Here is a 57,104-nt window from a genome sequence, read left to right on the forward strand (position 1 = left end):
TACAAGCTTGCCTGCAAGCGAATGGGCTTCCCGGCCCAAAAATTCGCTTGCAGGCAAGCTCCCACGGCGATTTCGTAGTGGTCTCGTTATAACGCGGCTCTGTGGAGCAATAATGTTTTCCCTAACCAAATAAACCGGACAAAAGGTCCCGCAATAATCCGGTGATCGGCGACAGCAGATCGCGGAGAAAATCCAAAGGCCCTTCCAGCACCGTATCCAGTATCGTGGTGATCTCCCGCACCAGGGTGGACAGCACCGAGGAGAGGAAATCCCCGGGCAGGGCGGGGTAATCCCCGGCTCCAGGAATCTTGTTGAGCCAGAGCACATCGTTGACCAGATGCTCCAGGGTTTGCTGAACCGTTCCCACCAGTTCGTCACCGCCGGCACTGACGTCCAGGGCCACCAGCTGTTCCAGAGTGTTGGCCAGGCCGAGGGTGACGGTGGACAGTACTGAAGTGAGCCCGGCGAACACCGGTACTTCTTCGGGCATGACTTCTTCAATGCCATCGAGGATGTTATGCAGATTGCGGGACAGCTCCACCAGGGGGCCGGCAATGAAGGCAATGTCGTCCACCGTGCTGCCTTCTCCCGGCTCGGTTTCGCCGCTGCCGATCCCCGCGGCCAGGGCCTGGAAGGCACCGCCCAATTGATCGAATGGTGCCGGCAGGCTGCTGGTATCGATGGCCTGCAGTTGCTCGGCCGCGGCCAGTACCGCTTCCACCGACTGGGTGATTTCACTGCTGTCACCGTTGACGATGGCGGCGGTGGCCGCATCCAGGGCGTTCAACAGAATGTCCATGCCGGCGATCAGTTGATCCAGCGTTTGCCGCATTTCCGGCGGCAAGTCCGCGCCGGCTTCGGTGAAGCTCGACACCAGGGCTTCGCGCAATTCCTTCAACGGGCCGGTGAAGGTGGCGTCGAAGTCCTCCGGCAGAGGCAATGGCAAGGCGCCGTCGCCGATCGGCTGGCCGGTAAAGTCATTGCCGGGAGTAAGACCGGTTTTCGCTTGTTTGTCATAGCAGTACGTGAACGTCGGGGTCAGTTCGTCGTCGCCGTTGATGACGCCGAGCCCGGCCGCGTCTTTATCCACCACGTAAACTTCCAGGCAAAGAGACGCGGGCGTTTGCTTGTCCTCATCCGCTTCGCTGGCTTGCAGCCACATGAAACCGTACTCGTCGCCTTGCTGGAACAGTGCCTCGTTGCGTTGCGGATCGTCGATGGAGCGATGTTTGCCGGCGGCGCCGCTGACCATGAATTCAGTGCGGCCGCAGGAGGACGGCACACCCGACAGCACCTGCAGATCATGATCGTGACCGGCCAGGAAGAAGTCGGCCTGATCGCATACCGTCTCTTCCATGAACGCCTTCCAGCGGGTGCCGGCCAGCACCGGTAAAATCTGATGTGGTACGCCGTCGTAGTTGCCGGCATTGCCGTGGGAACCATTGGAAAGATAAGGGTGATGCGCCATGGCGATCTTGAACACCGCATTGGAACCGGCCAGCGCGTTCACTGCCCAGTTGCGCTGGTCCACGCCATAAGTGTGGTAAGCGTAGGCGATGTTCGGGTCAGCGAAGCCGCCGGCGATGGGGTTGGAATCCAGGGCGAAAAAGTCCACCAGCGGGCGGCCGTCACGGGTGGTCGGAGCCGGCGTGTGCCGGTAGTACCGGTCCGGCATTTTCCAACGGTTTGAGAGCCTGCCATCAAAATAATGGTAGTCGACCTGGAACTCGCCGCGGGCATTGCCGGCGCCGTCACCGCCGACGTAACCGGTGTTGTCGTGGTTGCCCAGTACCATGTAGAACGGCAACTGGATCGGTTCGAAGGGCTTTTCGAATTTATCCTCGAACTGGGGATCGTCGACGCTGGTGACCCCGGATTCGTAGATGTTGTCGCCCAGTCCCAGGGCAAGGTGGCAACCGGCGGACGGGGAAGCTTCGTCCATACCGCCTTTGTGATCGCAGACGGCGGCAATGGCTTCCCCCACCGCGTACTGGCCCGACGAGCCGCTGCCGGAATCGCCGATCACGATGAAGCGCAGCGCCGCCAGGGGCTCTGGCTCGGGCTCCGGTTCGGGATCCGGTCCCCCGTTGCCGCCATCGCCGTCACCAGGCACGTTGGGATCGGGATTGGCGCCGCCGCCGGAGTCACTGCCGGAAGAACCTCCCCCTCCGCAGGCGGCCAGAGTCAGAGCTGCCAGCAGGGGCAGCAGCGTCCATAGGGGCTTCATGACATTACCTCTTCCTGGTTGTGCTCGACGGGAGGATTGAACAGGGCGGTGCGCAACGTTCGGGGGCGGGATAGCGGCAGGTCTTCCTTGATGCGGCTGCTACCGCTTTCCACCGCCACGACCTTGGTCAGTCGATCATTGAGCTGACCGCGCAGGTCATAGGCCTCGATGCTGTTGACGTAATGGAACTCGGCCTGGGCGCGGCCGCGGGTCACATCCATCAGAATAAAACCGTGGGTTTTCAGTTCGGTGTAACGAATATGCGGATTGACCACCGGAAGCGCGACCGAGGCCAGCTCCGCCAGGCCGTCGGGGAAGCCGGGGCTGGTCACCGACGGCGCCACGAATTCCGCCGCCAACGGTCGGGCGAACAAATCGCCCACCAGCACGGCGGGATTGCGGTACAACTCGTTGGCCCAGGAGGTGTGAATGTCCCCGGTGAGCACGACCACGTTATCGATCCGGTTGTCTTCGAGGTGTTTGAGAATGGTGTCACGGTCGGCGGTATAGCCGTCCCACTGATCCATGTTGACGGCCAGCAACTGGCCCTTCATGTCCGGGGTCAGACCGGGGATTTCGAGAATATTGAGTTGCGCGAACATGACCTGCTGGCCGATGAAGCGCCAGTGCCCTCGCGCGTTGTCGAGCCCGGTGAGCAGGAAGTCCATTTGCGCCTCGCTGATCAGACGGCGATCCGGGTCATTGCGGTTCGGGTCCAGTGAGCCGGCCACCGCCGGCAACGGCTGGTCACGGCTTTCCAGCCGGGTATCCAGCAGGGTCAGATCGAGCAGGTCGCCGAAGTGGAAGCGACGGTAGATGATGTCCGTGTTGCCCGGCTTGTGGGGACGGATCGGCATCCATTCGAAATACACTTCGCGGGCGGCACTTTTGCGCTGTTCCCAGACACCTTCGGTGAGAGGGTCGTGGTTCTCGGCGCCGCCGTGCCAGCTGTCGTTGGCGGACTCATGGTCGTCCCAGATCGCGATCATGGGGAACTGCTGGTGCAGCGCCTGCAGATCCTCATCGGTTTTGTACTGGGCATGGCGCCGCCGGTAATCCTCGCGGGTGACGATTTCATGAGGCGGATCGGGGACGCGTTCAGGAAAGTCGCCGTACTCGCCGGCGCCGTATTCGTAGATGTAATCTCCCAGATGCAGCACGAAATCCAGGTCGCCCAGTTCCGCCACCGCTTTGTAGACCGAGAAATAGCCGTTGGGGAAATTGGAGCAGGACACCACCGCGAAGCGGGCCCGGTCAATAGCATTCCAGGACGCCGGGAAAGTGCGGGTGCGGCCGATCGGGGAGCGCCGCTGTCCCACCTCGAACCGGTAGTAATACCAGCGGCCGGGCAGCAGTCCGGTGGCATCCACCTTGACGCAGTAGTCGCCATCGGCGCTGGCCACGGCCTGGTATTGAGCCACCACCGCGGTCATGGCGGGATCCGTGGCGACGGTGGCGGTGACCGGTACCTCGACGTCTTCCTCGGGAGTGATCCGGGTCCACAGGATCACTTGCGTGGAGAGCGGGTCGCCGGATGCCACGCCATGAAGAAAACGGACGTTGGGCGGTACCGGGGTTTCCGGCTCCGGTGAGGGTGGCGGCGTGTCGGGGTCCGTGGGCTGGTTGGGTGTTTCGGGATTGCCGGTGGGTGCGCCGCCGTCACCACCGCTGCCTCCGCCACAGCCGGCCAATGCCAAAGTGCTGCCTGCCCCGAGCGCTCGTACCAGAGCGCGACGCCTGTGATCCATGCTGATCCCCGCTGAAAGACGGTCAATAAACGCCCCAAGGGTAAGCAGGGAATTGCACCGGCACCGTGGCACTTGCGTTTAGTACGGTAGTGCCATGTATCGATTTGTAAGGGCCCAGTTAAAGGTGACGAGGGGATGAAAAATGGATGAAGAATTGCGGATGCAGAGCGGGTTCGATGGAACGTAATCGGGGACTGGAAGGTCTTCTTTCTGAGTGTTTGCCACTCAGGCCGCCGTTCGCGCGGCGTCGGTCTGACCTGAAGTGTCGGAGAGAGATGTGCGTATTCTGGTCATCGAGGATAACCCGGATATTCTGGCCAACGTCATGGATTACCTTCAACTGAAGGGGTTCACGGTGGATTGTGCCCGGGACGGGGTCAGCGGATTGCACCTGGCGGTAACCCAACCGTTCGACCTGATTCTGTTGGATATCATGCTGCCCGGTATGGACGGCTATCAGCTGTGCGAACGGCTGCGTCAGGACGCTTGCGTGGCCACGCCGATCATTATGCTGACGGCACGCGATGCTCTGGATGATCGTGTCCGGGGATTGCGTACCGGCGCGGATGATTATCTGATCAAGCCGTTCGCATTGTCGGAACTGGTGGCTCGTATCGAAGCGGTGTTGCGTCGCAGTCATGGTGAGCTGAAGCGGCATCTGCAAGTGGCGGACCTGCATTACGACCTGGATACCCTGGAAGTCACCCGCGCAGATCAGACTTTACGTCTGAACCCGTTGGCGTTGAAGTTGCTCGCGATCCTGATGCAGAAAAGCCCGGCGGTGGTGCGCCGGGACGCGCTGGAGGAAGCGTTATGGGGGGAAGATCCTCCGGACAGCGACAGCTTACGCAGCCATATCCATCAATTACGTCAGGCGGTGGACAAACCCTTCGAGCGGGCGCTTCTTCAGACCGTTCATGGTATCGGCTATCGACTCTCGGACCGTGCCGATGTCTAGCCGGCAGCCGTTCGTCCGGCGTTTGGTGATTGCTTTTACGTTGATGACACTGGTGGTCAGCGGACTGTTTTCCTTTGGCATTTTCTTCTCCGTTCATTTTGTCGAGCAGCATCTGATGTCGGAGGAAATGGATCGTAAAATGGAGGCGATTCTTTCCGATGATGCGTCGGCACGTTCTTCGTCACGGCTGGACGTGAAGACCCGTTTCTACAGTGATGCCGGCGCGGGTTTGCCGTCGGCGCCGTGGATGATGACGCTGGCTGCCGGGTTTCACGAGTTGGAGCGCGGCGGCGAAGCGTATTACGCCTATGTGCGTGATGAGAGAGGACATCGTTATTTGCTGTTGCAGGAGCAGCAGGAGTTTGAAGCCCGTGAGCAGGCATTGTTCCAGGTGGTCGCGGTTGGTTTCCTGCTCAGCGTGGTGGCCGCTTGCTTGCTCGGTTGGTTGCTGGCAAGAAAAGTGATGGCCCCTTTGGTGCGGCTGGCCTGGCAGGTACGCCAGGAAGATCGCTTGCTTTCCCATTCGCCGCCCCTGGCCCTGCATTACGCGGACGATGAAATCGGACATCTGGCGGCGGCCTTCGATGCCACGCTGCGGCGCTTGCATGAATCCCTTGAGCGCGAGCGCCTGTTCACCGGAGATGTCAGTCACGAACTGCGCACGCCGCTGATGGTGATCGCCGGCAGCTGTGAATTGCTGGCCGCCCGGCCACTGGCGGAGCGGGAACGGGAACAGGTGGAGCGCATCGCCCGTTCGGTAAAGGAAATGCACGGCCTGGTGGATACTTTCCTGATGCTGGCGCGTAATGATCCAAAGGACTCGGCCTTCGCCGCCGACGCCACTCTTGAGCAGGTGGTGGAAGAACAATGTGCCCGCTGGGCGCCTCTGATGCGTACCAAGGGTCTGGATTTTCAGGTGCGCTACCAGAACGGTGGAGACGGTAGCGTGAAGGCCTATAACCAGACTTTACTGGGAGCGGTTCTGGGCAACCTGCTGCGCAATGCTTGCCATTACACCGAGAACGGCGGTGTCATACTGACGGTGTCGACGCATGGCTTCAAAGTGGAAGATAGCGGATCCGGCATCCCCGAAGCGGAGCAGGTGACGGTTTTTCAGCCGTTCGTGCGGGGAAGCAGCGCTCGGGGCGAGGGCATGGGGCTCGGCCTCTCGCTGGTGAAACGCATCTGTGCCAGTCAGGGTTGGCGTATCTCGGTCACCTCCCTGCCAGTGGGCGGCTGCTGTTTTCATGTGTCGTTGTCATCGTCCTGATTTTTTCCGAAAAATGCCCACTTAACGAAATTTTGACATCTCCTTGACGAGTGTTTCAGGCGGGTTTTTCTACTGTTATGGCTGATATTTCCAATGGAGTAGAGCCATGTCGGATTCCGGGCCGGTGGAACTGGAATTTTCCAGGAAGTACGACCTGCAACACGCCGAGCACTATCTGAAAAAACACCAGGATGGCTGGTCCCGCCGGCTGTCCAACTGGCGCGATCAACAGCTTGCGCGGCGCGCTCTGAAACAGGCCGGCGAGCCCAGGTTGGTGCTGGACCTGCCCTGCGGCGCGGGTCGTTTCTGGGCGACTCTGGCCGAGCATCCGGGCCGGGAGATCCTGGCTGCTGACTACTCCGCCGACATGCTGGATGTGGCCCGCCGCTATCAGGGCAGTGAAAGCCAGGGAAGGGTGCGGACCTTGCAAACGTCGGCGTTCTCCATCGATCTCGATGACGCCAGCGTTGATTGCGTGTTCTGCATGCGTCTGCTTCATCATGTCGCCGACGCCGAAAACCGCACGGCCATGCTGCGCGAGTTTTATCGGGTCAGCCGCGATACGGTGATCCTGTCCCTGTGGATGGATGGCAACTACAAAGCGTGGCGCCGCCGCCGTCTGGAACAACGTCGCGAGCAGGGTCGCAACTATGATCGCAACTACAGCCGCAACCGTTTCATCATCGCCCGGGAGCAAGTGGAACGGGAATTCCATGACGCCGGCTTCGCCATAGTCGGTCACCAGGATTTTCTGCCGGGTTACGCCATGTGGCGGGTCTACACTTTGCGCAAGAGCGATACCGCCGCCGGGAGCAGAGATGAGTGAATCAACTTTCTGCTACTGGTGGCAACGCCATGGACCCTGGGTGGAGCCCGCCAACCAGCGGCGAGGTGGCGAAAGCGGCGTCCAGTACCTGCAAGTCGAGGATGATGGCGCGCCGGGGCTGTATTGCAAACGGCAAACCGGCCATCTGTATCGCTCGCTGCGGTATCCGCTGGGGCGACCCACGGTGATCCGCGAGGCGGAGGCTTACCGGGCCTGGCAGGCTCTGGACATTCCCTTGCCGGTGCTTCGCTACGCCGGCGCCCGGCGCGAACAGGGACAATGGCGTGCGCTATTGGTCACCGAAGCGCTGACCGGCTTCATCAGCCTGGATCAATGGTATGAGCAGGCGCCGCGCGCGGAACAGGAGCGGCATGCCATGCTCCATGATCTGGCCACCATTCTGGTGCGACTGCACACCGCCGGTTGGCAACACGGCTGCCTTTACGCCAAGCATGTGTTCGTCAATGTGGGGCGCGGCCGGCCGCGGGTGGCGTTGATCGATCTGGAAAAGAGCCGCCGCCGGCTCCGGCGGGCCACCGCGTCATGGCGCGATCTGGATCAGTTCGGCCGTCACCGTGGCGTCATGCCGGAGCGGGACTGGGCCTGGTTTCTCGAGCAGTACCAGCGGGCCTGGGATTACAGCACCAAAGCGGCGGCCAGCAGAACAAGGGTTTCCACCACCTCGATCAAAGCGCCGGCGGTGTCCCCGGTGAAGCCGCCCAGCCGCTGACGGAGCAAGCGCACGGCGGCCCAGGTTATGAGCACGCTGATCAGCACCCAGATGGCACCGGCCAGTCCACCGAGCAGTACGGCAAGCAGCGTGGTTAGTGCCAGGGCCACGGTGACCTTGTCCCGGGGCAGGTGGTCCGCGCCGGCGCGGCCCAGGCCCTCCGGGCGGGCGTAGGGCAACAGCAGGAACAGTGAGGCGCCGGCCGCGCGGGCCAGCACCGGGGCCAACAGCAGCGGCAGCGACCAGCCCAGATCCAGCAGTGTCCACAACGCCAGGGATTTGCCCAGCAGTACCAGCACCACGGCGCATACCCCGGCGGGGCCGCTGGCCGGATCTTTCATGATGCGCAGGGTGCGCTCGCGATCGCCGTAGCCGCCGAGCCAGGCGTCGGCGCTGTCCGCCAGACCGTCCAGATGCAGGGCGCCGGTGATCAGCACCCAGGCCGCCACCAACAGAATGGCCAGCGGCGCGCTTTGCCAATGCAGCCAGCCGCCGGCGGCGGCGCCGAGCCACAACAGCAGTCCGACGATCAGGCCCACCAGGGGGTAGCACGCCACCGCCAGGCCTTGATCACGGTCGTCAGGCGTCTGCTTCAGCCCGCTGGGCAGGCGGGTCATCAACGCCAGGGCGGTGCGTAGCGGTGTGGCTATCATGGCGTCAGGCCGTGACTGAGCAGGCAGCCGAGACGGCCGTGTTCGGTGTCGTCCAGCCGTACCCGGCTGCGGCCGGCGTAGGGGATATAGAGGCGAGCCATGGCCCGTGACGGGGCCAGATCCAGTACCGAAGCCAGTATCATGCGGATCATGCCGCTATGGCCGACCAGCAGCACGCGCTGTCCCGATAGCCGGTCGGTCCAGTGTTGCCAGGCGCCGGCTACGCGGGCGTGGAATTCGGTCAGGGATTCGCCATTGGGAGGCGGGTGGCGCTCACCGTCGGCCCAGAACGCCGCCAGCCGCTCGCCGTCCCGTTGCGCCAGTTCGGTGGGGGTGAAGCCTTCCCAGTCACCGAAGTGGATTTCCTTCAGTTGCGGTTCCACATGCAAAGGCAAGCCCTGTTGTCGCGCCACTTCCTCGGCGAAGGCGCGGCAACGCAGCAAGGGTGAGCAGAGCACCGCGTCCCAACGCTCATCGGCACTGATGGCGCCGCGCATCTGCGCCCAGCCGGTGGTGCTGAGCGGGTCGTCCCGGTGTCCACGATAGCGGCGCCCGCCTTCCGGTTCACCGTGGCGGATCAGGTCCACCCAGGTGGTTGTTTCAGTATCCATCGCTACTGTCCTTTGCTGATGCCCGCGTCCTGGAACGACGCCATCTGGTTATGCAGGGCGCAGGCCTGGCGCAGCAGAGGGACCGCCGTGGCCGCGCCGCTGCCTTCGCCAAGCCGCATGCCCAGTCGCAGTAGCGGATCGGCGTCCAGCGCGGCCAGGACTCGGGCGTGACCGGGCTCGGCGGATTGATGGGCAAAGTGCAGCCAGTCCGTCAGGCCCGGCTGCAAGCGCGTTGCCGCCAGCGCCGCCACCGAGGCGATGAAACCGTCCACCAGCACCGGGATCCGGGCCTGGGCGGCGGCCAGGAAGGCGCCGGCCAGGGCCGCCACCTCAAAGCCGCCGAGGGAGGCGAGTACCGGCAGTGGCTGGTCGGCCTCGGCAACGGTATCGCTATGACGTTGCAACGCCCGATGCAGCACCGCCACCTTGTGGCGGATGCCGTCCGCATCAAGCCCGGTGCCGGGGCCGGCCAGTATCTCCGGCGCCAGGTCCAGCAGGGCACAGGCCACCGCTGCCGCGGCGGTGGTGTTGCCGATACCCATCTCACCACCAATGAACAGCTCGGCGCCGGCCTCTGTCGCCCGTTGCACGGCGTCCCGCCCGGCATGCAAGGCGGCCTGCAGTTGTTCGGAGCTCATCGCCGGCGCCGCCGCCAGATTGGCTGTGCCGGGGGCGATTTCCGCCATCACCACTCCGTCATGGGCGAGCAACGGGTGGGCGGTTCCGAGGTTGATCACTTCCAGTTCCGCGCCCAGATGGCGGGCCAGTACGCTGATGGCGGCACCGCCGTTGACGAAGTTGGCGATCATCTGACCGGTCACTTCCTGAGGGAAAGCGGAAACGCCCTCGGCGCAAACGCCATGATCGGCGGCGAACACCACGATGCGCACGCGGTCCACCGCCGGGTGGGGGCGTTGCTGTTGCGCGCTCAGGGTAATGGCAAGCTGTTCCAGCCGTCCCAGGGAGCCGGCGGGTTTGGTCAGACCGGCCTGACGCTGATGGCCCTGCTGGAGAAAATCCGGGTTCAGGGGTGGTGGCGGTTGTCGCCAGAAAGGAGGGGTGACGGACACGGGCTCATCCAGTGGCAAAGAGCAAAATGGTCGGCACGCCCGGAGGGGCTGTCAAGGGAAGAAGCGAATTGGGGTCCGTGGACCACTGGTGTTCCACAAAATCATGGTCTCACCCGGAAACAGGGGTACGGGAGTAACGACGAAGCCGCTGTGGGAGCTTGCTTGCAAGCGAATGTTGCAAACGTCTGAGCGCCCCCATGCGCTGCAAGTGTTGTGCCCCCCGCCACCCACGCTAGACTTGGCGCCCTGTTTCGTTGCGATGGTCTCCACAATCCATGAGCGCCTGGCTGTGCGTACTGGCTGTTTTACTGGACACCGCTTTGGGGGAACCCCGGCGTGGGCATCCGTTGGTGGTGTTCGGCGGCTGGGCCACGGCCCTGGAGCGGCGCTGGAACCGGCGGCCCGACCGGAGCGCGGGAGTCGGCTTCAAGGCGACGCTGTTGCTGGTGGGTGGCCCGGTGCTGGTGGCCGTGTTCTGCCAGTGGTGGTTGCCGCCGTTGCTGTTATGGCCGCTGCAGGTGTTGGTGCTGTGGTTGGCGATGGCGCCGCGCAGTCTGCATGAGCACGCTCTGGCGGTGGCGCGGCCGCTGTCCGCTGGTGATCTGCCCGCCGCCCGTGCCGCCGTGGGACAACTGGTGAGCCGCGACACCGCCGCCCTGGATGAAACCGGCGTCGCCACCGCCGCCACCGAGTCGGTGCTGGAGAACGGCGCCGACGCCGTGTTCGCCAGCCTGTTCTGGTTTCTGCTGGCGGGCCTACCTGGTGTGGTGGCCCATCGCGCCGCCAACACCCTGGACGCCATGTGGGGGTATCGCACCGAGCGTTACGAATATTTCGGCAAAACCGCGGCCCGTCTGGACGACCTGCTCAACTGGGTGCCGGCGCGACTCACCGCATTGAGCTACGTGCTGTGTGGACGCACGCGGCTGGCGCTGTCCTGTTGGCGCCGGCAAGCCGGGCAGTGGTCGAGTCCCAATGCCGGCCCGGTGATGGCCGCTGGCGCTGGGGCGCTGGGCGTATCGCTTGGCGGCGGCGCGCCCTATCACGGCCAATGGCGGCAACGGCCCGTGCTGGGTGCCGGCCCGGCGGCGGAGGCGGCGACCATCAAGGCGTCGCTGCGGTTGCTGCGCAGAGCTCTTGGGCTGTGGTTGCTGGTGGCGGTGACCGGAAGTGTGTTGCTGTCGGTGGGGAGCCCATGAGCCGGGACTGGGAACGCGATCACGGCGGCCGCCGCCGGGCGGCGGCCCGGCTTTGGCGGCGCCCGGAGGCGGACTGGCTGGACCTGTCCACCGGCATCAATCCGAACGGCTGGCCAGTGCCGCCGCTGCCGCCGGAGGTGTGGCAACGGTTGCCGGAGCCGGCCCCGGCACTGGCGGAGCTGGCCCGCCAATGGGTGGGCGCGCCGTCAACGGCGGCCTGTCTGGCGGTGCCGGGTAGCCAGGCGGCGATTCAGCAACTGCCGCTGTTGTGCGCGCCTTGCCGGGTCGGCGTGCCGGTGCCCGGCTATGGCGAGCACGCCTTGTGCTGGCGGCGGGCCGGCCATCAGGTGCGCGGTCTCGACAGCGAGCAGGTAGAGGCGGCGCTGGACCAGTTGGATGTGCTGGTCTGGATCAATCCGAATAATCCCAGCGGCGAGCGGTTGCCGCCGGAGCGGCTGTTGGCCTGGTGTCGGCGGCTGGCCGACCGTGGCGGCTGGCTGGTGGTGGATGAAGCCTTTCTGGATGAGCCGGCGTTGAGTGTCGCCGCCGATACCGGGACACCGGGACTGGTGGTGCTGCGCTCTCTGGGCAAGGTGTTCGGGCTGGCGGGCGTCCGTGCCGGCTGGGTTTTCGCCGAAGCCGCGTTGTTGGAACGGCTGGCGCGGGCGTTGGGGCCCTGGAGCCTGAGCGGCCCGGCCCAGGCGGTGATGGCGGGCGCCCTGGCGGACCACGCCTGGCAACACGAAAATCGGACAGAGCGGCGGCGGGCGGCGCGGCGCTTGGCCACGCTGCTGGAACGTGCGGGGCTTCCCGTGGCCGGCGGCACGGATCTGTTCCTTTACTGCCCCCATTCACGAGCCATGGCACTGGCCGATGCGCTGGCCCGACAAGGCATTCTGGTGCGGGATTTCGTTGAACCGCCGGCCCTGCGCATCGGCCTGCCACCGGAGGAGGTCACCGCCTGGAAACGGCTGGAGCAAGCCCTGGCCGCGCCGGCGGTGCGGGAAATCATTGACCCGCCGCGGCCGGATTGATAGTTTCGCGCCACTTTCGGGTGCCCGGGAGCCTGCCAGGCTACGGGTTAAACGGGAAGTCGGTGAACCTTGGGTTGCGAGCAGCCCCCAACGGTGAATCCGGCACTGCCCCCGCAACGGTGATTGAGTACACCGCGATCCGCGACCGGTCCGGCGCCGGCCGCCACCACTGTGCTTCAGGCATGGGAAGGTGATCGCGGCGGAAGAGCGTTCCGCCTTCCACCTCATCAGTCCGGATACCGGCCCGAAGGGGAGAGGCTTGCCTCTCCGCCAGGCGTCGCGGTGGGCGGCCGCCGGGTGATGCGAGGGCGTTTCCCGCGCCTGCTTTCGTGGCTTGCCTCCGCCGCCTCTCCCGGATGTCCCGCCGTGACACGACACCATTCGCCGTGCGGGTGAGCACGGCCAGGGGAAATTCGTGCCATGTCCAGATTCAAACTGACTCCGGTGGCCGCCGCCGTTATCGGCCTGTGCGCCACCGCCTCCCACGCCGGGGAAAGCCCAACCGATCCCATACTGCTGGCGCAATTGTCGCTGCCGGACGTCGAGCCCCACGAGAATCGGCTCGATCCGGTGGTGGTGACGCCCAGCATGACCACGCAAACCGCCCGCGCCAGTCTCACGCCGGTAGCGGTGATCGACGAACAAACGTTGCGTGAGCAGCAACCGCTGGAAATGGCGGACATTCTGCGCGCTCAGCCCGGTTTGGATATCATCGGCAACGGCGCTTTCGGCAAGAACACCAGCGTCTACATGCGTGGCACCGGCGGCAGCTCCACCTTGCTGTTGCTCGACGGTGTGCGCATCCGCCCCGCCACGGGCGGCACCCCATCCTGGCAGTTCCTGCCGCCATCAATGATCGATCGGGTGGAAGTCGTGCGCGGCCCGCGCGGCAGTCTGTACGGTTCCGACGCCGTGGGCGGCGTGGTTCAGGTGTTCACCCCGGACGGGCACGGTGAACCCGGCGCCTGGCTGGAGCTGGGCGGCGGCAGCTTCAATACCCGTTCCATCGGTGGCGGTGCCGCCGGTGAGAAAGACGGCACCCGTTACAGCATGGCGGTGAACCGTTTCGATACCGACGGCACCCGCCTGCGCCAGCACGGTGATGATCGTGGTTACGACAATACCTCCGGCATCGTCAAACTGAGTCATCGGTTCGGCGAGCGGGCGGAAATCGGCGTGATGGGATTCCGCGCCGAGGGCAACACCGAGTTCGAGCCCGGCACCGCCGCCAACCGGGAGGACACGGATTATCTGATCCAGGTGGGCGCCCTGCGCGGTGAATTGCTGGTGTCCGACGACTGGCTGATGCAGTTGCAGGTCAGTGAGGCGCGGGATGAAAACGAGAATTTCACCGACGGTGATCTGACCAGCACCTTCAACACCAAGACCCGCGCCGTCAATCTGAAGAACCACTTCGCGGTGAACGATTACGTGGAACTGATCGTCGGTGGCGAGTATCTGCGTGACGACATCGAAAGCACCACGCAATACAGTCTGGACAATCGTGAGAACAAGGCGGCCTTCGCCCAACTGATGACCACCTTCGGTGATCTCGATGCGCAGGCCAGCGTGCGCTATGACGACAACGAAGCCTTTGGCCACAAGAGCACGGGCGGTGTGGCCCTCGGTTACGCCTTGAACCCGCATCATCGCGTTCGCGTGAGTTACGGCACCGCTTTCCGGGCGCCGACCTTCAATGAACTGTACTACCCTGGCTTCGGCAATCCGGATCTGTCGCCGGAAAAATCCGAAAACAAGGAGGTCGGCATTCGCGGGCAGTACGGCCGTGGCTTCTGGGACCTGTCGGTATTCCAGAATGATGTTGAGGATCTGATCGCTTCGGAACTGCGGGACGGTAAGTATTTGCCCTACAACGTCAATGAAGCGCGCATTCGCGGCGCCGAACTGCAAACCGGTCTGGATTTGGACCAATGGCGCCTGGCCATGGCGATAACGGTGCTGGATCCCAAGGATGAGGAAACCGATGAGCTGTTGCAGCGTCGAAACCGCAAGAGCGTGCGTTTCGATGTGGACCGGGATTTCGGCTCCGTGTCGCTGGGCGGTAGCGCGGTGTTCCAGGATCACCGTTACAACGACGCCGCCGCCACCCAGCGCCTGCCGGGCTATGGCTTGCTGGACCTGCGCGCCAGCTGGCGCTTCGCTCCGGACTGGACCACCCGGGTCTCGGTGAAGAACGTGTTCGATAAGGAATACGCCACGGCGCAGAATTATTCCGGCTGGAATTATCTCAACGCCGGCCGCACCGTGTTCGTCAGCGTGCGCTACGATATCCGCTGATCGCAACGGGAGAACGTTATGGTGGCCAGGATGGGGCGATGCAGAATGGGACCATGGATGGTATCGACGATACTGATCGCGCTGCTGCCCCTGGCCGCCATGGCGGCACCCCGTTGTGTCGAGGATGACGTCGGCCGTGAAGTCTGCCTGGAGCGGCCCGCGCAACGTATCGTGGCGCTGTCGCCGGGCGCGGTGGAGCTGCTGTTTTCCGCCGGTGCCGGTGAGCAGGTGGTGGGCGCGGTGAGCTTCAGCGACGAACCGCCGGCGGCGCGCAAGGTGCCCCGGGTGGGCAGCTATAAACGGCTGGACCTGGAAGCGATTCTGGCGCTCAAGCCGGACCTGGTGATCGCCTGGCGCAGCGGTAATCCGGCCGCTCAGATCGAACAGCTGGAACGGCTCGGCCTCACCGTCTATTACAGCGAACCGGTCCGCTTCGCAATGATCGGCGGCACTCTGGAACGGTTCGCCAGACTGGCCGGTACCGGGCCGGTGGGCAAGCCGGTGGCGGAGCAGTTCCGCGCCGGCATCAAGGCGCTGCGCGAACGCCACGGCGACGCCAAACCGGTCACCGTGTTCTACCAGGTATGGGAAGAGCCGTTGATGACGGTGAACGACCAGCACCTGATCAGCGAATCCATTCGTCTGTGTGGCGGCGTCAACGTGTTCGGCGGGTTGCCGGCGTTGACCCCTCGAATCGGCCGCGAAGCGGTGCTGGGCGCCGACCCGGAGGTGATTATCGCCGGCGGCATGGGCGAGGATAACCCGGCCTGGCTCGATCCCTGGCGTGAGTTCGGTTCGCTCACCGCGGTGCGTCGCGACAACCTGTTCTTCGTTCCGCCTTCCACTTTGCAAAGGCCCACGCCGCGCATGCTGGAAGGGACCCGCCGGCTGTGCAAACACCTGGAGCAGGCCCGTGCCCGGCGTTGACGCGCCGGCGCGCGCTTACCCCTGGACCGCTCTGTGGGTTCTGGTGCTGGCAGGTGTGCTGGCCATGACCCTGGCGGTGGCAGTGGGCAGCGTGCCGTTGGGCGCCACCGATCTGTGGGCGGTATTCACCGGTGGCGGCAACGAACTGCAGCGGGATCTGATCTGGTCGCTGCGTGCTCCCCGGGCGCTGGCGGCGTTCGCCACCGGTGGTTTGCTGGCTCTGGCCGGTGCCCTGATGCAGGTGTTGTTGCGCAATCCGCTGGCCGATCCTTACGTACTTGGATTATCCGGCGGGGCCGCCGTCGGCGCGCTTGGCGCCATGCTGCTGGGCGCCGGGGCGGTGCTGGTATCCGGCTCCGCCTTCGCCGGAGCCTTGCTGTCCACGTTGCTGGTATTCGGTCTGGCTCGGGGCGTTGGCAGTTGGACTCCGACCCGGTTGCTGCTCACCGGCGTGGTGGTGGCGGCGGGGTGGAGCGCGGTGATCAGCTTTCTGCTTACCATGAGTCCGGCGGAACGTTTGCCCGGCATGCTGTATTGGCTGATGGGGGATCTCTCCCACGCCGGCGCTCCGGGTTGGGCCTGGCTGGTACTGGTGGTCGCGGTGGCGGCCATGTTGCCGTTGGGGCGCTCACTCAATGTGCTGGCGCGCGGGCCGCTGCAAGCGGCGGCTCTGGGCGTTGCGGTGCGGCCGCTGGAGACCTCCGTGTACGTGCTGGCCAGCCTGGTCACCGCGGTGGCGGTGACCACCGCCGGCAGCGTCGGCTTCGTCGGCCTGATCGTGCCTCATTTACTGCGTTTGGTGCTGGGCAACGATCAGCGTTTGATTCTGCCGGCCAGCGCCCTGGCCGGCGGCATCTTGCTGACGCTGGCGGATACCCTGGCCCGTATCCTGTTGGCGCCGCAACAGTTGCCGGTGGGTGTGATCACCGCGCTGCTGGGGGTGCCGGTGTTCCTGTTCCTGCTTTACCGGAGCCGATGATGAGCGTGCTGGAAACCCGCGAGCTGATCATCGACGTGCCCGGGCGGGTATCCGGGCGCGCGCTGAGTCTGCGTATCGAACCGGGGCAGCGCTGGGGCATTCTCGGCCCCAATGGTGCCGGCAAGACCACCCTGCTGCATACCCTGGCGGGCTTGCGCGCGCCGCGCTCCGGGCAGGTGCTGCTGGATGGCAAACCACTGTCTCAATGGCGCCGCCGTCAAGTCGCGCAGCGGCTGGCGGTGGTGTTTCAGGAACGGCAGGACGGTTTCCCCGCCACCGTTCTGGAGACCGCGCTGATCGGCCGACATCCGTTCCTGCCGCCGTGGCGCATGGAAACCGCGGCGGATCTGGAACGGGCCCGGGACGCTTTACGTCAACTGGATTTGAGCCATTTGGAACCGCGGCTGGTCAGTACCCTGTCCGGCGGAGAGCGTCAGCGTCTTGCGCTGGCCACGGCCCTGGCCCAACAACCGGCCCTGTGGTTGGCGGACGAGCCCACCAATCATCTCGACCTGCATCATCAGGTGGCGGTGATGCGGTTGTTGGAGCGGCAATCGCAACAGGGCGCGGGCCTGTGTCTGTGCCTGCACGATCTGAACCTGGCCGCGCGCTGGTGTGACCGGGTCCTGCTGCTCTATCCCGACGGTGAGCTGTGCCATGGGCCCGCCGACGCCATGCTGATACCGGAGGCTTTGGAGAAGCTCTACCGGCAACGGCTTATGGTTACCGAAATAAACGGCACCCGGTTATTCCTGCCGGAGTGATTCTCTGAACATAAGGACCACCGCTGTTCCACAATTTACAGACATGCAACACGCCGGCCACTTTTCACAGGCCGGACTACGCAGCCGCTGTAGAAGCTTGCCTGCAAGCGAACCTCTTGGACCGCAAGCACAATTCGCTTGCAGGCAAGCTCCTACAGCGGCTTCGTAGCGGCCTTTAAAGAGTGTGTTGCGTGTAAGTGGCGTGGGGCAGCAATGACATAAGGACCGCCCTTCATGACACAAGCGGTTTCCCGAGTGGAGGGCTGCGCGCCCGCCGCTCTGATCAGCGCACCCGGATCGGGGCAGGGCAAGTCTCTGATCACCGCCGGTCTGGCCCGCTTGCACCGCAACGCTGGCCGCCGTGTGCGGGTATTCAAGTTTGGCCCGGATTATCTCGACCCGATGATCCTGGCCCGCGCCAGCGGCGCGCCGGTGTATCAAATACAGCCGTGGATGACCGGTGAGGCGGAATGCCGCTGGCGTCTCGCCGAGGCCGCCCGTGACGCGGACCTGGTGCTGGTGGAAGGGGCCATGGGCCTGTTCGATGGCTCACCCTCCAGTGCTGATTTGGCACAACTGTGTGATCTGCCGGTCATTCCGGTCATTGATGCGGCTGGCATGGCGCAGACATTCGCTGCGCTGGCCCTGGGGCTGGCGAGATTCCGTCCCGGGTTGCGCCTGCGACAGGTGATCGCCAATCGCATCGGCAGTCCCCGTCATGGTGAGATGCTGGCGCAAGGTCTGTCCGCGGATCTGTCGCTGCTGGGCGCGGTGCCTCGCCACCCGGACCTGGCGTTGCCGGAGCGGCATCTGGGGCTGGTGCAGGCGGAGGAATTGATCGACCTGGACCGGCGCCTGGATGCGGTGGCGGCGGTGCTGGCGGAGGCGGGCCTGGACCGGTTGCCGGAGGCGGTGACGTTGAGCGCGAATTGTCCGGCGCCGCCCCCGGCGCTGTTGGCCGGCCGTCGCATCGCGGTGGCCAGGGACGCCGCTTTTGGTTTTCTCTATCAGGCCAACCTGGATCTGCTCACCGCCATGGGCGCCGAGCTGTGTTTTTTCTCACCGCTGAATGACCGGACGTTGCCGGAGGTGGAAGCGCTCTGGTTGCCCGGTGGCTACCCGGAACAGCATGGCGGAGCGTTATCCTCAAATCTGGCCATGCGGGCGTCGATCCGTGACCATCATCGACAAGGCAAGCCGATCCTGGCGGAGTGCGGCGGGCTGATGTATTGCATGGAGACATTGGTGGACAACAAGGGCCGGCGCCACGCCATGCTTGGCCTGCTGCCCGGCGAGGCGCTGATGATGGAGCGCTTGCAGGGTCTTGGATTGCACGCCTTGTCGTTGCCACGGGGACAGCTGCGGGGGCATACCTTCCACTACTCCAGGTTGGAAACGCCACGCGTGCCGGATCAGCATAGTGAAAAACAAAGTGGCACCGGCGGTGAGCCGGTGTTCCGTGAAGGCAATCTGACCGCCAGTTACTTTCACGGCTATTTCCCGTCGGCGCCGGAAGCGGTGGCGGCGTTGTTTGTTGGAGATAAAGACCATGCGTGAAGACGCCAAAACCCCGCAACGCCATGCCGAACGCATGGCGAAAAAACAGAAAATCATGCAGGAACGGATCGCCCGTGCGCAGAACAGCCAGGGCGTGCTGTTGGTGCTGACCGGTCCAGGCAAAGGCAAAAGCAGTTCCGCTTTTGGTATGGCGGCGCGTGCTCTGGGCCATGATATGAAAGTCGGCGTGGTGCAGTTCATCAAGGGCGCGTTCAAAACTGGCGAGGAGAGATTTCTCCGCGCGCAGCCATTGGTGGATTATCACGTCATGGGCGAAGGCTATACCTGGGATACCCAGGACCGCGAACGTGATGTGGCCGCCGCCGAAGCCGCCTGGGCCGAAGCGCGCCGTATGTTGCGTGACCCGGACTACAAACTGGTGGTGCTGGACGAATTGAACATCGCCTTGCGCTACGAGTATCTGGATCTGGACACGGTGCTGGATGACCTGCAGGACCGCCCGGAAATGCAACACGTGGTGGTCACCGGTCGTTACGCACCGAAGCCACTGATCGAACTGGCCGACACCGTCACCGAGATGAAAGTGGTGAAGCACGCGTTCAAGGATCTTGGTGTGAAGGCGCAGAAAGGAATAGAGCTTTAAAGGCAGTGAATAGTTAACAGTGAACAGTGAAAATCAGAGCGCGCCTTTCCGTGTGACCGGCGGCTCGGTGACATTAATGGTGCAGGGCACTACTTCGGATGCCGGGAAAAGTACGGTGGTGGCGGCGTTGTGCCGGTGGCTGGCGCGGCAGGGGGTGGCGGTGGCGCCGTTCAAGCCGCAGAACATGGCGTTGAACAGCGCGGTGACGGAGGACGGTGGTGAGATCGGCCGCTCCACGGCGTTGCAGGCGCTGGCCTGCGGTCTCGCGCCGCACAGCGATATGAATCCGGTATTGCTCAAACCGCAGACCGACCGTGGTGCCCAGGTGATTGTGCGCGGGCAGGTGCTCGGCAACATGGGCGCCATTGCCTATCACGATTACAAAAACACCGCCCGCGAGGCAGTGTTGGCGGCGTGGCGTGATCTGTCCGCGCGTTACCCGGTGATTATCGCCGAAGGCGCCGGCAGTCCGGCGGAGATCAATCTGCGCGAGAATGACATCGCCAACATGGGCTTTGCCGAAGCGGTGGATTGCCCGGTGATTCTGGTGGCCGACATTGACCGGGGCGGTGTCTTCGCGCAATTGGTGGGTACGCTGGAGCTGCTCTGCGAAAGTGAACGCAACCGGGTCGTGGGTTTCGTCATTAATCGCTTTCGTGGCGACCCGGCACTCCTGCAAAGCGGGCTGGACTGGCTGGAGCAACGCACCGGTAAACCGGTGCTTGGCGTGCTGCCTTATCTACACGGTTTGCTTTTGGACGCGGAAGACGCGGTGGCCGATGCCGGTGAGCATGTCGGTGAGGCACTGAATGTGGTGGTGCCGGTCTTTCCTCGCATCAGCAATCACAATGATCTGGATCCGCTGCGCTTGCATCCCGGTATTGCCTTGCACCTGATCGGACCGGGACAAACGCCGCCACCGGCTGATTGGGTGATCCTGCCTGGCAGCAAACACACCCGCGCCGATCTTGAATGGTTGCGGGAGCAAGGCTGGGAGCCCTATTTACAGCGTCATTTACGTTACGGCGGGCGACTGCTGGGCATCTGCGGGGGCTTCCAGATGCTGGGCAGTGTGATACACGATCCGGACGGTATCGAAGGACATCCTGGCAGCAGCGACGGACTGGGACTGCTGGATATGGAAACCACGCTGGTGGCCGGCAAGCAGCTGCGGCAGGTGAAGGCGCGCTTGCTGCCGGGCGGCGAAGCGGTGTCCGGCTACGAAATTCATAACGGCGTCACTGCCGGGCCGGCGCTGCAACGGCCGCTGTTCGATGTGGGCGGACGCCTGGACGGTGCGGTTAGCGACGATGGCCAGGTGATGGGGGGCTATCTGCACGGCCTGTTCGACCGAGCCGGCGTGTGCGGTGGGTTATTACAGCCACCGCAAGAGAGCACAACGGATTATGAGCAACACCGGCAGGCGGCTCTGGACCGTCTGGCGGACGCCATTGAAACGCACCTGAATGCGTCTTTCCTGCGAGGCTATAGCCGCCATCCAGGAAATGCCTGACCGTCTCCGTCGGGGACAGAAGGAGCTACGAAGCCGCTGTGGGAGCCAGCCTGCTGGCGAATTCCGGTCCTCCGGTGTTGGCACATTCGCGTACAGACCCGTGCCTCAATGCAGACAGTCATTCCCAAACCGTGATGAAGCAAAGTTCCTGCTCGACCAGGTGCGTACGCTCATACGGTTCCACACCGACGCAGAAATCGATAATTGGCCTGGAGTGGTGGTCAGGGTTTGCATGTCGCACCTTAATGTAATACTGTTTGTTACATGAAAAGAGACAGCAGATTATCGGGTGTGCTCCACGTGCTTCTGCACATGGCGGAGATGGAAGGAGCGGTGACCTCCGAGGCCCTGGCCGGGATCATGCAGACCAATCCGGTTGTGATTCGTCGCACCCTCGCCGGCCTGCGCGAGCAGGGGCTGGTGACCTCGGTCAAGGGGCATGGTGGTGGTTGGCGTCTGTGCTGCGACCTCGCCGCCGTCACCCTGCATGACATCTATGTGGCCCTGGGTGAGCCGGTGGTGTTCGCCATGGGTAACCGCACGGAATCGCCTGGCTGCCTGGTGGAAAAAGCGGTCAACGCTCACATGAACGACGCGTTCCAACAGGCAGAAGCGGTACTGATGGCACGACTGCGTGATGTGACCCTGGCGGATCTGAGCCGGGATTTTCATCAAGGCCTGCAACGGCGGGACCACTCTCACTGTTCCTCCTGACCGCGGCTACGTTCGCCGGAGGCTGTTATGTTTGACGTCATTATTATCGGCGGCAGCTATGCCGGCATGTCCGCGGCGCTGCCGCTGGTGCGTGCCCGCCGCAAGGTGCTGGTGATCGACAATGGGCTGCGACGTAACCGCTTCGCGGAGGCCGCCCACGGCATTCTGGCCCAGGATGGGCGCCCGCCGGGGGAAATCGCCGCTGAAGGGAAGCGGCAGTTAATGCTCTACCCGGATCTCACCTGGCGTGATGGCGAAGCTGTATCGGCGAGCCCGTTTGATGGCGGATTCGATGTGGGCACGGCTGACGGCGATCGGTTTTCCGGCCGCCTCCTGATCCTTGCTACCGGCGTCTCCGACACCTTGCCCGACGTGCCGGGATTGAAGGAACGATGGGGACGTTCGGTGTTTCATTGCCCGTACTGCCACGGCTACGAACTGAACCGGGGTGCGCTCGGAGTGCTTGCCAGCGGGCCGATGTCGCTGCATCAGGCGCAATTGATTCCGGAGTGGGGGGCCACCACGTTTTTCACCAATGGCGTGCTGACCCTGGACGCCGAACAGCAACACGACCTGGCGAAGCGGGGCGTTACCGTGGAAGCCGAACCGGTGATCGCGGTGTCCGGCGATCAGGCCACGGTGGCGCTGGCGGATGGGCGGGCGATGGACCTGGCGGGCCTGTTCGTGGCCACCGAGGTGGCGCCGGCCGGGCCGCTGGCGGAACAGTTGGGCTGCAAGCTGGAGCAAACGCCCATGGGTACCGTTATCGTCACCGACGATATCAAGGCCACCTCGATTCCCGGTGTCTTCGCCTGTGGCGATATGGCTCAGGCCGCCAACATTACTCTGGCGATGGCGGACGGCACCATGGCGGCCATGGGCGCGCACCGGGCTTTGTTGTTCGGTTTGCCGGAAGGCGGCTGACGCCGCCGTCGTCTGGCTTGTGGGACGTGGCCGACTCACTGCTCCACGAAGGCGCGCTCAATGACGTAATCGCCAGGTTGTCCCTGATGCGCAGACGCCTGAAAGCCACGGGCGTCCAGCATCCTGGTCAGTTCCTCCAGCATCGCCGGGCTGCCGCACAGCATGATCCGGTCGGTTTCCGGGTTCAGTGCCGGCAGACTGAGGTCGTCGGTGAGTTTGCCACTTTCGATCAGGGTGGTGATCCGCCCCCGGTTGCGGAACGGCTCCCGGGTCACGGTAGGATAGTAGATCAGTTTTTCGCGAATGCACTCGCCAAGAAATTCGTGTGCGGGTAACGCCTGGTGAATGTAATCGTGATAGGCCAGTTCGCTCACATAACGGACGCCGTGGACCAGGATGATGTTGTCGAAACGGTCATAAATCTCAGGATCCTTGATGATGCTCATGAAGGGCGCCAGACCGGTTCCGGTGCCGAGCAGGAACAGGTTCTTACCCGGATTCAGGTCGTGTACCACCAGGGTACCGACGGGTTTGCGGCTGACGATCAGCGCGTCCCCTTCTTTCAAATGCTGCAGTCGTGACGTCAACGGACCGTCTGGTACCTTGATGCTGAGAAATTCCAGATGTTCTTCATGGTTGGCGCTGGCGATGCTATAGGCGCGCATCAGCGGCTTGCCGTCCAGCTCCAGACCGATCATGACGAAATGGCCGTTCTCGAAGCGCAGGGCCTGATCGCGAGTGGTGCGAAAGCTGAACAGCGTGTCGTTCCAATGGTGCACACTCAGTACGTTCTCTTTACCAATGGCAGCCATGTCTATCCTCCAATAACAGGCAAAGTTGAATTCGATCCCCCTTTGGGGAGAAAACGTGAACGCCGTGATGCAGGCGCCGGCATCCGCTGGTCGTTGTCACGGTGACGCCTCCGCGCTGTCGCCGAGGCGGTGAAGATCGTCGACACGGTAAAGATAGTTCCAGGGAAAACGGCCGCGGTCGTGGCCGTCGGAGAAGGTCAATTGCAGGGCGCCGAGATCGGCCATGGCCACGTTTCGGATCGTAATGTCGCCGTCGACCCGGTCAGTGCCGCGCCGCCGGGCCGCTTCGCAGTACGCGCAGCGGCAGGCACGGCGCAGGGCGGTGCTGGCGAGGCGGGAGATCTCGCCATGTTCCCAGATCAGCTCCAGAGTGCGTCCGCCGTTGCACAGGTGGATTTCCTCCGGGGCGTTGAGCTCGGTGTGGTATGTCATTGTCGTTTCCGGCTCCGGGTTGGTTGTTGCCTGGGATAACTTGTCATGACAAGTTGTCGCGCACTCAGCGTTGCAGGTACTGAAGCTTGTCGCCCTTGCCTTCCCAGACTTCGGCGTCGGGCAGGGGCTCCGACGTTTCGGCCAGTACCGGCCAGACCCTGGCCAGCTCCGCGTTCAGTGCCACGAACATCTCCTGCCCTTCGGGCAGTTCGTTGTCCGCATAGATGGCGCCGGCGGGACACTCCGGCACACACAGTGCGCAATCGATGCAGACCTGCGGATCGATTACCAGGAAGTTTTCTCCTTCGTGGAAGCAGTCCACCGGGCACACTTCCACGCAGTCGGTGTATTTGCAGCGAATGCAGTTCTCGGTCACCACGAATGTCATCGTCGTCTCCTTGCAGGCGATGGCCGTTGGTCAGGCGGCGCTCAACTTCGATTGCGCCCAACGGGCCAGTTTGCGAACGTCCGGGTCCGGGTCATCCAGAGCGGTTTGAATGTAGGGCCGGCATTGCTCGTGAGCGATGGCGCCGAGCGCGCCGATGGCGGCCTTGCGCAGATTGCTCATGGCATCGCGGCTGCACTCGCCCAGTGCCGGAATGCCTTCCACCCGGCCGAGCTTGCCGATGGCGTCGGCGGCTTTTTCGCGCACCTGCCAGGTGTTATCCCGGGTGGCTTCGATGAGCAGAGGCAGACTGTCCTGATGATGGAGTTTGCCAATGCTGTTCATCGCTTCGGCACGCACCTGCCAGTGCGGATCGCCAACCACGTACCGGAGCGCTTCGGCCACCGAGGCGGGCTCGGCATAAACCAGCGCGCCGACGGCGGCACGGCGTACCTCGGCATCGTCGTCATCGCGGGCACGATCGATCAGCGCCGGCAGATTGCTTTCCTCCTTGAGCCAGCCGAGTAATCCGACGGCTTCACGGCGGACACCGGGATCGGCCGCATTCAGACGAGCCAGCGCCGGCTCGCGGGCGGCAGGTTCGCGCAAGGACTTCAGCGCTCGCAGAATACCCGCCACCACGAACGGGTCGCGGCTTTCTTCCAGGGCGGCCAATAGCGGTTTGGCCGCGGCCGGGTCCTTGAGGTCCGAGAGCGCATGGGCGGCGGCGTTGCGCACCACCTCGTCGCTGTCGTTGAGCGCGGCGATCAGAGCGTCGGCCATATCCTCGGACTCAAACTCATCGACCACCTTGGCGGCTTCCTGCCGTACTTGCGGGTCCGGGTCCCGGAGTGCCTGGATCAGCAGCGTCACCGCCTCCGGCTCCGGGCAGTCAACCAGGTCCAGTACCGCCACGCGGCGCAGGCCGGGATCCGGCGAGGCCAGGCGGTCGGCCAGTTCCTGCAGTTCGGGATCGTCAAACGCGTTCATGGGCACCTCAGCGCAGCAAGTAGGGAATGTTCACGGTGACCGCGTCGGTCGGGCAGTCCGCTTCGCAAGGCATGCAGTACCAGCACTCGTCGTACTTCATGTGGGCCTTGCCGGTGCTCTCGTCGATCCAGAGCACGTCCAGGGGGCAGACGTCGATGCACACGGTGCAGCCTTTATCGGCGATGCATTTATCCGCATCGACGGTAACGGGCACGGCGCTGTGATGATTGGCGATAGGCATGGGAATCTCCTCGTCGGAATCAGGCGTTGGCGGCTTGTTTCACGCGCAACTGGTTGTAGGCGTCCTTGTCTTCGCCGAGTGAAACGATGTACGGGGCGATCGGACGGGTTCCGCTGGCCATCGCGCCGGACTCGTCCTTGTACAGACGGCTGTGACAGAACCACTGCTGTTCGTCGGTTTCGGGAAAGTCCACGCGATAGTGGTACAGGCCCCAGCGCGACTCGGTGCGGTAGAGTGAGGCGCGGGCGGCCATCTCGGCGCAATCGACGATGGAGTGCACTTCCATGGCGCGCATCAGCTCGTGGGCGTCGCCGGCCTTGAGCAATGGCAGGTCGGCACGGACCGAGAGAATTCGTTCCAGACCGATCTCCATGCGGCGGCTGACCTTCGGCGGTTGCAGGTAGTCGTTGACCAGACGCCGTACTTTGTACTCCATCTGTTCCGGAGGGATACCGTCGGCCCGCTCCAACGGCGCGCGAAGGCGGATCAGCTCCTTCTCGATCAGCGTTTTGTCCAGTTCAAATTCGCTACGCTGTTGCGCGAAGTCCGCGGCGCTTTCGCCGCAGATCTGGCCATACACAAAAGCGCCCAGCATGTAGTTGTGCGGTACCGAGGCCATGTCGCCAGCGGCGTACAGCCCTGGCACGGTGGTGGCACCGGTCTCGTCCACCCAGACGCCAGAGGCGGAGTGGCCGCTGCAGAAGCCGATCTCGGAAATGTGCATCTCGACCATGCGTTTGCGGTAGTTGACCTGACGGCCGTCATGGAAGCGGCCGCGGCTGGGTCGCTCATTGGTGTGCAGAACCGTTTCGATTTCCTGAATGGTTTCCTCGGCGAGGTGATCCAGTTTCAGAAACACCGGTCCCTTGCCGGATTCCAGTTCCTTGAAGAACTCCAGCATCATCTGCCCGGACCAGTAGTCGCATTCGATGAAACGTTCACCGAAGGCATTGGAAGTGAAACCGCCGAGCGGTCCGGTGACATAGGCGCAGGCCGGCCCGTTATAGTCCTTCAGCAACGGGTTGACCTGATAGCATTCGAGATTGGCCAGGTCGGCGCCGGCGTGATAGGCCATGGCGTGGCCGTCGCCGGAGTTGGCCGGGTTTTCATAGGTGCCGAACAGGTAGCCGGAATGCGGCAACCCGATGCGACCGGCCGCGCCGGTGGCCATCACCACCGCCTTGGCACGGATGATGATGGGCTCGGCGGTGCGGGTGTTGATGCCGATCATGCCGGAAACATTGCCCGCGGTGTCCTTGAGCAGCCGGGTGGCCTGGTAGCGGTTTTCCACTTTGACCCGGTGGCGGCGCAAGCGCCGGTAGAGAATTTTCTTGACGTTGTGGCCTTCCGGCATTGGCAGGACATAGGTGCCGAGGTGATGCACCTTTTTCATGTCGTAGTCACCGGTTTCGTCTTTCTGAAAATGAACGCCCCAGGAATCCAGCTTTTCGATCATCGGGTAGGACCGCTGGGCATACGCCATCAGCGCCGGCTGGTGGACGATGCCGTCGTTGGCGATGGTGATCTCCCGGACATACTGCTCCGGAGTGGCGTGACCGGGGACTATGGCGTTGTTCAAACCGTCCATGCCCATGGAGATGGCACCGGAGCGTTTGACGTTGGCTTTCTCCAGCAAGGTCACGTCGAGGTCCGGGTAACGTTCCTTGACCGTCACCGCGGCCATCGGACCGGCGGTGCCGCCGCCGATCACCAGCACATCGGTATCGATGATGGCTACGTCGTCGAAGTTCATGTTTCCTCCTATTTCCGATCCACACGGAAGTGATATTTGAAAGAGTCGCCACGGAAGCTCAGATATTCGAAGTCGATGGGGCGTCCCCGGCGGTCATGGGTAAGGCGTTCCACCCGCAGTACCGGTTCGCCGGGTTGCAGGTTCAGATGAGTGCGGGTGTCCTGATCGGAGAGCGCCGCTTCGATGCGGATGCTTGCTTCACCCAGGGGGATGGCAAAGAGGTTTTCCAACATTGGAAAAATGTCGCCGCTCAGATCCATGCCGAACAGGCGTCGGCCAATATCCAGCGGGAAGTAGCTGCGCTCCAGGGATAACGCCTCACGGTTGAGGAAACGTACCCGGGTCACTTCCACGACATCGTCGCCGCCGCCGAGCCGCAACGCGGCAACCACCGCCTTTGGTGCCTTCAACTGCTGGATGCTGATCAAACGGGCGGAGGCTTCGTATCCTTGCGCGGCCATGGCTTCACCAAAGCCCTGCAGGTGCTCCACGCTCTGCACCGCCTTGGGTTTGCTGACGAAGGTGCCTTTGCCCTGGGCGCTGAATACCAGGCCCTCGTTATGCAGATCGCGCAACGCCTGTCGAATAGTGATGCGACTGACGCCGAAGGCGCCCATCAACTCGCTTTCCGATGGCAGTTTCTCGTGGGGGCGATAGTCGCCTTCGAGAATGCGGCGCCGAAGCTGATCTTTGATCTGTAAGTACAGCGGTTGCGGCGACCGGTTCGATAGCGGCCGGGTCAGGGTTTTGCTCACGGTACCGTCCTCTTGTTATGACAGGTCATGGCATTCATGGGCGTAAACGGGGGCGGCATGAAAACCATCTCAGCCAGCCTGTCCGTTCTGTTGTTCGAACGCGCGCAGGGTTTCACGGCGGATCAGATCCAGGCACTCACGCTTCAGTGCCATGAATTCGGGCCGGGTCAACAGGTCCTGAATGCGTGGACGTGGCAGATCCACGGAAATGTCAGCGATGATGCGGCCAGGGCTGGCACTCATGATCAGAATGCGGTCGGACAGAAACACGGCTTCGTCGATGTCATGGGTGACGAACAAAACGGTGTTGCCGAACTCGCTCCAGATATCCAGCAGGCTCTCCTGCATCATGGTGCGGGTCTGGGCGTCAAGAGCGCCGAACGGCTCATCCATCAGCAACACGCTGGGGTAGTTGGCGAGCGCGCGGGCAATCCCCACACGTTGCTGCATGCCGCCGGACAAGGTGGCAGGAAAGGCATTGGCGTGGGCGGACAAGCCGACCAGGCCTAAAAAGGTACGCGCCAGACTCATCGCCTCGTTGCGGCCAAGCCCTGACATCAAAGGGCCGAAAGCCACGTTGTCGCGCACGGTTTTCCAAGGAAAAAGGGAATGCTGCTGGAACACCATGCCGCGATCCGGCCCAGGGGCCGTGACCGGAGCGCCGTCCACCAGAAGTTCGCCCCGGGTGGGGGTGACGAATCCGGCTACCGCATTCAGTAACGTGGACTTGCCGCAGCCGGAGGGGCCGAGCAGGCAGACAAACTCACCGGGTCGGATATCCACCTGAGCGCGGTGTACCGCGGTAGCCCAATCGCCACTGCGTTCGAACTCCACCGAGACGTCGCGAATCTCGATATGGCCGCGTTCTCCGCCGGGAGTTTTTGCGCTGCGTTCCGGTGGTTGAGGCAGCCTCTGGATCATATCGATGGCGGACGTCATGGTGTTCTCCTGGGAACGGGTCTGCTCTTGTAAGGCGCTTTCCGGGGTCGATTTGGTGGCTGGTCTCATCGATCGTTCTCCCCTACCTGCCAGCGCAGCAGCGGCCGGCAAAGCAACTTGATCAGGAGTGTGCAGAGCGTGCCGAGACCGCCGATCATCAACATGCCGATGATGATTTGCGGGTACTGGATCAGGGTGTAAGCGGACCAGGTGAAGTAACCGATGCCGTACTGGCCGCTGATGATTTCGCCGGCCAGCAGGGAGAACCAGGCGACGCCCATGCCAATGGCGAGACCGGCGACAATACTCGGCAGTGCGCCGGGCAGCACCACATGCCGGAGGATAGCGGCGTTGCTGGCACCGAGACTGCGTGCCGCCCGTACCAGCACTTTCGGCGTCTGCTCGACGCCGTGCACGGTGTTGATGACGATTGGAAACAGAGCGCCCAGAAAGGTAATGAAGATAATGCTGGATTCTTCGCTGGGCATCATCAGGATGGCTAATGGAATCCAGGCCACCGCCGGTATCGGTCTGAGCAATTCGATATAAGGGGTGATGATGTCTTCGGCGAGACGCGAGCGTCCCATCAGAATGCCCAGCCCGACACCGAGCACCACGGCCACCACATAAGCGACGGCGATACGTCGCAAACTGTGCAGAATGTGCAGGTAGAAATCGGCGCTGGACAGCGCTTCGATCAGCGCCTGGCCCACCACCAGCGGACCGGGTACATTCTCGAAGTTGATGAATAGATTGAAGCCCCTGCTGGACGCCCAGTGCCATACCAGAAGAGCGGCCAGAAGGGCCAGGACTCGAACCAGATAACGGCGCACGGTTTCCGGCAAACGCACCGGCGCCTGGCGTGCCATGGTGGCGACGGTGTCGGCGGCTGGGGTATCGACCTGGTCGATCACCGGGCTGCCGGCCTCGCCGCCGATGTCGCTATTGTTCAAACTCATTATGCGCTCCTCCCTGACTCGCGATCACCGTTCGGCCAGCGCGTTGTCATTGGGGCTTTGGAGAATTTGCCGGTAGCTGAAAACTCTGCCGTCGGTGGCGAAGGCTTCGGCCTCCGGGCGACGCATGAACGCGGCCAGTTGCTCGCCGTTGCGGGCATAGAAGGCGCTTTTGCCAAACAGCTTCAGACCACTGTTCTTGTCGTAGACGTAGGTGGCGTTGATATCGGCGCCGGTCTCATCCGCCCGCCGTTCGGCGACCAGCATGGCATCGATGGAGGGGTAGCCTTTGATGCCGTTGTCGGCGTACCAGATTTCCGCCGGCTGCAATGCTGGATTATCCGGAATCGGGGTGACCATGGTGGCGATCGCCTCGTCGTAGTCGAGGCCGGCGGCGGCGTAGGCGCTACGCAGGTAGCTGTCGTCCACCCAGGCGTCGAAGTTGAGATCCGGAACCTGTTTCTCGTTTTGCAGAAGCTCATGGTCGTACTTCATGGCCGCCACCCAGTCCGGTTTGACACTGGCGTCCATGGTGGTGATGCCACCGTCACTGAAGTACAGATAAAGCACTTCTTTTTCCACACCAGTCCACTTGGAGACCTGTTCGGCGGCACGTACTGGATCGTCCCGGATCCATTGTTGCGCTTCGAGCGTGGCTTCCAGAACCGCCTGCACTACCTCGGGATAGTTCCGGGCGTAGGATTCGCGCACCACGATGCCGTGGAAGGTGGGGATGCCGGCCTGGCGACCGTCGTAAATTTTTCGGCCGGTACCGCGGAATTCCATGATCTCGGACCAGGGGCAGAAATCGGCATGGGCGTCGATTTTACCGGCGGCAATATTGGCGGCGCCCACCGGCGGTGACTGATTGACGATGGTGACCTCGTCGATCAGCCCTTCGTCCCGCAGTGCCTTCAGGGTCATGCCCCAGGCCGCGCTGCCCACCGGGGTGGAAATGGCCTTGCCGGCAAGGTCGGAGAGGGATTGGGCGGGGGAGTCCACCGGTACCACGATGCCATTACCGGTGCCTTCCTTGTTATAGCCGGTGATGGCGATGAAGCGGGTTTCGGCGCGGCCGCCTTCCTGGAACTTGGCGCCATTGACGATCAACGGGTAATCGCCCATGACACCGAAGTCCAGTTTCCCGGCCAGCATCTGGTTGGTGATCGGTGGCCCGGAGTCGTAGTCCTTGAACACAATATCGTAGTCCGCGTCCTGGTACTTACCGGTCCTGGGTAAGTATTTTTCAATCAGATCCAGTTTTTCCAGAACAACACCGCCCGACACGGTGTTGGTCACCATGCTTTGGTGGCCAATGCCAATGCGAATGCTTTCCGCGAGTACCGGTGTCGAAGCGAGCCCGATGAAAATGCTCAAGCAGGCCGCGACGCCGTAGCGTTTGTGATTCATGTCCGGTTTCCTCATTGAGAGTTCACTTGTACTAACAAGACATCACCACTGCTTATAAAACGCATTAGACGTGCCAGTTTTCGAAGGCCTGTTCGTATCCGTATGTTTTATAAGGGCAATTTTCTTGTTTGGTGTTTGCGACAGAATCCGGGCGCAAGGTGCACTTGCCCCTTGCTGGGGCAGATGCACAGTGATGACGCCAGTTTTCGGGACAAGGCGAGGCGTAACGGTACGACAACTAGAACAAGTTGCTGGCCGCGGCGTGATTCCCGTCGGAGATGTCGGGCCGCCCGCGGACGGGTAGGCGGTATCGTCGAGGTGGACGATGCGGAACAGGGTATGAAAGAGCGAAGGAACAGATCAAAGAATGTTTTTTAATATGGATATCCGTCTTTTCTGTCCACGGCACACCTCGCGGCATGGAAATTGCTGCCTTAAAAGGTATGACCGGTCAGGAGAGCCTCCCATGACAACCCTGGATACCACGCACTTACGCCATCTTCTGCGCCATTGGAAAGAACCAATGCAGGGCCAGGATCTAATCAGCAGCAAAGCGCTCAGAAACATATCGGTGGACGGTGGCATCGCGACTTTGAAAGTGTCCCTGGGATTCCCGGCGGACAATTATAAAGAAGAAAGCGCGGCGGGCCTGATCGACTATCTGCGTGTTCATGCCAATGCAATGCGGATGGCCGTGGATATGGAGTGGCAGGTGCGCCCACATCGTGTCCAGGGTGGTATGGAGCCGTTGCCGGAAGTGCGCAACATTATCGCGGTGGCGTCGGGCAAGGGCGGTGTCGGAAAATCCACCACCACCGCCAATCTGGCGCTGGCCTTGCAGGCGGAAGGCGCGCGGGTGGGCATTCTCGATGCGGACATTTACGGTCCCAGCCAGCCGCGCATGATGGGCGTTGATGAGCGGCCGCAAAGCGATGATGGCAAACGGATGACACCGCTGATCGGCCACGGTGTGCAGATCATGTCGGCGGGCTTCATGGTGGAAGAGGATTCGCCGGTGATCTGGCGTGGCTCCATGGTGACCCGGGCACTGACGCAGTTGCTCAAGAATACTCGTTGGCGGGATCTCGATTATCTGCTGGTGGACCTGCCGCCGGGTACCGGCGACGTGCAACTGACACTGGCCCAGCAGATTCCGGTGGCCGGCGCGGTGGTGGTGACGACGCCCCAGGACATTGCCCTGCTGGACGCGCGCAAAGCGTTGCGTATGTTCGAGAAGGTGGACATTCCGGTGCTTGGCGTGATCGAGAACATGAGTACTCATGTGTGCAGCCACTGCGGACATCAGGAAGCGATTTTCGGCAGCGGCGGTGGTGGCCGCATGGCGGAGGATTACCAGGTGCCGTTGCTCGGCCAACTGCCGCTGGATGTGGGTATTCGTACCCAGGCCGATGCCGGGCTGCCATCGGTGCTGGCACAACCGGATGGCGCGGTGGCACGGCAATATCGAAACGTGGCCCTGGCCATGGCCGGCCGATTGGCCTGCCGGCAGCTGGACCACAAAGCCCGCTTCCCGCGCATCGTGGTGGAGAATCGTTAGGGAATGGATCGCTTACAGGCAATACGCAGGCATGCACACGGCCATTCGCTGCCAGGGCAGCTCCCACAGGGGACTACGAAGCGGCTGTGGGAGCTGCCCTGGCAGCGAATACCTGCGTGCTCGTCGTTCAGGACGCTTCCGTCAGCGGTTTGTGCTTGGCGAACAACGGCGTCGCCAGAGTGAGGGTGGCGGCGCACAGCAGGGCGGTGCCGCCGATGATGAAAATCAGCGAGCTGTGTTCGGCGCTGGCGTAAATCGGTGCCATCAGGTAGGCCGCCGCCGCTTGCCCGACAGCGAACAGAGCGGTGGCCCGGCCCCAGGCGGTGGCGTGCACATGGGCGGGCACCAGCTCGCCGATGCGGCCCATGGTGGTGGCGACCATGCCGGGGATCAGTGCACCCACGGTAAAGGACGAAAGCGACACCACCAGCGTTCCCGGTATTAGCATTGGCAGAAGGACCGCCGTGCCCTTCAACGCCAAAGCGGTGAACAGGGTGCGGTGCCAGCCGGCATGGCGGGCAATGGCGCCGACCAGGAACGGGCCGCTGATGGCGCCCAGGGCCACCAGCCCCCACTGGATCGCCGCCGCCCAGGTACTGAACCCTCTTTGTCGTTCCAGATAATCCACCCAGAACACCGTATGCGGTACGAAGCCCACCGCGTCCAGCAGGTAGGCCAGATAGATGGCGGCCAGCACCAGGCCGACGCGGGCCTGCTGTTGTCCTTGTTGGGGCGCCTGCGGCAGGCCCGGCCAGGGGCGCCACACCAGCGCCACCGGTAACAGCGCGATCAGGCCGAGGCCCAGCCAGGTCAGTTCCGGCCCCTGCTGCATCAGCAGTGGCACCAGGGTGGCGGAGATCAACACGCCGGTGCCGACGCCAGTGAAGATCCAGGCGGTGCCCCGTTTGCGTTTGGATTCCGGAAGCTGGCTGGCGATCAGGGAAGGTGCCACCACCATCAGCAGGGCCCCGGTGACGCCGGCGACGAAGCGCCAAAGACTGAACCACCACACCGGCCCTTGCCACATGCTGGCCAGGAAGCTGACGGCAATCAGCAACGTGGACAGCTTGATCACCGCGCCGGGGCCGAGCCGGCGGGCGAGACGGCTGGCAAGTACCGCGCCGACCAGATAGCCCAGCAGGTTGGTGGCGCCGACGAAACCGGCGTCACGGGCGCTCAGCCAGCCGGCCTCGATCAGCCCCGGCAGTTGCGCGGCGTAGGCGAAACGGCCCAGCCCGATCCCGGCCAGGGTGGTGGCCGCTCCCATTAATATCAGGCGGGTGGGCGAGACGGAGGTGGTCATGGGCGGCTCCAAAGCGAGAGGCGGTCATTGGCAGGCGCCCAGTTAAGCAGAGTCCGCCTATCACTAAAAATGATTTATACAGATGCTCGGCATCACTGAACTGAATGGGATGGTTCAGGCGTGGAGAACGGCGTCCTGCTGGCGCAGGCTGATGGCGATCTGCACCAGTTCGGCCAGGGAATCCGCCGCCATCTTGCTCATCATGTTGGCGCGATGGCCTTCCACCGTTTTGCGGTTGATGCCGAGCTTATCGGCCACTTCCTGATTGGACAGGCCGTTGACCACTTCCTCGAACACCTGCCGTTCCCGTTTGGTCAGGCCTTCGTAGCGTTGCCGGTGTACCGCCAGCGCCTGCAGTTTGCGGCGGTGCTGACGGTCCCGCTCAAGGGCGTTCTGGACATGGTCGATCAGCACCTGGTCGTCGAACGGTTTCTCGATGAACGTCAGCGCGCCGTCGGTGAGAGCGGTCACCGCCATGTCGATACTGCCGTGGGCGGAGATCATGATCACCGGCAGGTCGATGCCGTATTCGGGAAATTTCTTCTGCGCGTTGATACCGCTGAGTTCGGGCATGCGCACGTCCATCACCACGCAACCGCCAGCGCCGGGCTGGAAACGTTGAAGAAACGCCAGGGCGGTTTCATAACAGCGCACCTGCAGCCCCACGGACTCCAGCAGCCATTGCAGGGAGTCGCGCACATCGGCGTCGTCGTCGATGATATGGATGGTTTGCGTCGATTCGCTGTTTGCCATTGGGATCCGGGTCAATTCGTTGTGGTCGGCGTTTCGTCGTCCGCCAGTGCCAGGGTGAAACAGAAACAGGCGCCTCCCTTTTCCATGCCACCCTCTTCCACGGCGCAGGGCCACAGTTCGCCGCCGAGGGATTCTACCAGGGAACGGCTGATCGCCAGGCCCATGCCCAGCCCGTTCTTCTTGGTGGTGAAAAAGCGCTCGAACAGTTTATCCGAGCTGTGTGGCGGCAGGCCAGGGCCCTGATCGCGCACCCGGATCTCCAGTTGTTTGCCGCGCCGCTCCGCTTCCAGCCAGACTTTCAGCGGTGGTTGCCCGGCGGGAGTCTGGCAGGCCTCGATGGCATTGACGATCAGGTTGAGCAGGATCTGCTCCAATTGAATGCGGTCCGCCACCACCCGGGCGTCGGTCAGAGTCATACGGTTTTCCAGCACTACATTATGGCGTTCGGCGTTGGGTTCGCAGAACTGCAGCAGATCGTCGACCACCGGCAGCAAATCCATGGCTTCGTGTACTGGGGCTCTTTTGCGGGTGAAGTCCATCATCCGGTGGATAATGCCGCCAGCGCGCAGAGCGGTGTCCACGGTTTTTTCCAGCGGCACGCGCAGGTCCTGCCAGCGCACCTCGGCCTGATCGCCGAAGCGGCGCTGGATGCCGCGCAGATAATTGACGATGCCGGTGAGCGGCTGATTCAGCTCGTGGGCCAGGCTCGAAGCCAGCTCGCCCATGGTCACCAGCCGGCTGGCGTGTTCGATCTCCGCCTGATAGGCCTTCAATTGCGCTTCCGCCGCCTTGGCCGCGCTCAGATCCCGGGCCACCAGGGAAAAGTATTCCATGTCGCCGTGATAGGAGCGGTGCGCCAGCAATTCCAGGGAAACCGGAATGGTCTGGCCGCGGCGATCACACATGTCCAGCTCACCGCTCCAGTTGCCGCGCCGCAGGGCGGTGGGGAAGGCGGCTTCGCCAAGCAGGCGGTAGCTGGTCTCGGTGAACAGCTCCGACAAAGCGGCGGACGGGGTGGCGCTGTCCAGGGCCAGCACCTGGCGGGCGGACTCGTTGAGATGGGTAATGCGATGATCCAGGGAAGTGAAGATCACCAGATCACTGGTGCTTTCCAGTACTCGCGCCAGCCGCCGGTTGGTCTGCTCCGCCTCGATACGGCCGCTGGCGTCCCGGGATACCACCAGGATTTCACGGATGTCGCCGGTGTCCGGGTCGCGCAAGGTGCGGCTGGTGCTTTCCAGCCAGGTGTAATGGCCGTCCTTGCAACGGAACCGGTAGGTGTGAGTGTACAGACCGCGCTCGTAGCGAACGCTGGGTGCGCGCCGCTGGAAATTCTCCACATCGTCCGGGTGATAAAGGTCATAGGCGGAGACGCCGACGATTTCCTCGACGCTGTAGCCGAGCAGATGAGTCACCGCCGGTGAGGCATAAATGAAACGCCAGTCCCCGGGTGTGTGCCGGGAGATCATGTCGGTGGACTGCTCGGCCATCTCCGCCAGCAGGCGGTTGCGCTCGGCATCGTCGGTGAGCGCGGTGAAGCCCTCTTCCGGTGTCGGTGTGTCCATGGGCGGGGGGTTGGGTTGCTGGCTAAGGAACATAGTGTACCTCGTGCGGTGCCCAACCACCGCCGGCATTGGCGCCGACGGTGTTTTCGGGTATCAGCGCAGGAACTTCTGACTGAAGGTTTTGAATTGCGGGGCGAGGGAATCGCGAACCCACTCGAAACCCACCATTTCCCGGGTGACCACGCGCACGCCTTCGTCACGCAGGCGTTGCAGGGCACTCTCGGTGTCCAGCGGATTACGCGCGGAGATCGCATCGGCCACCACGAACACCTTGTTGCCGGCCTGGTGCAGCCCCAAGGCGGTTTGCATCACACAGACGTGGGCTTCCATGCCGCACAGCACGAACGTCTTGCCGCGGGCTTCCGAGAGCAGCGAGGCGCATTCGGGCGCGTCGGCGCAGGAAAACACAGTCTTGGCGATGGCGGGGTTGGCGTCGCCGGCCAGCTCCAGTAGTTGGTCGGTGGTGGGGCCGACGCCCTTCGGGTATTGCTCGGTGAAGCGCACCGGCACGTCCATCAACTGCGCCACTTCAATCAGCCAGCGGCAGTTCTTCACCAGGGTTTCGTGTTCATGTACGCCGGGCAGCAGACGTTCCTGAACGTCGATGACCAGCAGGGTGGAATCTTGGGCTTCGATCAGCATGGTCGGATCCTTACTCTCTACGTCTTACTGGGAGGGGCGGCGGTCCACCATGTTGGTGGCCACGCCCTGGGCTACGATCTTGTCTTTGACGCGGCAGACGGTTTCCAGCTTCACCCGGCGCCGTCTTTCGTCGATCTCCAGCACGGTGGCGGTGGCCACCACGGTATCGCCGATGTGGACCGGCGCCTTGAACGACAGCTGCTGGTCCACATAGATGGCGCCGGGGCCGGGCAGGCGGGTGCCGAGCACGGCGGAGATCAGGCCGGCGCTGAACATGCCGTGCACGATGCGCTGGCCGAACTGGGTGCCGGCGGCATAGTCCGCGTTCAGGTGCACCGGATTGTCGTCACCGGTGATGCCGGCGAACAGTACCACGTCGGCCTCGGTAATGGTCTTGGCGTAGCTGGCGCTGAGGCCGACTTTCAGGTCTTCCAGGTAGTAACCGTGCAGTTCGTCCATTGGGATCCCTTATTTTACGTAGTGACTCTTTATGTCGTGGCTTTGGTTCATTCACAAGGCACGAAGCCATTTAGTTAAAGCCAGTGACTCAAAAGTGTAGTGGTTTACACTTTTGAATCCAAGTAGAAATACTTGGTTTTGTAATGAGGCTTTGCTAGTCTCTTGGCCGTCGGTGCCGCACCAGCGTGGAGCGGCCTGGTGGGAGAGAGCAATGATGCAGGACCAAAATGACGGTCTTTGGGAAAAGGCCATTCGCCGACTGGTGCCGCTGGGGCTGGAGACCTGGAACGAGCGGCGGCTGCTGGACGGCAAGCTGACACTGACCCCGGACCTGAACGGCGGTGACGTGGAGCGCCTGATCAAATGGATAGACGCCTGTCTGGCGGACGATGGCGGGCAGGTGGCGGCCCGTGATCGGGCGGTGACCCTGGCGCGGGAATTCAAGGCTCTGAATCACGATGGCCGTGCCCGTTTCCTGATGTTGCTGGCGGAACAATACGCTGTGGACGAGGCGCGGGTGGAGCAGGCCATGGAGCAATGGCGCGCGGCCGGCAGCGAGGGGCGCATGCAGGCCGCCCTGGCTCTGCGTGATGCCCTGGAGCCGCCGCGCATGACCTTGCTGACCCGTTTCAATGGCGTGCCGGAGGGGGTCAAGTTCCTGGTGGATCTGCGTGCGGAACTGTTGTCGTTGCGCAAGGAACATCCCCAACTGGCACCGCTGGAAGCGGACCTCAAGCGGCTGCTCGGCGCCTGGTTCGACGTGGGGTTGCTGCAATTGGAACAGATCAGTTGGCAAAGCAGCGCCGAGTTACTGGAAAAGCTCATCGCCTATGAGGCGGTGCACGCGATCCGTGGCTGGAACGATCTGAAAAACCGTTTGCGCCCGGACCGCCGCTGCTTCGCGTTCTTCCATCCGAACATGCCCAATGAGCCGCTGATTTTTGTCGAGGTGGCACTGGTGGAAGGCATGGCCGGCAGCATCCAGGCGCTACTGGATGAAGACGCGCCGGTGCTGGATGCCCGGCAAGCGGACACCGCCATTTTCTACTCCATCTCCAATGCCCAGGCCGGTCTGGCGGGCATCAGTTTCGGCAACTTCCTGATCAAACGGGTGGTGAAGCTGCTGCGCCAGGAACTACCGCAACTGAAGCAGTTCGCCACCCTGTCGCCGATCCCCGGATTCCGCCGTTGGCTGGAGGGGTTGTCCGACGACGTCCTGGCCGGTTTGCCCGGCGGTACGGTATGGCGGGACACCGGCAGTGCCGGGGCTCTGCTGGATCCGGAGCGGCTGGATCCCTTGCGTGCCGAGGCGCTGCGGCGGCTGATGGCCTGGTACCTGTGCCGCGAGCAACGCCGGGGCCGCTACGCCCTGGATCCGGTGGCCCACTTCCATCTCAGTAACGGCGCTCAGGTGGCCCGGCTGAACTGGGCCGCGGACCTGTCCGAAAAAGGCCGGCGCCAGGCCGTCGGCATGATGGTTAATTATCGCTATGAGCTGCCGCGTATCGAAGCGCGCAGCCAGAGTTACACCGTCGATGGGGCCGTGGCCACGTCGGCATCCATGAAAAAACTGTTGAAGGCGTAAAGTTATGAGCGAGAAACGATTGGCGGTGGTGACCGGCGCCACCGGCGGCTTGGGCGTGGCCATGTGTCAGGCTCTGTGTGATCAGGGCCGCACCGTGGTGGGGACCTACTATCCGGACCCGCAACAGGAGCAACAGGCGCGGCAATGGCAGGAAAGCATGGAGCAGCAGGGCTATTCCGTGCACGTCCGTCCCTTGGACGTCACCGACTATGAAGCCTGCGTCGCCTTTGCCGCCAGTGTGGAAGCGGAGCTCGGTCCCATCGATGTGCTGGTGAATAACGCCGGCATCACCCGGGATGCGCCGATCAAGCGCATGGAGCCGCACTTCTGGCAGGATGTGATCAACACCAACCTGACTTCCATGTACAACCTGTGCCGGGCGGTGTTCGACGGCATGTGCCAGCGCGGCTTCGGCCGCATCGTCAACATCTCCTCCCTGAATGGGGAAAAGGGCCAGTTCGGCCAGTGCAACTACGCCGCCGCCAAGGCCGGTGTTTATGGATTCACCCGCTCCATCGCCCAGGAAGGCGCGCGCAAGGGCGTCACCGTCAACGCCGTCTCGCCGGGTTATATCGACACCCCGATGGTGCGGCAGGTGCCGGAGAACATTCTTGAAGGTATCATCGCCGGTATTCCCGTGGGCCGGTTGGGCCAGCCCGATGATATCGCCCGGGCAGTGGCGTTCCTGGCCGCCGACGAGGCGGGTTTCATCACCGGCACCAATCTGTCGGTGAATGGCGGTCAGTACATGAGCTGACGGCACCGCGAACCCCTTCCGCGAACAACAAAGACAGAGGATGCCCCATGCCGGAATATAAAGCGCCGTTGCAGGACATGGCTTTCGTGCTCGGCGAGCTGACCGATATCGATGGTCTGGCGGCATTGCCGCCGTTTACCGAAGTGTCCCGTGAACTGGCCGAAGCGGTGCTGGATGAGGCCGGCAAACTGGCCTCGTCGGTGATCGCGCCGCTCAATGCCGACGGCGATCGCCATGGCGTGCGTCTGCAAGAGGATGGCGTGGTTGCCGCTCCCGGTTTTCGTGACGCTTACCAGCGCTACGTGGAAGGCGGCTGGGGCAGTCTGCAGTTCGATCCCGAGTACGGCGGCCAGGGGCTGCCGTTCTCGCTGGCGGTGGCGGTGCAGGAGATGTGGCACGCCGCCAACATGTCCTGGGGGCTTTGCCCGCTGTTGTCCCAGGGCGCGGTGGAAGCCATCGCCGCCAATGCCGACGAGTCTCTCAAGGCCCTTTATCTGCCGTCCATGGTCAGTGGTACCTGGAGTGGCACGATGAATCTGACCGAGCCGCAGGCCGGTTCCGATCTGGCCGCGGTGAAGGCGCGGGCGGTCCCGGAAGGCGATCATTATCGCATCACCGGGCAGAAAATTTTCATCACCTGGGGCGATCACGACATGGCCGACAACATCGTCCATCTGGTGCTGGCCCGTTTGCCCGATGCGCCGGAGGGCGTGAAGGGCATTTCCTTGTTCCTGGTGCCCAAGTATTTGCTCAACAAGGATGGCTCCCCGGGCGAACGCAATGATTGCCGGGCCATCTCGCTGGAACACAAGATCGGCATTCACGCCAGCCCCACCTGTGTCATGAGCTACGGCGACAATGGCGGTGCCATTGGTTACCTGGTGGGCAAGCCCAATCAGGGCCTGGCCTGTATGTTCACGATGATGAACAACGCCCGTCTCACGGTGGGACTGCAGGGCGTGGCCGTCGCTGAACGGGCCTGTCAGCAGGCACGCGAATACTGCCGCGAAAGGGTGCAGGGTGTGGCTCCCGGACAACGTGAGGCGGGGCCGATCGTCGGTCACCCGGACGTGCGCCGTATGCTGATGACGATGAATGCGCTCACCGAGGCGGGGCGCGCGCTGGCCTACGTGGGCTGCGCCGAAGTGGATCGGGTGCACGGTGAAAGCGATCCGCAACGCCGGGCCCGTCATCAGCGGCGCCTGGATTTGCTCACGCCGCTGGTGAAAGGCTGGTGCACGGAGATGGCCCAGGAAGTCACGTCCCTGAACGTGCAGTGTCATGGCGGTATGGGGTTCATCGAGGAAACCGGTGCCGGGCAGTTGTTCCGGGATGCGCGCATCCTGCCGATCTACGAAGGCACCAACGGCATTCAGGCGATGGACCTGGTGGGGCGCAAGACCTTGCGTGATCGCGGTACCGCCATGTTTGAGATGCTGGAGGAGATGGATGCGTTTCTGGCCGAGCCGCACCTGGAGAGTGTGTTGGGCTCTGAACGCAAAGCGCTGTTGGCGGATGCGGTGGTGGCGGTAGCCGACGCCACGGAATTTTTGCTGGGCGCCAGCGACAGTGCCACGCTGCCCGGCGCTATCGCTTTCCACTATTTGATGCTGAGCGCCACCGTGGTGGCTGCCTGGCAAATGGGCCGCGCGGCGCTGAGCGTGGCGGAAGACGATTCCCCGTTCGCTCGCCGCAAACGGCATCACGTCCACTTTTACCTTGAGCAGATATTGCCCCGTTATCTGCATCACGCCCGGGCTTTGCGTTTCGGTGACGATACACTGATGGCGCTACCCGAAGAGCTGCTGTAACCCGCAGGAGAAAACCATGTACATCAACGGTGAATGGATCAACAAGGACAACACCTTCGCGGTGTTCAACCCCGCCACCAATGAGCAGATCGGTACCGTCGCCGACGCTGATGACGCCGACATCACGGCGGCCATCGAGGCGGCCAACATCGCCTTCGCGTCCTGGTCCGCCACCACCGCCTATGAACGAGCGGCGCTGCTGTACAAGGCCCACGGGCTGATGCTGGCGCGCAAACGGGAGCTGGCGGAGTTGATGACCCGCGAGCAGGGCAAACCCCTCAAGGCGGCGCTCAACGAAGTGGGTTACGGCGCCGACTTTCTGCTGTGGTTCGCCGAGGAAGCCAAGCGTATGTATGGCGAAACCATTCCGTCCGCCCGCGCCAATCAGCGCTTCTGGGTACAGCAGCATCCAGTGGGCGTGGTCGGCGCGATCACGCCGTGGAATTACCCGATCTCGATGATCACCCGCAAGCTGGCGCCGGCGGTGGCGGCGGGCTGCACCATCGTGTTGAAACCGGCGGAAGCGACGCCGTTGTGCGCCCGGGCCATGTTCGAGATTTTTCACGAGGCCGGTTTCCCGCCAGGCGTGGTGAACCTGATCACCAAACAGGATCCGAAGCCGGTGGGTGAAGCGTTCTGCACTCATCCGCTGGTGAAAAAAATTACTTTCACCGGTTCCACGCCCGTGGGCAAGTACCTGTCCGGGCTGGCCGGCGGCCATCTCAAACGGGTTTCCATGGAGCTGGGTGGCCATGCGCCGGCCATTGTCTTCAATGATGTGGATCCGGTGCATGCGGCCAAGGGCTTGTCGCTGGTGAAATTCCTTAACACCGGTCAGGCCTGCATCAGCCCCAATCGCATTTTTGTTCAGCGCGACATCATCGAGCCGTTCCTGGCGGAGATGAGCAATCGCATCGCCAAACTGAAAGCCGGCAATGGCATGGAAGAGGGCATCAGCATCGGCCCGCTGATCAACCAGGCGGCCATCGACAAGGTGGCCGGGCAGGTGGACGACGCGGTGGCCAAGGGCGCCCGCCTGATGCAGGGCGGTGAGCGCCTGTTCGCCGGTGAAGCCGATCGCGGGCATTTCTATGCGCCGACCCTGCTGGCGGACGTGACTCCGGACATGCGTATTTACCGCGAGGAGACGTTCGGACCGGTGGCGCCGGTGATCCCCTTCGATAACGAAGAGGAGGTGCTGGCCATGGCCAACGATACCCATTACGGGCTGGCGGCCTACGTCTATACCGAGAAGCTGTCCCGGGCGATCCGCATGTTCGAAGGGCTGCGGTTCGGCATCATCGGCATCAACGACATCAACCCCACCAGCGCGGCGGCGCCGTTTGGTGGCATGAACGAGAGTGGTCTGGGGCGCGAGGGCGCCCGCGAAGGGCTGCTGGAATATCTGGAAACCAAGCTCGGTGGCGTGGCGGTCTGACCGCCCGGCCCGTTCGGCTCCGTTGAAAGGCCCGCTTCGGCGGGCTTTTGTTTGGGTATTTATGCTTGATTAAAAAAGTATAAATACCTAGTATTCAGGGGAAAACCCCTGATTCAGAAAACGGCATCTCTGCCGCATCGATAACGCTAATAAAGCCCGATAACGGAGAACAACATGAGTCTGCGAAAGAGAGCGGACGGGGGCGAACAGCCCTCGACGCTGGGTTTCCTCAAGCTGCGCATTCCTTTTGTCCACTACAAGCTGGAATTGCCGGACATCCTGCAAGGGGCGATCCTTTGTGTGGTGCCGCTGAGTATCACGGCACTGATGACCTCGGTGCTGGGCATTCCTTTCGAGATCGCCGTTGCTTTCGTGGTGATCAACAACTTCCTGTTCATGCTGCATGGTCACTTCGGTGATCCGGCGGTATCCGGTTGGATCACCGCTGGGATTCCGTTGTATGTGGCGTTTCTGTCCGGCTATCCGGAGGGGGATGCGCGCATTCTGGCGTTGATTGCCTTGCAGTTGACGGTGGCGGGACTCTTTTTCGCCATGGGCTTGTTCAAGGGCGCGGATGTACTGGTTCGCAAGATGCCCATGTCGCTGAAGGCGGGGATTCTGGTGGGCGCCGGCTTCTCCGCCATAATGACGGAGTTTTCCGCCACCGGGCGGGTGTGGACCATGCCGATCACCATTTTGCTCGGTACGGTCCTCGGCTTTTTCATGTTGTTTTCCCGCACCGCCGCGCCTTTGCGGGAGCGTTATTCCCTGTTCCGTTTCATTGCACAGTACGGTATCGCCGTACCGTTCGTGATCGCCTATGTGTTCGGTATTCTGATCGGCGAGGTCCAGGCGCCAACCCTGGAGTGGGGCTGGGTATCCCTGCCGTTTGGCGACATGCTCAATGATTACACCGTGTTCGGTCTGGGCTGGCCGCCGTTCCAGTATTTCCTCGATGCGTTGCCGCTGGCGCTGGCCGCCTATGTCATCGCCTTTGGCGATGTGCTGGTGATCGATTCCCTGTTCAAGAACGCGGATAAGGTGCGCAAGGACGAAAAACTGGTTTTCAGCCCGCGCCGTAACAGCATCATCGCCGGGCTCCGCAATCTGTTTCATGGTCTGTGCGCGCCCTTTATCAGCTTGTCCGGCCCGTCCTGGACTGGTGGTCAGGCGCTGGTGGTGAATCGTTATATGAACAACGATCGCAAGGCCATGGACAGTTATTGGGGCGGGGCCAACAGCATTTACTGGGGCATGAGTATTGCCCTTCTGTTGTTACCGGTGGTGTCCCTGTTCAAGCCAGGGTTGAACATTGGTCTGGCGCTGACGCTACTGATCCAGGGCTACCTGTGCGGTTATCTGGCGTTGGAAATGCTCAGCAAGGGGACCAATCTGCAGCGCGGCGTGGCGGTGATCGTCGGCGCCATTCTGGCCACTAAAGGCGCGGCCTGGGGGCTGGGCGCCGGTCTGATACTGTGGCTGGTACTGGAGCGCGATTGGCTCGCCGGCGACAGCCGCGCCGCTGCCGGCGCCGCTGAATCCGCCGGCTCCGAATAGACGGCACCGTGCCGCGAAAACAACAAAGTGACCTACCAACTAGGCGCCCCGTGATCGGCATGGGGCGCCCTCAATTCAGGAGACTCCGATCATGTCCAGCACGCTTGCTTTCGATGCGGACCTGACGCCCAACGCCGCCAATTTCTCGGCTCTGACGCCGCTCACCTTTCTGACCCGTACCGCGCTGGCGCATCCTTATCGCACCGCGGTGATCCATGGTCCGGTGCGGCGCACCTGGGGCGAGACTCATCAACGCTGTTTGCGGTTGGCCTCGGCGCTGCAGGCCATGGGCGTGGGACCCGGTGATACGGTGGCGGCGTTGCTGCCTAATGTGCCGGAAATGCTGGAGCTGCATTTCGCCGTCCCGATGCTGGGGGCGGTGCTCAACACCCAGAACACCCGCCTGGATGCGGCATCCATGGCGTTCATGCTGGATCACGGCCAGGCCAAGGTGTTCTTCACCGATCCGGAATTCCATGAACGCAGCCGGGAAGCGTTGTCCCGCTGCTCGGTCTCCCCTCTGGTGGTGGATGTGGAGGATCCGACTTTCGAGGGCGGTGAACGGGTCGGGGAACTGACCTTTGGTGAGCTTATGGCGCGCGGGCGCGACGATTTCACCTGGCAGGCGCCGGCGGATGAATGGCAGGCGATCGCGCTGAACTACACTTCCGGCACCACCGGCGATCCCAAGGGCGTGGTCTACCACCACCGTGGCGCCTACCTGAATGTCTTGAGCAACATCATCGGACTGGGTCTGCCTCAGGGCGCCGCCTACCTGTGGACGCTGCCCATGTTCCACTGCAACGGCTGGTGTTTCCCCTGGGCGGTGACCGCCGTGGCCGGCACCCACGTGTGTCTGCGCCAGCCGCACCCGGAACCGATTTTCCGTGCCATCAGCGAGCATAAGGTGACCCATTTTTGTGCCGCCCCGGTGGTACTGAACATGATGATCAACGCACCGGAAGAGCAACGACAGCCCTTCGATCACACCGTGACCGTGGCCACCGGCGGCGCCGCGCCGCCGGCCGCCACCATCGCCGCCATGGAAAACCTGGGGATCAATATCGTCCATCTGTACGGGCTCACCGAAACCTATGGGCCCAGTCTGGTGTGCGAATTCCAGGACCCGTGGGCGGATCTGTCCCTGGAGGAAAAAGCGGACAAGGTGGCGCGTCAGGGGATTCTGTCGCTGTCGATGACCGACATGATGGTGGCGAACCCGGACACACTGACGCCGGTGCCGCGGGACGGCGTCAGTCTCGGCGAGCTGTTCGTACGTGGTCACAGTGTCATGAAAGGCTATCTCAACAATCCGCAGGGCACTGAAAAAGCCTTTGCCGGCGGCTGGTTCCACACCGGAGACCTGGGGGTGTGGCATGAGGACGGCTACGTGGAGATCAAGGACCGTTCCAAGGACATCATCATTTCCGGCGGCGAGAACATCTCCACTCTGGAAGTGGAGAGCGTGTTGTATGCCCACCCGGCGGTGCTGGAAGCGGCGGTGGTGGCCGGCCCCGATCCACATTGGGGAGAAATTCCCTGTGCCTTCATCGCGTTGAAGGGAGGACAGACGGTGAGCGAGGAAGACATCGTCAGTCACTGCCGGGAAGGCTTGGCGGGCTTCAAGTGTCCGAAAAAAGTGTTTTTCGTCGACGAGTTACCGAAAACCTCCACCGGCAAATTCCAGAAGCATGTGTTGCGGGAGCAACTCAGCGCCTGATTTCCCTGCGTTCTTCCGGGGGACTCCCCCGGAAGTTTTTTTCCTGCCAGAACAGTCTGTCTTGTCATCTGTAATGATGATGCTATGGTTAAAAGTCATCATTGATCGAGATGAAGGCCATGCTGATCCGATCCCTGGAAATCTTTCAGGCCGTGGTGGAGAGCGGCAGTTTCAGTGCCGCCGCCGAGAGCCTGCATACGGTGCAGTCCAACGTCACCGCCCATATCAAGAAGCTGGAAAGCGAGCTGGGCGTGCGTGTGTTGGAGCGCCGCAATCCGGTGGCGCTCACGTCCGCGGGGCATCAATTGCTGGGATACGCCCGCCGCATCGGTGATTTGCATAATGAGGCGCTCAACCACTTCAAGGGCGGTGGCGAACCCACCGGAGAATTGCGCCTGGGCAGCATGGAAACCACCGCCGCCGTGCATTTGCCGAAAGTGCTGCCCGCTTTCAGTCGACGCTGGCCGGCGGTCTCCCTGAATTTGCGCACCAGTCCTTCCGCCTGCTTGCTGGACGAACTTCGCGAGGGGCGCCTGGACGCGGCGTTCGTGATTGCCGGTAACGTCGGCGATGGTCTGATCATGAGGCCGGTGTTCCGTGAACGGTTGGTATTGGTGAGTGGCCGGCCGCTCGATGGCGTGCCGTGCGCGGCGGAATTGTCACGCACCTCCTTTTTGTCTTTCCGTCAGGGCTGTGGTTACCGGCAGACGGTGTCGGTGCTGCTGGCGGAGCAGGGCGCGCCCCCGGCGCCGATCCATGAGCTGGGCAGCCTGGACGCCATTCTGGGCTGTGTCAGCTCGGGTATGGGGCTGGCGGTATTGCCGGAATCCACGGTGCGCCAGTACCGCCATCGCTATCCGCTGCACTCGGTGCCCTTGCCGGAAGCGTTGTCGGCGGTGACCACGGCCATCGCCACCGCCGAGGAGAATACCTGGAGCCGGCCGTTGCGGGCCTTCATGGAAGGGCCCTGGTTACCGGATCTGGACGAGCCGTCGCGGCCGGCGTTGGCCTCGGTGTAGTCCGGTACTGATCGGTTTGGCCATGACAAAATAGTCGGTTCTGACGAATACCCGCCGCTTTCTCCCAGGCAACATCAAGGGTCGACGCCTGCCAGGCGACACCCAAAAAACAACAACACTAGGAGAGGTTCATGAACACGGAAGCCAGTCTGCGCCATCCGGGTCTGCACGCGCGGGTGAAGCCCGATCATCCCGCCGTGATTCTGGCGGATACCGGCCGCAGTATGAGTTATGCGGAGTTGGACGCCTTCGCCAACCGCCTGGCCCGGGTGCTGCAGAACGAAGGACTGGATTACGGTGAGCATATCGCCTGTTTGCTGGAAAACCGCCTGGAGTGCCCGGCGGTCCAGTGGGGCGGCCATTACGCCGGTCTGTATTACACCTTCGTCAGTACCCGGCTGAAACCGGAAGAGGTGCTCTACATTCTCGAGGATTGCGAGGCCCGGGTGGTGATCCTCAGTGCGCAAACCGCCACCCCGGAACTGGTTGAGGCCATTGGCGAACTGCCGTTGGCACCGAAGATCTTCATGCTGGATGAGCCGCTACCGGGATGTGAATCCCTAGAACAGGCCATGGCAGGGCAGTCTCCGGAGGCGCTGCCCGGCGCCCGGGAAGGCAGCGACATGCTCTATTCTTCCGGCACCACCGGCCGCCCCAAGGGAGTGAAACCGGAAATCAGCGGCCTGCCGGTGGGCAGCACCGAAACCCTGGCGGGGTTGATCGAGCTGGCGTTCGGCGGCAACGGCGACATGGTCTACCTGTCTCCGGCGCCGTATTACCATGCCGCGCCGCTGAAATGGACCCGCGGCGTGCTGGTGCTCGGCGGCACCGCGGTGATCATGGAGAAGTTCGATCCGCAGCGGGCACTGGAAAACATCCAGAAATATAAGGTCACCCATAGCCAGTGGGTGCCGACCATGTTCCACCGCATGCTGCACCTGCCCGAGGAAGTGCGTAACCGCTATGACGTTTCCAGCCTGAAAATGGCGGTGCACGCGGCGGCGCCCTGTCCGGTGACCACCAAGCAGGCGATGATCGACTGGTGGGGGCCGGTGATTTATGAGTACTACGGCAGCACCGAGGGCGCCGGCCTGACCATGACCAACAGCGAGGACTGGAAGAAACACACCGGCACCGTGGGCAAGGCAATCTACGGCACCCTGCATATCGTCGACGAGGAAACCGGTGAGGAGCTGCCCATCGGCCAGGAAGGCGCCATCTACTTCTCCGGCGGCCACCCGTTCGAATACCACAAGGATCCGTCCAAGACCGCCGAGGCGCACAATGACGAGGGCTGGGCCTGTGTCGGGGATATCGGCTGGCTGGATGAGGACGGTTACCTGTATCTCACCGACCGCAAGAGCAACATGATCATCTCCGGCGGCGTCAACATTTACCCGCAGGAGGTGGAAAACACCCTGATGGGACATCGTGCCGTATTCGACGTGGCGGTGATCGGTATCCCCAATGAGGAGATGGGGGAATCCGTGCACGCCATCGTCCAGTCCCGCGAGGACAGGCCGGGCACCGCGGAACTGGCCACGGAGTTGCTGAGTTTCTGCCGTGAGAAACTGTCGTCGATCAAGTGTCCGCGCACGCTGGAATTCCGCGACACACTGCCCCGTGAGCCCAATGGCAAGCTGCTGAAGCGGTTGCTCAGGGATGAGTATCGGGAAGGAAGACGGAAAGCGGAGGGCTTCTTCAGCCTCTAGGCGAAGAGAGGTATCGCGGCTGGTGAGCCGCTCCTACACATTCCCTGCAGGAGTGATTCACCAGCCTCGATTGGCGTGCCAGCGTTTAGTGGTCGTGGCCGTCCGGCCCGTGCACGTGGCCGTGCTGCTGCTCTTCTTCGCTGGATTCGCGGATATCGGTGATTTCCACGGCGAAGTTCAGGGTTTCCCCGGCCAGCGGATGGTTGCCGTCGATGGTGACCTGATCGCCATTCACCTCGGTGATGGTGAAGATGCGCGGGCCGGCTTCCGTCTGTGCCTGGAATTGCATGCCCGGTTGCAGCTCATCGCCGGCGCCTTCAAAGGCGGAGGCGGGAACCTGCTGAATCAGGCCGTCGTGACGCTCGCCGTAGCCTTCTTCCGGGGCCACGGTAACGTCCAGCTTGTCACCCACTTCCTTGCCCACCAACGCCTTTTCCAGACCGGGGATGATGTTGCCGTGACCGTGCAGATAGGTCAGCGGCTCCTGCCGTTGATGGGAGGAGTCGATGGTCTGACCGGCGTTGTTGGTCAGGGTGTAGTGGAACGCCACCACCTTGTTGTCTGCAATTTGCATGGATGCCCTTTTCGGGTTGATGAATTTTGGGCGGGAACCGTCCCCGCGCCCGCATACCGGCATGGTAACAGGGCAGCGACGGCCGTGACCAATCGCCGCCCGGCTGCGCGCCAGCGCCCCGGACGTTATAATCGGCCCCGCTTGCCGCGTCACCGGCCTGTGCCATTGGTGCCTTTCCCCCGGGGACCGGACGGATCCGATACACTTTGAAAGGGTTTTCGCCGTTTCTTTACGGAGCCGTTCCGGCATCATGGGGGTCGGATATGGAGAATGCCCGACCATGAAAACCCTGCCGCAGCTTTTCACCAACAACGAACAGTGGCGCCATCAGATCGAGGAAGAGCATCCCGGTTTCTTCCGTACTCTGGTAGGCCAGCAGAACCCGGAATTCCTGTGGATCGGCTGTGCCGATTCCCGTGTCCCGGCCAATGAAATCGTCGGCCTGATGCCCGGTGAGCTGTTCGTGCACCGCAATGTGGCCAATCTGGTGCATCACACTGATTTCAATCTGCTCTCGGTGCTGCAGTTCGCCGTGGAAGTGCTCAAGATCAAGCATGTCATGGTGGTGGGGCATTACGGCTGTGGTGGCGTGCGTGCTGCCATGGAAGACCAGCCTCACGGGCTGATCGACAACTGGATCCGCCAGGTACGGGAGCTGTATCTGCGCCACCGCAAGCAACTGGCGGACCTGGAGCCCACTGCCCGCCTTGATCGCATGTGCGAATTGAACGTGGCCCGCCAGGTGATCAACGTTTCCAATACCACGGTGGTGCAGGAAGCCTGGCGCCGCGAACAGCCCCTGACCATCCACGGCTGGATTTACGGCATCGGTGACGGCCGCCTCGGTGATCTGGGCATTGAGGTGGACAACAATGCCCACCTGCGTGAATTGGAAAGCCAGGAATTCGAGGTCTGATACCTCAGCACTCACGGGTACACCAACGTGAATCGAAGCCGCTACAGCGGCTCCGTAGTCCTGAGGTGGATTCGAAGCGAGCGGTTTGGTTGCTTGTTGGGAGCCGGCGGACAGCGCTCCAGGACCGTGCTTCTCCCGGGGCCTGGAGCGCTGTCCGCCGGCTCTCTTCCCCCTCTAGTACCAGACCCGGATACCGGCCACCAGCATGGTGTCACTGGTGTCCTCGCCGTGGTCACGGGCGAAGTCGGCGGTGTCGCCGAATTTCTTCTCCCAATGTACGCCAATGTAAGGGGCGAACTCGCGGCGGATTTCATAGCGCAACCGCAATCCCGCTTCCACCGTGGCGAGCCCCTGGCCGATACCGAGGTCCCGATCCTCCTTGCCGTATAGGCTGGCTTCCACTTCCGGAGTCAGGATCAGCCGCTGCGTGAACAGCAACTCGTATTCCGCTTCCAGACGCAGTTCGCTGTGGCCGGATTCGCCCAGGAACAGGTTGGCCTCGGTCTCGAAGAAGTAGGGAGCAACACCCATCACCCCGACACTGACCCAATCCCGGTTGGGATCGTCCGGTTGCCAGTCCCGGCGTACACCCAGTTGCCAGTCCCAGTAAGGCGCGAAGGCACGGCTCCAGGCCAGCCGGGTTTCCAGACTCTCGGTTTCGCCGCCCCGGTCCATGAGTCGCTCGCCTTCGGTGGCGAAATACAGCTTGTTGATATCACCGCCGTACCAGGCGTTGGCGGACCAGGCCGCCACTGTGCCGTCGTCGGCGTCACGGGCTTCCAACTGGTCCACCAGGATTTGACCGAAGCGGGCGGGAACGCCCTCCATGGCCAGAGCCGGTGTTCCGACGAACACGGCGATCAGTGCGACCAGCAGGCCGCTTAACGTCATTGATGCTTTCATGAGCGGCTCTCCTCGTCGGTGTGGTGTTGATGGCGTGGCACCACGCGCACTTCCCGGAACATGCCCGCTTCCATGTGATAGAGCAGGTGGCAATGGTAGGCCCACCGTCCCAGGGCATCGGCACGAACCAGATAGCTGAGTTTTTCTCCGGGTTTCACCAACAGGGTGTGTTTGCGCAGCAGACGCCCATCGCCCAGTTCCAGATCACTCCACAGACCGTGCAGGTGGATCGGGTGGTGCATCATGGTGTCGTTCACCAGGGTCAGCCGCACTCGTTCGTTGTGATACAGCTCGAGCGGCTCGGCGTCGGCGAACGGGATGCCGTTGAAACTCCACATGTAGCGTTCCATGTTGCCGGTGAGGTGCAACACGATTTCCCGCTCCGGCTGCGTGCTGTCGGGCAGACCATGGGCGTATTCCAGGTCGGCGTAGGTGAGCACTTTCCAGTCCCGGTCGCGTAGCCCGATGCCGGGATCGTCGAGCATCGGCACCGGAGACATGGCACGCATGTCCACGCCAGGACCGTATTCACTGTCGGCGTGTTCCGTGGCGCTTTGTCGGGCCGGCAGATCCGGGTTGTCCGCCGAGACCGCGAAGGGCACGGCGGCGTTGGTGTCGTGGTTGGTGTGCCCCATGGCCGAGTGGTCCATCCCGTCCTGCGTGCCGTGGCTCATCCCCTGATGGTTCATGCTTCCATGATCCATGCCGCCGGACATATCGCCATGGTTCATATCCCCAGGGTCCATGCCGCCATGATTCATGCGAGAGTGGTCCATGGTCTTCATGGCGCCACTGTCGTGTCCCATGGCTCCGTGATCCATGGCGCCCATGCCCATTTCCCGGTGCCCGAGCAGCGGCACCGGGTCCAGCTCCGGCACTTCGGCACTGAGCGAGGGATCCGGCGTCAGGGTGCCACGGGCGTAGCCGGACCGGTCGATGGTTTGCGCGAACAGGGTATAGGCGCGGTGATCCTTCGGCTCGACGATCACGTCCAGGGTTTCCGCCACACCCAGGCGGCACTCGTGGAAGCGCACCGGTTTCACTGGCTGGCCGTCCATGGCTACCACGGTCATATCCAGGCCGGGAATACGCAGGTCGAAGATGGTCATGGCGCTGGCGTTGATGAAGCGCAGCTTGATGCGCTCGCCGGGCTCGAAGCGGGCTTGCCAGTTGGCGGCCGGGGTATGGCCGTTGACCAGGAAGCTGTAGGTGTAACCGGTCACATCCGCCAGATCGGTCTCGCTCATGCGCATCCGGTTCCACATGTGGCGATCCTTGAGCGTCCGCACCACGCCTTTCTCACGGAAATCCCTCAGCGTGTCGAACAGCGTCCGTTCGCTGAAATTGTAGTAGTGGCTGAGTTTTTTCAGCGTGGCGTAGATGCGCTTGGGATCCTGGTCGCTCCAGTCGGAAAGCACCACCGCGTAATCGCGATCCACCGTATGCGGGTCCGGTTCCGCCGGATCAATAATCAGGCCGCCGTACAGGCCGCTCTGCTCCTGAAAACCGGAGTGACTGTGATACCAGTAAGTGCCGCTTTGCCGCAGCGGAAACTGGTAGGTAAAGGTTTCGCCGGGGGCGATACCGTCGAAGGACAACCCCGGCACGCCGTCCATCTGGAACGGCAGCAGCAGGCCGTGCCAATGGATCGAGGTGGTTTCCGGCAGATGATTGGTCACTCTCAAAGTCACCGTCTCGCCTTCACGCCAACGCAAGGTCGGCGCCGGCAGGCTGCCGTTGACCAGGGTGGCGGGCCGGTTGCGGCCGGTCAGATTCACATCGGCGGCGCCGATGTTCAGTTGGAATTGGTTGCCACGCAGCTCCGGCGCGCCGGTCTGGCCCTGGCGGGCGAATAATTGTGTCGGGGTGAGCCCCAGGCCCAGAGCGGTACCGCCCAGAGCCAGGCCCTGCACGAAGCGACGGCGGGGCAGGGAAAAAGACGTCGTCATAAGACGTTCTCCTCAATAGAAAACTAAAGACGCCACCCGTATGCGGGGGCGCGTGTTTCGATGGGAAAACAGTCTAGATGGACGGTGGGCGCCACGGTGGCGTGGGGAAACCGGCGAACCGCTGGCCCGGAGAGGCAAGGCGATCCGAGGCGGGTCGTTGAGGGGCCCGGACCGAATTGGCCGCGGTGGTCAAGGCGCCGCCCTGACAGGCCTGCAGGCAAGTGCAGCCTTCCGCGTCGCCGGCGTGGTGAGGGCAGGGATGATACTCCCGCATTTCGCCGCTGGCGCAGGGGTGATCGCCGCCATGGTGGGAAGCCATGGCGGGGGCCGGGCTCAGCAGAGCCCAGGCTATCAATAATCCGGCGAGCAGCGTTGCCACGGGCCGGAAGGCGGCGGAAACGGGAATCATGGTGTGCTTATACAACCCCGGGGTCACCCCCGGGTCAAGCCTTATGCCGGCGCAGGAACCGCTTTTTCGCTCTGGAGCAGGTCGTGATCGTCCGCTGTCCCGGTCCGTGGCGGGGTCTTGACCTGAAAGCGGGCCACATACAGGCGCAGTTGCTGGCTCTGATCCGCCAGGCGTTGGGCGGCGGAGAAGCTTTCCTGCACCAGCCGGGCGTTTTGCTGGGTCATCATGTCCATTTGCGTGATTGCCTCATTGGCCTGGCCGATGCCCTGGCTCTGCTCATTGGAGGCGGTGGAGATTTCGCTTACCAGGGTGCTGAGACGGCTGATGTCCGCCACCATGCCGGTGATGATCTCGCCGGTGCCGCGCACCTGCTGGCTGCCGGTGGCGACCAGGGTGCCGGCGCTTTCGATCAAGGTCTTGATCTCGCCAGCGGCCTCGGCGCTGCGGCTGGCCAGATTGCGCACCTCTTCCGCCACCACCGCGAACCCGCGGCCCTGCTCTCCTGCGCGGGCCGCCTCCACGGAAGCGTTGAGAGCCAGAATATTGGTCTGGAACGCGATCTCGTCGATGGCATCGACGATGGCGCTCATCTGCTCGGCGCTGTCATGGATGCTGCCCATGGTCTGGATCACGGTATCCATGGCGTCGCTGCCGCGGCGGGCATCGCCGGCGGTACTGTTGGCCAGGTGCCGTGCCTGCTCGGCGTGGTCCGCGTTCTGCTGCACGGTGGTGGTGAGCTGTTCCATGCTGGCGGCGGTTTCGGTGAGTGAGGCGGCTTGCTGTTCGGTGCGGGTGGCCAATTCGTCGTTGCCGGCCTTGATGTCTTCCACCGCGGTATTGACGATGTCGGCACTGCGGTGAATGTCGCCCACGGTGGCGCCGAGGGACTGGCGCATCCGTTCGATGTCGAACAGCAGGCTGCCGGTGTCGCCGTCTTTCAACCGCGTGGGTTGGCTCAGGTCCCCTTCGCTGATATAGCGCACCGCCTCGGCGGCGTAACCGGGTTCGCCACCAAGCCGGCGCAGCACGCCGCGAATGATCGCGCCCATCAGCAGTGTCAGCGGAATGCCCAGGGCCAGCAGGAACAGCAGCGACTGAGTGAGGCTGGCGTAAAAGGCGTCGTTGATGTCATCGATGTAGACGCCGGCGCCCAGGTACCAGTCCCAGCGCGGGTAATGCACATGCAGGGACGATTTTTTCGCCAGGCCCTCCTGACCGGGATGCACCCAGAGGTAATCGACGAACCCGTCGCCGTTTTTCACCGCCTCCATGAACTCCCGGAACAGATAGCGCCCTTCCTCGTTCTGGTAGTCCCACATGTTGGTGCCCTTGGCGAGCGCCGGGTGGGTCAGCATGAGATGATTTTCATCAAAGGCGTACAGATAACCGCGCCCTTCGTCATAGGTCATATCGCGAATCAGTTCCTCGGCGCGCTGCCGGGCCTCGGTTTCGCTGATGGCGCCGGAAGCGGCCAGCCGGGCCTGTCCATCAATGGCGTTGAGGGCCGAATCCACGTACTGGGACAGCCCGGTCTTGCGCTCGGTCAGAATGGTCTGGCGGTTTTCCCAGGCGGTCCAGCCCGCCAGGAGCAGCATCGCCAGCCACAGTAACCCGAGCATGCCCCACAGTTGTCGGGTCATGGTCCACTGCTTCATATCTGAGCCTCTTTATTGTTGTCTCCAAGAGAGCTATCGGCAGAAGCGGCTTCAGGTTGATAGGGCGCTATCCGGTCAAGGCGGTACCGCGCGAAACGCGCTGGCTGAGCAGCCAGCGCAGATCATCGAAGCCGCGCCGCCACTCGCCGATACCGGAGGCGCTGTTGATATGCCCCAGATCGCCGCCATTGCGAAAAGCACAGCCCCAATCCCGGGCCAGGCGGCGGGCTTCATCCAGGCTCATCCAGGGGTCGCTGGTGCTGGCCACCAGACGGGCCGGGACGGTCAGGGGGGCGGGCAGGCGTCGCGGCGAAGTCTCCGGCAGGGCCGGAGCCACCAACAACAATCCGGCCACCCGCCGTGGCCGGGTTGCGGTCCAGTGAGCCGCGGCCACGCAACCGAAGCCGTGGGCAATAAGCACGAAGGGGGACGGTAAAGCGTCGGCGGTCAGGTCGAGCCCATCCAGCCAGAAGGCCAGCTCGGTGTTTTGCCAGTCCGACAGCGTCAGGCTGTGCAGCCAGGGTAAATGGGTTTGCCAGCGTTGCTGCCAATGATCCGGATCGCTGCCATGCAGTCCGGGCACCAACAGTCCATGGAAGGGGGCGTTTTCGCGGGCGGACATTATCAATGCTCCCATTGATAAGGAGGGGGAGCGTCAGCATAGGCAGGGGAGTTGTCGCTTTCTTTACCGGTGCGGGAAGAGGTGATGACAACCGCCCTTTCCAGTGTCGCCGGTGGGTGGAGGCGCCTTCAAGGGAAGGCGCCCCGCCGCCAGGTGGGGCCGGTTAGGCCTTCCGCTGGCGGTGCCAGCGCGCGCGCCTGCACGTGGCTGAGCCCGTGCCGCAGGGCGAGGTCAGTGGCCAGGCCCAGTTGCAGGGTGAACGGCGTGCCGAATCGCGCGGCGGCATCAAGCACGATGTCACGCCGTGACGCCTCCAGTTCGGGGGCCAGTTTCACCATGTTCGGGGCCAATGCGTCCCAAAGCGTGGCGGTCGGTGCCGAGGTCACGTTATCCAGGGCGATGCGATAGCCGTGGCGGCGATAGCTCTCCACTGCCTGGCGCGGGTCTCCGGTACCGGTGGGATCGTGACGGATCTCCAGGATCACCTGTTCCGGCGTCAGCCCGCACTGGCGCAGAATCTGTTCGAAGGCGAGGCCGTGATCCTGCCGTACGCTGGCCAGGTGGCGCGGGTGGATATTCAACGAGAGCAGGCCGCCCGTGTCCGGCTGCAGCAGAAAGTTCAACGCGTGCACCGTGCGGCACAGGCGGTCCAGATAGACAATCTCGTCAGCGCTGGTGGGAATCATGAACAGCGCCTGCGGTGATAACGGACCGCCCTTGCCGTGTACCGACAACAACGCCTCATGACCGTAAACCCCTTCCTGGCAGAGAGGCAGGATCGGTTGGAAGCGGCTGCTCAGAACCAGGCCGGCGTAGTCGGCCACCACCACATCACCCTGCATGCGCAGAGTGTCTCTAGGGGCAATGGCATCACCGTATTGGCGGCGTTGTTCACGATTGAAATAATCGACGAGGTCG

General features: G+C 62.9%; 51 protein-coding genes, 1 pseudogene and 1 riboswitch (1 of these 53 running past the window's edge). Of the genes and pseudogenes, 25 read left to right on the plus strand and 27 right to left on the minus strand.

Annotation, left to right across the window (positions count from 1 at the left end; translation table 11 throughout):
• Positions 1-121 precede the first annotated feature (121 nt).
• On the minus strand, positions 122-2,227 hold the full coding sequence (locus MA04_RS15175; RefSeq protein WP_262461349.1) for a metallophosphoesterase: 2,106 nt from the start codon (positions 2,225-2,227) through the stop codon (positions 122-124).
• A complete protein-coding gene (locus MA04_RS15180) occupies positions 2,224-3,975 on the minus strand; it encodes an alkaline phosphatase D family protein (RefSeq protein ID WP_262461351.1) in 1,752 nt (583 codons plus the stop codon). The genes MA04_RS15175 and MA04_RS15180 overlap by 4 nt, the downstream gene beginning before the upstream one ends.
• 277 nt (positions 3,976-4,252) lie before the next feature.
• Between MA04_RS15180 and MA04_RS15185 the strand changes: the two genes are divergently transcribed.
• From MA04_RS15185 to MA04_RS15200, 4 genes are all read left to right on the plus strand, one after another.
• A complete protein-coding gene (locus MA04_RS15185) occupies positions 4,253-4,933 on the plus strand; it encodes a response regulator transcription factor (RefSeq protein WP_262461353.1) in 681 nt (226 codons plus the stop codon).
• Entirely contained in the window at positions 4,926-6,203 is a 1,278-nt protein-coding gene (locus tag MA04_RS15190; protein WP_262461361.1) for a sensor histidine kinase, read from the plus strand. The genes MA04_RS15185 and MA04_RS15190 overlap by 8 nt, the downstream gene beginning before the upstream one ends.
• A 106-nt stretch (positions 6,204-6,309) precedes the next feature.
• The gene (locus MA04_RS15195; protein ID WP_262461362.1) at positions 6,310-7,029 is read left to right on the plus strand and encodes a class I SAM-dependent methyltransferase; all 720 of its coding nucleotides are present in this window, start codon (positions 6,310-6,312) and stop codon (positions 7,027-7,029) included.
• Entirely contained in the window at positions 7,022-7,759 is a 738-nt protein-coding gene (locus tag MA04_RS15200) for a lipopolysaccharide kinase InaA family protein (protein ID WP_262461365.1), read from the plus strand. Before MA04_RS15195 ends, MA04_RS15200 begins: the two co-directional genes overlap by 8 nt.
• On the opposite strand, the gene MA04_RS15205 is transcribed toward MA04_RS15200, so the two are convergent.
• The 3 genes from MA04_RS15205 to cobT are packed head-to-tail and all read right to left on the minus strand — an operon-like array spanning position 7,666 to position 10,093.
• Positions 7,666-8,412, minus strand: coding sequence for an adenosylcobinamide-GDP ribazoletransferase (locus MA04_RS15205; protein ID WP_262461366.1), 747 nt, complete (start codon positions 8,410-8,412; stop codon positions 7,666-7,668). The genes MA04_RS15200 and MA04_RS15205 overlap by 94 nt on opposite strands.
• Positions 8,409-9,023: a histidine phosphatase family protein gene (locus tag MA04_RS15210; protein WP_262461367.1), complete on the minus strand. Its 615-nt coding sequence runs from the start codon at positions 9,021-9,023 to the stop codon at positions 8,409-8,411. Before MA04_RS15210 ends, MA04_RS15205 begins: the two co-directional genes overlap by 4 nt.
• Positions 9,024-9,025: 2 nt before the next feature.
• A complete protein-coding gene (gene cobT / locus MA04_RS15215; protein ID WP_262461369.1) occupies positions 9,026-10,093 on the minus strand; it encodes a nicotinate-nucleotide--dimethylbenzimidazole phosphoribosyltransferase in 1,068 nt (355 codons plus the stop codon).
• 275 nt (positions 10,094-10,368) lie between these two features.
• On the opposite strand from cobT, the gene cbiB reads away from it, so the two are divergent.
• From cbiB to MA04_RS15270, 11 genes and pseudogenes are all read left to right on the plus strand, one after another.
• Positions 10,369-11,292 carry an adenosylcobinamide-phosphate synthase CbiB gene (gene cbiB, locus MA04_RS15220; RefSeq protein ID WP_262461371.1) on the plus strand — a complete coding sequence of 308 codons (924 nt, stop codon included), beginning with the start codon at positions 10,369-10,371 and terminating at the stop codon, positions 11,290-11,292.
• Positions 11,289-12,326, plus strand: a complete 1,038-nt coding sequence (gene cobD, locus MA04_RS15225) for a threonine-phosphate decarboxylase CobD (RefSeq protein ID WP_262461373.1) — start codon at positions 11,289-11,291, stop codon at positions 12,324-12,326. The genes cbiB and cobD overlap by 4 nt, the downstream gene beginning before the upstream one ends.
• A riboswitch (cobalamin riboswitch) is annotated at positions 12,327-12,588 on the plus strand.
• Positions 12,589-12,746: 158 nt separating this feature from the next.
• Positions 12,747-14,624, plus strand: coding sequence for a TonB-dependent receptor domain-containing protein (locus MA04_RS15230; RefSeq protein ID WP_262461375.1), 1,878 nt, complete (start codon positions 12,747-12,749; stop codon positions 14,622-14,624).
• A 57-nt stretch (positions 14,625-14,681) separates the two neighbouring features.
• On the plus strand, positions 14,682-15,551 hold the full coding sequence (locus MA04_RS15235; RefSeq protein WP_394356159.1) for a cobalamin-binding protein: 870 nt from the start codon (positions 14,682-14,684) through the stop codon (positions 15,549-15,551).
• A complete protein-coding gene (locus tag MA04_RS15240) occupies positions 15,538-16,530 on the plus strand; it encodes a FecCD family ABC transporter permease (RefSeq protein WP_394356158.1) in 993 nt (330 codons plus the stop codon). Before MA04_RS15235 ends, MA04_RS15240 begins: the two co-directional genes overlap by 14 nt.
• A pseudogene (locus tag MA04_RS15245) lies at positions 16,530-17,042 on the plus strand (ABC transporter ATP-binding protein); the annotation flags it as partial. The gene MA04_RS15240 and the pseudogene MA04_RS15245, both read left to right, overlap by 1 nt.
• Positions 17,043-17,528: 486 nt before the next feature.
• A complete protein-coding gene (locus tag MA04_RS15250; RefSeq protein ID WP_262461377.1) occupies positions 17,529-18,851 on the plus strand; it encodes a cobyrinate a,c-diamide synthase in 1,323 nt (440 codons plus the stop codon).
• Positions 18,844-19,455, plus strand: a complete 612-nt coding sequence (gene cobO, locus MA04_RS15255; RefSeq protein WP_163122137.1) for a cob(I)yrinic acid a,c-diamide adenosyltransferase — start codon at positions 18,844-18,846, stop codon at positions 19,453-19,455. The genes MA04_RS15250 and cobO overlap by 8 nt, the downstream gene beginning before the upstream one ends.
• Positions 19,456-19,531: 76 nt before the next feature.
• Complete coding sequence (locus MA04_RS15260) at positions 19,532-20,968, plus strand: cobyric acid synthase (protein ID WP_262461452.1); 1,437 nt, start codon at positions 19,532-19,534, stop codon at positions 20,966-20,968.
• A gap of 264 nt (positions 20,969-21,232) precedes the next feature.
• On the plus strand, positions 21,233-21,682 hold the full coding sequence (locus MA04_RS15265) for an Rrf2 family transcriptional regulator (RefSeq protein ID WP_262461379.1): 450 nt from the start codon (positions 21,233-21,235) through the stop codon (positions 21,680-21,682).
• Between the two features lie 27 nt (positions 21,683-21,709).
• Positions 21,710-22,606, plus strand: coding sequence for an NAD(P)/FAD-dependent oxidoreductase (locus MA04_RS15270; RefSeq protein WP_163122131.1), 897 nt, complete (start codon positions 21,710-21,712; stop codon positions 22,604-22,606).
• 35 nt (positions 22,607-22,641) lie between these two features.
• On the opposite strand, the gene MA04_RS15275 is transcribed toward MA04_RS15270, so the two are convergent.
• The 10 genes from MA04_RS15275 to MA04_RS15320 all read right to left on the minus strand — a co-directional run bounded on the left by MA04_RS15275 (position 22,642) and on the right by MA04_RS15320 (position 31,279).
• Positions 22,642-23,418 (minus strand): ferredoxin--NADP reductase, encoded by a 777-nt coding sequence (locus MA04_RS15275; RefSeq protein WP_163122128.1) that lies wholly within the window; start codon positions 23,416-23,418, stop codon positions 22,642-22,644.
• 96 nt (positions 23,419-23,514) lie between these two features.
• Positions 23,515-23,850, minus strand: a complete 336-nt coding sequence (locus MA04_RS15280) for a DUF971 domain-containing protein (protein WP_262461382.1) — start codon at positions 23,848-23,850, stop codon at positions 23,515-23,517.
• Positions 23,851-23,914: 64 nt separating this feature from the next.
• Positions 23,915-24,238, minus strand: coding sequence for a ferredoxin FdxA (fdxA, locus tag MA04_RS15285; protein WP_163122122.1), 324 nt, complete (start codon positions 24,236-24,238; stop codon positions 23,915-23,917).
• Between the two features lie 30 nt (positions 24,239-24,268).
• Complete coding sequence (locus MA04_RS15290) at positions 24,269-25,225, minus strand: HEAT repeat domain-containing protein (RefSeq protein ID WP_163122119.1); 957 nt, start codon at positions 25,223-25,225, stop codon at positions 24,269-24,271.
• A 7-nt stretch (positions 25,226-25,232) separates the two neighbouring features.
• The gene (locus tag MA04_RS15295; protein ID WP_133489970.1) at positions 25,233-25,466 is read right to left on the minus strand and encodes a 4Fe-4S dicluster domain-containing protein; all 234 of its coding nucleotides are present in this window, start codon (positions 25,464-25,466) and stop codon (positions 25,233-25,235) included.
• 19 nt (positions 25,467-25,485) lie between these two features.
• A complete protein-coding gene (locus MA04_RS15300; protein ID WP_163122112.1) occupies positions 25,486-27,219 on the minus strand; it encodes a fumarate reductase/succinate dehydrogenase flavoprotein subunit in 1,734 nt (577 codons plus the stop codon).
• Between the two features lie 8 nt (positions 27,220-27,227).
• Positions 27,228-27,974, minus strand: a complete 747-nt coding sequence (locus MA04_RS15305) for a GntR family transcriptional regulator (protein ID WP_014996439.1) — start codon at positions 27,972-27,974, stop codon at positions 27,228-27,230.
• Between the two features lie 69 nt (positions 27,975-28,043).
• A complete protein-coding gene (locus tag MA04_RS15310) occupies positions 28,044-28,982 on the minus strand; it encodes an ABC transporter ATP-binding protein (protein ID WP_262461388.1) in 939 nt (312 codons plus the stop codon).
• Positions 28,979-29,872 carry an ABC transporter permease gene (locus MA04_RS15315; RefSeq protein ID WP_262461390.1) on the minus strand — a complete coding sequence of 298 codons (894 nt, stop codon included), beginning with the start codon at positions 29,870-29,872 and terminating at the stop codon, positions 28,979-28,981. The genes MA04_RS15310 and MA04_RS15315 overlap by 4 nt, the downstream gene beginning before the upstream one ends.
• A 24-nt stretch (positions 29,873-29,896) precedes the next feature.
• A complete protein-coding gene (locus tag MA04_RS15320) occupies positions 29,897-31,279 on the minus strand; it encodes an ABC transporter substrate-binding protein (RefSeq protein ID WP_262461392.1) in 1,383 nt (460 codons plus the stop codon).
• A 466-nt stretch (positions 31,280-31,745) separates the two neighbouring features.
• Between MA04_RS15320 and apbC the strand changes: the two genes are divergently transcribed.
• Positions 31,746-32,837: an iron-sulfur cluster carrier protein ApbC gene (gene apbC, locus MA04_RS15325; protein WP_262461394.1), complete on the plus strand. Its 1,092-nt coding sequence runs from the start codon at positions 31,746-31,748 to the stop codon at positions 32,835-32,837.
• Positions 32,838-32,964: 127 nt separating this feature from the next.
• On the opposite strand, the gene MA04_RS15330 is transcribed toward apbC, so the two are convergent.
• From MA04_RS15330 to MA04_RS15350, 5 genes are all read right to left on the minus strand, one after another.
• Positions 32,965-34,140: an MFS transporter gene (locus MA04_RS15330; RefSeq protein ID WP_262461396.1), complete on the minus strand. Its 1,176-nt coding sequence runs from the start codon at positions 34,138-34,140 to the stop codon at positions 32,965-32,967.
• Between the two features lie 114 nt (positions 34,141-34,254).
• Positions 34,255-34,893: a response regulator transcription factor gene (locus tag MA04_RS15335; RefSeq protein WP_163122097.1), complete on the minus strand. Its 639-nt coding sequence runs from the start codon at positions 34,891-34,893 to the stop codon at positions 34,255-34,257.
• Between the two features lie 11 nt (positions 34,894-34,904).
• Entirely contained in the window at positions 34,905-36,491 is a 1,587-nt protein-coding gene (locus MA04_RS15340; RefSeq protein WP_240342659.1) for an ATP-binding protein, read from the minus strand.
• A 60-nt stretch (positions 36,492-36,551) separates the two neighbouring features.
• On the minus strand, positions 36,552-37,100 hold the full coding sequence (locus tag MA04_RS15345) for an isochorismatase family protein (RefSeq protein ID WP_163122094.1): 549 nt from the start codon (positions 37,098-37,100) through the stop codon (positions 36,552-36,554).
• A gap of 24 nt (positions 37,101-37,124) precedes the next feature.
• Positions 37,125-37,559: a MaoC family dehydratase gene (locus MA04_RS15350; RefSeq protein WP_014996430.1), complete on the minus strand. Its 435-nt coding sequence runs from the start codon at positions 37,557-37,559 to the stop codon at positions 37,125-37,127.
• Between the two features lie 211 nt (positions 37,560-37,770).
• On the opposite strand from MA04_RS15350, the gene MA04_RS15355 reads away from it, so the two are divergent.
• The 8 genes from MA04_RS15355 (at position 37,771) to MA04_RS15390 (ending at position 49,158) form a co-directional block, all read left to right on the plus strand.
• A complete protein-coding gene (locus MA04_RS15355) occupies positions 37,771-39,144 on the plus strand; it encodes a malonyl-CoA decarboxylase (protein WP_262461400.1) in 1,374 nt (457 codons plus the stop codon).
• A 4-nt stretch (positions 39,145-39,148) separates the two neighbouring features.
• Complete coding sequence (gene phbB, locus MA04_RS15360) at positions 39,149-39,901, plus strand: acetoacetyl-CoA reductase (RefSeq protein WP_262461402.1); 753 nt, start codon at positions 39,149-39,151, stop codon at positions 39,899-39,901.
• A 47-nt stretch (positions 39,902-39,948) separates the two neighbouring features.
• Positions 39,949-41,712 (plus strand): acyl-CoA dehydrogenase, encoded by a 1,764-nt coding sequence (locus MA04_RS15365; RefSeq protein ID WP_262461404.1) that lies wholly within the window; start codon positions 39,949-39,951, stop codon positions 41,710-41,712.
• 16 nt (positions 41,713-41,728) lie between these two features.
• Complete coding sequence (locus tag MA04_RS15370; protein WP_262461405.1) at positions 41,729-43,150, plus strand: NAD-dependent succinate-semialdehyde dehydrogenase; 1,422 nt, start codon at positions 41,729-41,731, stop codon at positions 43,148-43,150.
• A gap of 174 nt (positions 43,151-43,324) precedes the next feature.
• Complete coding sequence (locus MA04_RS15375) at positions 43,325-44,707, plus strand: hypothetical protein (protein ID WP_163122083.1); 1,383 nt, start codon at positions 43,325-43,327, stop codon at positions 44,705-44,707.
• 91 nt (positions 44,708-44,798) lie between these two features.
• Entirely contained in the window at positions 44,799-46,427 is a 1,629-nt protein-coding gene (locus MA04_RS15380) for an AMP-binding protein (protein WP_262461406.1), read from the plus strand.
• A gap of 119 nt (positions 46,428-46,546) precedes the next feature.
• Positions 46,547-47,446, plus strand: coding sequence for a LysR family transcriptional regulator (locus MA04_RS15385; RefSeq protein ID WP_163122079.1), 900 nt, complete (start codon positions 46,547-46,549; stop codon positions 47,444-47,446).
• A gap of 131 nt (positions 47,447-47,577) precedes the next feature.
• Complete coding sequence (locus tag MA04_RS15390) at positions 47,578-49,158, plus strand: acyl-CoA synthetase (RefSeq protein WP_262461408.1); 1,581 nt, start codon at positions 47,578-47,580, stop codon at positions 49,156-49,158.
• A gap of 85 nt (positions 49,159-49,243) precedes the next feature.
• Here MA04_RS15390 and MA04_RS15395 read toward each other — a convergent pair whose 3' ends face one another.
• Entirely contained in the window at positions 49,244-49,732 is a 489-nt protein-coding gene (locus MA04_RS15395; protein ID WP_022994832.1) for an FKBP-type peptidyl-prolyl cis-trans isomerase, read from the minus strand.
• Between the two features lie 280 nt (positions 49,733-50,012).
• Here MA04_RS15395 and can point away from each other — a divergent pair, with 280 nt between their 5' ends.
• Positions 50,013-50,648, plus strand: coding sequence for a carbonate dehydratase (can, locus tag MA04_RS15400; RefSeq protein WP_014996417.1), 636 nt, complete (start codon positions 50,013-50,015; stop codon positions 50,646-50,648).
• 174 nt (positions 50,649-50,822) lie between these two features.
• Here can and MA04_RS15405 read toward each other — a convergent pair whose 3' ends face one another.
• The 6 genes from MA04_RS15405 to MA04_RS15430 all read right to left on the minus strand — a co-directional run.
• On the minus strand, positions 50,823-51,551 hold the full coding sequence (locus MA04_RS15405; RefSeq protein ID WP_163122072.1) for a copper resistance protein B: 729 nt from the start codon (positions 51,549-51,551) through the stop codon (positions 50,823-50,825).
• Positions 51,548-53,500 (minus strand): copper resistance system multicopper oxidase, encoded by a 1,953-nt coding sequence (locus MA04_RS15410; protein ID WP_163122069.1) that lies wholly within the window; start codon positions 53,498-53,500, stop codon positions 51,548-51,550. The genes MA04_RS15405 and MA04_RS15410 overlap by 4 nt, the downstream gene beginning before the upstream one ends.
• Before the next feature lie 73 nt (positions 53,501-53,573).
• Positions 53,574-53,909, minus strand: coding sequence for a hypothetical protein (locus MA04_RS15415; protein ID WP_262461414.1), 336 nt, complete (start codon positions 53,907-53,909; stop codon positions 53,574-53,576).
• 41 nt (positions 53,910-53,950) lie between these two features.
• A complete protein-coding gene (locus MA04_RS15420) occupies positions 53,951-55,564 on the minus strand; it encodes a methyl-accepting chemotaxis protein (protein WP_262461417.1) in 1,614 nt (537 codons plus the stop codon).
• 67 nt (positions 55,565-55,631) lie between these two features.
• Positions 55,632-56,186 (minus strand): RBBP9/YdeN family alpha/beta hydrolase, encoded by a 555-nt coding sequence (locus tag MA04_RS15425; protein WP_163122063.1) that lies wholly within the window; start codon positions 56,184-56,186, stop codon positions 55,632-55,634.
• 128 nt (positions 56,187-56,314) lie between these two features.
• A protein-coding gene (locus MA04_RS15430; RefSeq protein ID WP_163122061.1) for an EAL domain-containing protein crosses the window boundary here: on the minus strand, positions 56,315-57,104 show its 3' portion. 11 nt of this gene lie beyond the right edge of the window; 790 of the gene's 801 nt are visible here — the last part of the coding sequence; the start codon falls outside the window, past its right edge; the stop codon is at positions 56,315-56,317.

It is taken from the genome of Alloalcanivorax balearicus MACL04, from assembly GCF_025532145.1.
In the GTDB taxonomy this organism is placed as follows: domain Bacteria; phylum Pseudomonadota; class Gammaproteobacteria; order Pseudomonadales; family Alcanivoracaceae; genus Alloalcanivorax; species Alloalcanivorax balearicus.

Bases quoted from the DNA above. Each gene is read 5' to 3' on its own strand.
- MA04_RS15415 (WP_262461414.1), bottom strand. From the start codon at position 53,909: ATGATTCCCGTTTCCGCCGCCTTCCGGCCCGTGGCAACGCTGCTCGCC.
- MA04_RS15180 (WP_262461351.1), bottom strand. From the start codon at position 3,975: ATGGATCACAGGCGTCGCGCTCTGGTACGAGCGCTCGGGGCAGGCAGC.
- can (WP_014996417.1), top strand. From the start codon at position 50,013: ATGAAAACCCTGCCGCAGCTTTTCACCAACAACGAACAGTGGCGCCAT.
- MA04_RS15205 (WP_262461366.1), bottom strand. From the start codon at position 8,412: ATGATAGCCACACCGCTACGCACCGCCCTGGCGTTGATGACCCGCCTG.
- MA04_RS15315 (WP_262461390.1), bottom strand. From the start codon at position 29,872: ATGAGTTTGAACAATAGCGACATCGGCGGCGAGGCCGGCAGCCCGGTG.
- MA04_RS15420 (WP_262461417.1), bottom strand. From the start codon at position 55,564: ATGAAGCAGTGGACCATGACCCGACAACTGTGGGGCATGCTCGGGTTA.
- MA04_RS15260 (WP_262461452.1), top strand. From the start codon at position 19,532: ATGGTGCAGGGCACTACTTCGGATGCCGGGAAAAGTACGGTGGTGGCG.
- MA04_RS15200 (WP_262461365.1), top strand. From the start codon at position 7,022: ATGAGTGAATCAACTTTCTGCTACTGGTGGCAACGCCATGGACCCTGG.
- MA04_RS15280 (WP_262461382.1), bottom strand. From the start codon at position 23,850: ATGACATACCACACCGAGCTCAACGCCCCGGAGGAAATCCACCTGTGC.
- MA04_RS15265 (WP_262461379.1), top strand. From the start codon at position 21,233: ATGAAAAGAGACAGCAGATTATCGGGTGTGCTCCACGTGCTTCTGCAC.
- MA04_RS15395 (WP_022994832.1), bottom strand. From the start codon at position 49,732: ATGCAAATTGCAGACAACAAGGTGGTGGCGTTCCACTACACCCTGACC.
- MA04_RS15380 (WP_262461406.1), top strand. From the start codon at position 44,799: ATGTCCAGCACGCTTGCTTTCGATGCGGACCTGACGCCCAACGCCGCC.
- MA04_RS15330 (WP_262461396.1), bottom strand. From the start codon at position 34,140: ATGACCACCTCCGTCTCGCCCACCCGCCTGATATTAATGGGAGCGGCC.
- MA04_RS15320 (WP_262461392.1), bottom strand. From the start codon at position 31,279: ATGAATCACAAACGCTACGGCGTCGCGGCCTGCTTGAGCATTTTCATC.
- fdxA (WP_163122122.1), bottom strand. From the start codon at position 24,238: ATGACATTCGTGGTGACCGAGAACTGCATTCGCTGCAAATACACCGAC.
- MA04_RS15340 (WP_240342659.1), bottom strand. From the start codon at position 36,491: ATGTTCCTTAGCCAGCAACCCAACCCCCCGCCCATGGACACACCGACA.
- MA04_RS15405 (WP_163122072.1), bottom strand. From the start codon at position 51,551: ATGAAAGCATCAATGACGTTAAGCGGCCTGCTGGTCGCACTGATCGCC.
- MA04_RS15370 (WP_262461405.1), top strand. From the start codon at position 41,729: ATGTACATCAACGGTGAATGGATCAACAAGGACAACACCTTCGCGGTG.
- MA04_RS15275 (WP_163122128.1), bottom strand. From the start codon at position 23,418: ATGGCTGCCATTGGTAAAGAGAACGTACTGAGTGTGCACCATTGGAAC.
- MA04_RS15270 (WP_163122131.1), top strand. From the start codon at position 21,710: ATGTTTGACGTCATTATTATCGGCGGCAGCTATGCCGGCATGTCCGCG.
- MA04_RS15365 (WP_262461404.1), top strand. From the start codon at position 39,949: ATGCCGGAATATAAAGCGCCGTTGCAGGACATGGCTTTCGTGCTCGGC.
- cobO (WP_163122137.1), top strand. From the start codon at position 18,844: ATGCGTGAAGACGCCAAAACCCCGCAACGCCATGCCGAACGCATGGCG.
- apbC (WP_262461394.1), top strand. From the start codon at position 31,746: ATGACAACCCTGGATACCACGCACTTACGCCATCTTCTGCGCCATTGG.
- MA04_RS15350 (WP_014996430.1), bottom strand. From the start codon at position 37,559: ATGGACGAACTGCACGGTTACTACCTGGAAGACCTGAAAGTCGGCCTC.
- MA04_RS15295 (WP_133489970.1), bottom strand. From the start codon at position 25,466: ATGCCTATCGCCAATCATCACAGCGCCGTGCCCGTTACCGTCGATGCG.
- MA04_RS15175 (WP_262461349.1), bottom strand. From the start codon at position 2,227: ATGAAGCCCCTATGGACGCTGCTGCCCCTGCTGGCAGCTCTGACTCTG.
- cbiB (WP_262461371.1), top strand. From the start codon at position 10,369: ATGAGCGCCTGGCTGTGCGTACTGGCTGTTTTACTGGACACCGCTTTG.
- MA04_RS15355 (WP_262461400.1), top strand. From the start codon at position 37,771: ATGATGCAGGACCAAAATGACGGTCTTTGGGAAAAGGCCATTCGCCGA.
- MA04_RS15230 (WP_262461375.1), top strand. From the start codon at position 12,747: ATGTCCAGATTCAAACTGACTCCGGTGGCCGCCGCCGTTATCGGCCTG.
- MA04_RS15385 (WP_163122079.1), top strand. From the start codon at position 46,547: ATGCTGATCCGATCCCTGGAAATCTTTCAGGCCGTGGTGGAGAGCGGC.
- MA04_RS15190 (WP_262461361.1), top strand. From the start codon at position 4,926: ATGTCTAGCCGGCAGCCGTTCGTCCGGCGTTTGGTGATTGCTTTTACG.
- MA04_RS15390 (WP_262461408.1), top strand. From the start codon at position 47,578: ATGAACACGGAAGCCAGTCTGCGCCATCCGGGTCTGCACGCGCGGGTG.
- MA04_RS15345 (WP_163122094.1), bottom strand. From the start codon at position 37,100: ATGCTGATCGAAGCCCAAGATTCCACCCTGCTGGTCATCGACGTTCAG.
- MA04_RS15310 (WP_262461388.1), bottom strand. From the start codon at position 28,982: ATGAGACCAGCCACCAAATCGACCCCGGAAAGCGCCTTACAAGAGCAG.
- MA04_RS15195 (WP_262461362.1), top strand. From the start codon at position 6,310: ATGTCGGATTCCGGGCCGGTGGAACTGGAATTTTCCAGGAAGTACGAC.
- cobD (WP_262461373.1), top strand. From the start codon at position 11,289: ATGAGCCGGGACTGGGAACGCGATCACGGCGGCCGCCGCCGGGCGGCG.
- MA04_RS15235 (WP_394356159.1), top strand. From the start codon at position 14,682: ATGGTATCGACGATACTGATCGCGCTGCTGCCCCTGGCCGCCATGGCG.
- phbB (WP_262461402.1), top strand. From the start codon at position 39,149: ATGAGCGAGAAACGATTGGCGGTGGTGACCGGCGCCACCGGCGGCTTG.
- MA04_RS15290 (WP_163122119.1), bottom strand. From the start codon at position 25,225: ATGAACGCGTTTGACGATCCCGAACTGCAGGAACTGGCCGACCGCCTG.
- MA04_RS15250 (WP_262461377.1), top strand. From the start codon at position 17,529: ATGACACAAGCGGTTTCCCGAGTGGAGGGCTGCGCGCCCGCCGCTCTG.
- MA04_RS15375 (WP_163122083.1), top strand. From the start codon at position 43,325: ATGAGTCTGCGAAAGAGAGCGGACGGGGGCGAACAGCCCTCGACGCTG.
- MA04_RS15410 (WP_163122069.1), bottom strand. From the start codon at position 53,500: ATGACGACGTCTTTTTCCCTGCCCCGCCGTCGCTTCGTGCAGGGCCTG.
- MA04_RS15210 (WP_262461367.1), bottom strand. From the start codon at position 9,023: ATGGATACTGAAACAACCACCTGGGTGGACCTGATCCGCCACGGTGAA.
- MA04_RS15300 (WP_163122112.1), bottom strand. From the start codon at position 27,219: ATGAACTTCGACGACGTAGCCATCATCGATACCGATGTGCTGGTGATC.
- MA04_RS15335 (WP_163122097.1), bottom strand. From the start codon at position 34,893: ATGGCAAACAGCGAATCGACGCAAACCATCCATATCATCGACGACGAC.
- MA04_RS15425 (WP_163122063.1), bottom strand. From the start codon at position 56,186: ATGTCCGCCCGCGAAAACGCCCCCTTCCATGGACTGTTGGTGCCCGGA.